Origin of the sequence: Paenibacillus kobensis NBRC 15729 (assembly GCF_004000825.1) — a bacterium.
GTDB lineage: Bacteria > Bacillota > Bacilli > Paenibacillales > Paenibacillaceae > Paenibacillus_T > Paenibacillus_T kobensis.
This window is the reverse complement of the sequence record NZ_BILZ01000031.1, coordinates 1-53809: the sequence shown is the minus strand read 5'-3', so window position 1 is coordinate 53809 and position 53809 is coordinate 1. Positions and strand designations below refer to the sequence as shown.

Below are 53809 nucleotides of genomic sequence, written 5' to 3'. Positions count from 1 at the left end.
TGTTCGTCATTACATTCCTGCTTAATATCCTAGCCCAATATGTTGCAAGACGGTTCCGGGAGGAGTATTAAGATGAGCAACGTTAACGCGAACTTGAATATGAAGACGAATGTAAACAAGAGCAAAGAGGAACCGACAGTGGGCGCCAAGAGCATTTTCGTCGATGCGAACCGCAAGCAGATCGCAACCCGTCGCCGGATCGACTGGCTGCTGCGGCTGCTGTTCCTTGTCGCAACGTCGATCGGCGTACTGGCGCTGATGGCGCTGTTGATCGATATCGTATCGAACGGCATCGCCCGTGTTCAGCCTGAGCTGTTCAACAACTTCCCGTCCCGCCGGGCGAGCGAAGCCGGCATGAAGTCGGCGATCGTCGGCTCGCTCTATATGCTGGCGATTATGGCTCCGCTGTCGTTCCTGCTCGGCGTAGGAGCAGCGATTTATTTGGAAGAATACGCGAAGAAAAACAGGTTGACCCGCATCATTCAGCTGAATATTAGTACGCTCGCAGGCGTACCGTCGATCGTATACGGCATTCTCGGCTTGACGTTGTTCGTCCGCGAGCTGCATCTCGGCCGCAGCCTGTTGTCCGGCGCCTTCACCATGACGCTGCTCGTGCTGCCGATCATTATCGTCTCGGCTCAGGAAGCGATCCGCGCCGTGCCGAAGGCGCGCCGCGATGCTTCGTTCGCTCTTGGCGCAACCAAATGGCAGACGGTATCCCGCTCGGTGCTGCCGTCATCGATATCCGGCATTCTGACCGGCGTTATTCTCGCCATGTCCCGTGCAATCGGCGAGACGGCTCCGCTCGTCATGATCGGTGCTCTTACATTCGTCGCCTTCCTGCCGAATGGCCCGATGGATTCGTTCACCGTTATGCCGATCCAAATTTACAACTGGGTATCCCGTCCGCAAGCGTCGTTCCAAGAGCTTGCCGCAGCCGGCATCATCGTGCTGCTCGTGACGCTGCTGATCATGAACTTCTCGGCTATTCTGCTGCGCAACAAATATAACAAACACATTTAATGATATTGTCCTAGACCAAGACTAGCGCCAACCAGATCGATATCATTCCTATATGCGGAGGTCAAGCGATGCAAACGACGATGACGTCTTTAATCGAAATTAACAAGCTGAACCTATATTACGGCTCTTTCCATGCACTCAAGAACGTATCGATGCGCATTCCGGAGAAAGCGATCACGGCATTCATCGGTCCGTCGGGCTGCGGCAAGTCGACGCTGCTGCGCACGCTGAACCGGATGAATGATATGATTCCAGGCACTCGGATCGAAGGCGAGATCAGCATCTCGGGCACGGACATTTATTCCGGCAGCGTAGATGTCGAGACGCTGCGCAAGAAAGTCGGCATGGTGTTCCAGCAACCGAATCCTTTTCCTAAATCGATCTATGACAATATCGCATACGGCCCGCGACTGCATGGCATCCGCGACCGGAAGACGCTCGACGAAATCGTCGAGACGAGCCTTCGTTCCGCTGTGCTGTGGGAAGAAGTGAAGGACTACTTGAAGCGCTCCGCGTTCAGCTTGTCGGGCGGTCAGCAGCAGCGTCTGTGCATCGCCAGAGCGCTCGCGGTGAACCCGGACATTCTGCTTATGGATGAAGCGACTTCGGCGCTTGACCCGATCTCGACGCTGAAGATTGAGGAGCTCGTTCAAGAGCTCAAAAACCGTTATACGATCGTCATGGTTACGCACAACATGCATCAAGCGGCTCGCGTGTCGAATCAAACGGTATTTTTCTTGAACGGGGAAGTTGTGGAATACGACGAGACAGAGAAACTGTTCTCTAACCCTTCCGATCAACGTACGGAAGATTATATTAGCGGCCGGTTCGGCTAAGGGAGAGTGAAGTGGCTTGATGACGCCGCGCAAAGAATTCGATCACTATTTGGACCAATTGCATGAAATGCTTGTCGATATGGGAGGCCGCGTAGAGCGGGCTCTTGCGGATGCGATGCAGTCGCTCAAAGATATGGATATTTCACTGGCGAAGAAAGTCATTGCCACCGATCCAGACATTAACCGTCTGGAGGAGCAGATCGAGGAGCTCGGCGCGAAGCTGATCGTTACGCAGCAGCCCGTTGCCAAGGATTTGCGCCGCATCCTCGCGGCATTCAAAATCGCCAGCGACCTGGAGCGGATGGGCGATCTGTCGCTCGACGTAGCGAAGGTGACGCTCCGGCTGGAAGGCCAGGCGCTTATTAAGCCGCTGATCGATCTGCCGCGGATGGCGGAGATCGTGCAGACGATGATTTTCGAATCGATTCAATCTTTCGTACAAGAAAACGTCGATCTCGCCTACAAGATGGCGAAGGACGATGACCAAGTCGATGCTCTTTACAAGCAAATTACGCGCGAGCTGTTCTCGCTCATGCTGGAGAACCCGCTGACGATCTCGCAATCGATGCAGCTTAGCTTCGTCGGACGGTTCATCGAGCGGATTGCCGATCATGCGACGAATATCGGCGAAAGCGTCGTCTACCTCGTGACGGGCAAACGGCCGGATTTGAACTAGTACGTGAACACGCCATGGGCATTTGCCTGCGGCGTGTTTTTGTTTGTCTCTAGATCTTGTTGCTTGCATGGTCGTATGCCTTGACGCAGCGGGCAAAGGGGGTCCTTTTTATGGTATGATAGTAAGCAGTCAAGGCACGTACCAACACTTTGAGAATGCAGGAGAGATGCCGCCAATGGACAAATGGATCTTGATCGACGGCAATAGTATTGCTAACCGGGCTTTCTACGCCATGCCGCTGCTGACGAATGCTAGTGGATTACATACAAATGCCGTATTCGGCTTTACGACCATGCTGCTGAAGCTGCTCGAGGAGGAGAAACCGACCCATATGCTCGTCGCGTTTGACGCGGGCAAGGTGACGTTCCGCCATGAGGGCTACGGTGATTATAAAGGCGGGCGCCAGAAGACGCCTTCTGAGCTGTCCGAACAATTCCCGCTTATTAAGGAACTGCTGCAAGCGTTCGGCATCAGCCAGTTCGAGCTGTCCGGCTACGAAGCCGACGATATTATCGGGACGCTGACGCGTATGGCGGACGAGCAGGGCGCCGAGACGCTCGTCGTCTCCGGCGACAAGGATATGCTTCAGCTCGCTTCGGATCAAGTGACGATTGCGATTACGCGCAAGGGCGTCAGCGAGATCGAGCGTTATTCGCCTGCGGAAATTCAAGAGAAATACGGCCTCGTGCCGCAGCAGATTATCGACCTGAAAGGTCTGATGGGCGATACGTCCGACAACATCCCGGGCATTCCGGGCGTCGGGGAGAAGACAGCGCTGAAGCTGCTGCACGAGTATGGCTCGGTTGAGCAGGTGCTGGAGCACTCTGGCGATCTGAAAGGCAAAATGAAGGAAAAAGTCGAAACGCACAAAGATGATGCCATCATGAGCAAGAAGCTGGCGACGATCTTCCGGGAAGTGCCGCTCGATAAAGGCGTAGCCGAGATGGCGTATGCCGGCTACGAGAAGCCGGTGCTGGCGGATGCGTTCCGCAAGCTTGAATTCAAGTCGCTGATGGAGCGGCTGGAGCTGACCGGCGAAGTGTCCGAAGGCGCTGCGGAAGCGGCTGAGCTGCGTGTCGTATCGGTGGCTGCGGGCAAAGCGGAAGCTTGCAAGCAGCTGGCGGACGGACTTGCCGCTGCGGAGAGCGTTTATTTCGAGGTCATCGGTGATAACCCGCATCAGAGTGAGACGGTCGCGATTGCTGTAACGTCTGCGGATGCCGTCTTCGTCGTGCCTTTTGAGGATGTGAAGGCGGAGCAGCTCGCATTCCTGAGGGACTGGCTGGTGTCTGCGGATGCAGGCAAAGTCGGCTTCGATATGCACCGCTCGGAGCTGTCGCTCGCTTGGCAGGATATTAAGCTTGGCGGCATTGAGTTCGACGTGCAGCTAGCTGCTTATTTGCTCGATCCGACCGATTCGTCGCTGACGATCAGCTCTCTGTGCAGCAAGTACGGCTTGCCAGGCGTCGCATCCGACGAAGCGGTCTACGGCAAGGGAGCGAAGTTCAAGCTGCCGGAGGCAGAGGCGCTGCATGCATTCGTCGCTTCGAAGGCGGATGCGGTCCGCCGTATTGCGGAGGTTCAGCGTGCGGAGCTGGAGAAGACCGGCATGCACAAGCTGTACTACGAGCTCGAGCAGCCGCTGTCCCGCGTGCTGGCCGGCATGGAGCTGCAAGGCATCAAGGCCGATGCAGCCGTTATCGAGCAGCTTGGCGCTGAGCTTGAAGGACGCATCGTCGAGTTGAAGAGCACGATCTACGAGCTGGCGGGCATGGAGTTCAATATCGGCTCGCCGAAGCAGCTGGGCGAGGTGCTGTTCGAGAAGCTCGGACTGCCTGCGAAGAAGAAGACGAAGACGGGCTACTCGACCGATGCGGACGTTCTCGAGGAGCTTGCGAAGTATCACGACATTATTCCTTCGATTCTGCTGTACCGTCAGCTGTCCAAGCTGCAGTCCACTTATGTCGAAGGGCTGCTTAAGGAGATTCGTCCGAATACGGGACATATCCATACGTTCTACCGCCAGACGATCGCAGCGACGGGCCGTCTGAGCAGCCAATATCCGAACTTGCAGAACATCCCGATCCGGCTGGAGGAAGGCCGCAAAATTCGCAAAGCGTTCGTTCCGTCGCAGCCGGGCTGGTACATGCTTGCGGCCGACTATTCGCAGATTGAGCTTCGCGTGCTGGCGCATATTTCCGGCGATGAGGGCTTGAAGGAAGCGTTCCTGAACGATATGGACATTCATACGAAGACCGCGTCGGACGTATTCGGCGTTCCGCCGGAAGCGGTCGATTCGAATATGCGCCGTCAGGCGAAGGCGGTTAACTTCGGCATCGTATACGGCATCAGCGACTTCGGCCTCTCGACGAACCTTGGGATTACGCGGAAGGAAGCGGCGCAGTTCATTGAGCAGTATTACGCGACGTTCAGCGGTGTCCGCAAGTATATGGACGATATCGTGATGCAGGCGCGCCGCGACGGGTACGTGACGACGCTATTGGAGCGCCGCCGCTATTTGCCGGAGATCAAGGCATCGAACTTTAATCTCCGCTCGTTCGCGGAGCGGACCGCGATGAATACGCCGATCCAAGGGACGGCCGCCGACATCATTAAGCTGGCGATGGTCAAGATGGATTCGGAGCTCAGCGCCCGCAGCCTGAAGAGCCGCATGCTGCTTCAAGTGCATGACGAACTTGTCTTCGAGGTGCCGGAGGATGAATTGGAAACGATGAAGCAGCTCGTCCCTTCCGTGATGGAGAACGCGATCGAGCTCGTCGTGCCGCTGAAGGCGGATGTCAGTTACGGTGTCAATTGGTATGAGGCAAAATAGCGTCTAAAGACCCATCCGGGGCCTTGATGCGTTATAATAGGCGATGAGGTGAAAACATCATGCCTGAATTGCCAGAGGTAGAGACAGTCTGCCGTACGCTTAACCAATTAGTTGCGGGCAAGACGATCACGGATGTCACGGTGAGCTTGCCGCGTATTATAAGAAAACCCGCCGAACCCGAGATGTTCGCCGCCGCTTTGGCAGGCCGAACGATTCATTCCGTGGAACGGCGGGGTAAGTTTATACGAATCGTATTAGATGATCTCATTTTGGTGTCCCATCTTCGGATGGAAGGACGCTACGGCGTTTATAAGCAGGACGAGCCGGTCGAGACGCATACGCATGTCGTGTTTCATTTTACGGACGGGACAGAGCTTCGGTACAAGGATGTTCGCCAGTTCGGCACGATGGATTTGTTCAAGCCGGGCGAGGAATGGACATTGCCGCCGCTGAATAAGCTTGGATTAGAACCGCTCGACGAAACGTTCACGCTGGAGTCGCTTCGCCAGACCCTATCCAAGCGGTCGACGAAGCTGAAGCCGCTGCTGCTTGATCAAGCCTATGTGGTCGGCTTGGGCAACATCTATGTCGATGAGGCGCTGTTTCAAGCGCAGCTTCATCCGGAGCGCACAGCCGATTCGCTGAAAGCCGCGGAATGGAGCCGATTGTATGACGCGATCCGCGATACGCTCGGAAGAGCGGTAGAAGCGGGCGGCTCATCGATCAAATCGTACGTGAACGGGCAAGGCGAGATGGGCATGTTCCAACATTCGCTGCTCGCATACGGCCGAGGCGGCGAGCCATGCAGAGTCTGCGGTGCGATGATTGAGAAATTCGTGCTTGGCGGACGGGGTACGCATATCTGTCCGAAGTGCCAGCCGAAGCCCAAAGGTTCTGCTGCGAAGAAAGCGGTGAAGCAAGCGAGGCCGAAAGGCGTATCACCGAAAATTCATTAAAGTAACACGAGATCCATTTCCCCGCATAAGATGGTCTATCGAACATAGGCGATTGTCACTGCGCACGGCTGTTCGTTGCCGCATTCGCGGACTCGCGCTTCACATGGCGAGTTTCCCGGATGCGGCTCGGCAGCCGTTCATCCGCTCATAAGGCGAATGTCCGTGCGGTTAACCGATCGTCTGCGGGGAGGGACAACGGTTGTTCGCGCATTTGGCCTCATTGCTGCTGCTGTCGTTCGCTGTCAGCTTGGACGGCTTCGGCGTCGGCGTCACTTACGGACTGCGTCGCATCCGAATACCTGTGCTGTCGATTGCGATTATTGCCTGCTGCTCAGGCATCGTCATTTGGCTGTCTATGGCGGTTGGCGGTTGGCTAACGAATTATCTGTCGCCTGTTGTGGCGCGTATGATCGGCGCCTTCATTCTGATGGGCATCGGCGGCTGGGCGCTTCTTCAATTGAGGCGAAGCCGCGAAGGCAGACCCGATGACGAAGATTCGAGCGTTGATGAAGGGAAGTCGGCTGCGTCCTCTGGCTCCGATTCGAATGAAGCGTTAACGGAGAGGACGCTTGTCAGTCTGGAAGTGAAGCAGTTTGGCATCGTCATCCAGATTCTTCGGAAGCCGCAAGTGGCAGACGTCGACCGATCCGGCAGCATCTCTTCATCCGAGGCGATCCTGCTTGGGGTAGCGTTGTCGTTCGACGCATTCGGAGCGGGTCTTGGTGCGGCCATGATCGGTCTTCATCCGGCAACAACGGCGGTAGCGATTGCACTGTCCAGTGCGGTGTTCCTGCTCGCGGGACTTCGCGTCGGGTTCAAGTATGCCGGATGGCGGGGCATGCAGGCTTTGTCTGTGCTGCCGGGCATTTTACTGATTGTAATGGGAATTATAAAATTGTTCTAAATGCAGCGTCGGAGGGGTACAGTTATGAGAATCGGGTTAACTGGCGGCATCGCCTGCGGCAAGAGCACGGTTGCGGCTATGCTAGTCGAGCGCGGTGCGCGCCTCGTCGATGCCGATCAGGTGGCCAGAGAAGTCGTCCTTCCGGGCGAGCCGGCGCTTCGCGCCGTCGCGGAGCGATTCGGACAAGCCGTCCTCCATGACGACGGCACTCTCAATCGGCAGGCGCTCGGGGCGATTGTATTCGGCCAAGAGGATAAGCGCCGCGAGCTCGAAGCGATTCTTCATCCGGCTATCCGTCAGCGGATGCGGGAACAGATGGAGCGCTGGGAGCAAGAAGATCCTGACGCCATCATTATTGCGGACATCCCGCTGCTGTATGAGACAGGCCAACAGTCGTCTTATGAAGGCGTGATTGTGGTCTATGTGCCGGTAACGGTCCAACGGGAGCGGCTCATGAGCCGCAACGGACTGACGGCTAAGGAAGCGGACAACCGGATCCATCTTCAGATGGATATCGAACGCAAGCGCGAGCTGGCGGATTGGGTTATTAATAATAGCGGATCGGTGGAGCATACGCGGGAACTGGTTGCGAAGCTCTGGGATGAACTGAGGCAATCGAGAAAGGGGTGACATATGAGACGCTTGGCACGCCGAAGAGTGCTGCTGCTGCTCATCGTCTTATTCATTGCCTTTCTATTCGTAAAGTCGGACTGGATGGCCCGCTGGATGTATCCGATCCATTATAAGGAGGATATCCGTACCAGCGCGATGAATTATGGTCTTGATCCATTGCTTATCGCGGCAGTTATTCGGGTAGAGACGAACTTCTCGACGGGCAAGGAATCGAAGAAGGGCGCTCTCGGACTTATGCAGATTATGCCGGACACGGCGGATTGGGTCATTCAACAGGCAGGCTTCGCGAATGTAACGGAGGATACGCTTCGGCATCGTGCGGACGTCAGCATACGGATTGGCTCTTGGTACTTAAGCAATCTACATAAGCAGTTCGACGGCAACCGGGTGGCTGCAGTCGCAGCTTATAATGCCGGCCCTGGCAATGTGAAGAAGTGGATGAACGGCAACGTGTGGGACGGGAAGATCGAGACGGTGAAGGATGTGCCGTTCGGTGAGACGCGGCACTATGTACAACGTGTTTTTTATTATTATAATAAGTATAGGGACTTGTATCCGGAGTTCGGCCGTAACAGCGAATAAGCTTGAGACAAGCCTGCCGGCTCATCGGTAGATGATTCGGCAGGCTGTCCCAAGCTGCTTTACGCGTTAGGCGCGGCCAGCAAGCGATTGCTCAGCGATTTGGACGAGCTTACGCGTGATGCTGCCCCCGATGGAGCCAGCTTCTTTCGTCGTAAGGTTGCCATAATAACCGTCTTGCGAAAGTGCGATACCAAGCTCCGAAGCAACTTCGTATTTCAGTTGGTCAAGAGCGGCAGATGCTTGTGGTACAACCAGTTGGTTACTGTTACCTTGTGCCATTGTCGTTCACCTCCTTGCGGTTGGTAACTGTATTATGTGTATTATTTTGAACTTCATTACAGGTAACAGCTGGAATATTAAGAAATGATGAAATAAATTGTGCGAAAGCGTCTTGGAGGAATAGTCAAATGAGATGTCCATATTGTGATTACGCCGGCTCCAAGGTGCTCGACTCGAGACCGGCCAACGAGAATAAGTCGATCCGCCGCAGACGCGAATGTGAAAAATGCAGCCGCAGATTCACGACGTTCGAGATGATCGAGGAAACGCCGCTTATCGTGATTAAGAAAGATGGCAGCCGCGAAGAGTTCAGCCGCGAGAAGCTGCTGCGCGGTCTGATCCGCGCTTGTGAGAAGCGCCCTGTACCGGCTGAACGGCTTGAGGTTGTCGTATCCGAGGTCGAGAAGGAGCTGCGCACGACGGCTCACGCCGAGATCGAGAGCCGCATTATTGGCGAGCTCGTGATGGAGCAGCTGTATCCGGTCGACGAAGTCGCTTACGTCCGTTTCGCTTCCGTGTACCGCCAATTCAAGGACATCGACATGTTCATGAAGGAATTGAACTCGCTGCTGTCCAAGCATCCTCTGACCGGCGGCGCAGGCGCCGCGAACGGGTTGAAAAAGGATTGACACTCCGCTTCGCAGCGTGGTAAGATCGATCCTGTCGCCGCCTATAATTGGCAGTGAAACAACCGTTTCGGGGCCTTAGCTCAGCTGGGAGAGCGCATCGCTGGCAGCGATGAGGTCAGGGGTTCGATCCCCCTAGGCTCCACCATAAGAAAAACCGTTGAAACCCTTTATACATAAGGGTTTTTTGTTTTTTATGAAGTCTGTTTTTGACAACTGATTTGACCACAAAAAGCTAGTTGACCACATTTTGACCACCTTGCTTATCTGCGGCCACTTCTTTTTGATAAAACACGCGTCCAAATTCGGCGGCAGTGTTTTTCTGCATGTTAGGTAATACATGGGAATAGGTGTCGAGTGTAATCTTAACGTTGGAGTGACCAAGGCGCTCAGAAACAATCTTTGGGTTCACTCCTTGTGCTAATAACAATGTTGCATGGGTATGTCGTAAATCATGAAATGCTATTTTCTTCACTTTAGCAGCATCCATCAATCGATACATGGTTCGAAGAAGGTTTCTTGGGCGGATCGGCGTTCCGAATTTGGTTGCGACGACGAGGTTATTGTCTTCATAAGAAGCACCTAAACGGAACTTATCTGCTTTGATTCGTTTATGTTGTCTTTTAAGTTCGTTAACGGTCTCTTCATCAAGTGTTATTAATCGTTCGCCAGCATCGGATTTAGTGCCGTCCTGAAGTTCGGTTCCCTCATGGTCGAGCGTTTGTCTAACTGAAATCTCCATGCTTTCTAAGTTCACATCTTGCCAGGATAATCCCAACACTTCACTTTGTCGCATTCCTGTTGTTAGCCCTAAAATAAACGCGATATGAAGCGGATCGCTTATTGATACTTCGCGGAACTTTGCACATTCTTCAAATGTCCACACCTGAATTTTTTTCTTCGCCACTTTTGGGGTATCGACGATTTTCATGACATTCCTAGAGACCAATTGCCACTCAACTGCATTAGCAATCGCTCTTTTAAGTACGCCATGTATGTCGAATATTGTTCGGTCTCCAAGTTTCTTTTCTTGCACCAGATGCTTATAGAAAGCAAGGATATGATCACGGCTTAGCTTTTTCAACTCGATATGACCTAGTCCGGGAATAATGTGCAGTGTTATGTGGCGAGAATACGTATTATACGTAACTTTTTTTACGGACAATTCTTTTCCTGCCAACCAACTTTTGAAGAACTCCGCCACCGTCTGCTTTGTCGGCTCGACGTATTCTTCTTGCTCGATCTGCGTTATGAGAGCTGCGCAAGCTTTCTCCGCTTCTTTCTTCGTCTTAAACCCGCTGACCGTCTTTTGTTTCCGCTGATTGGTAACTGGATCGCGTGGCAGGTCAATAGAGAATGACCATTTTTCACCCCGTTTGCGGAAGTAGCCCTTCATAGAAAAAACCTCCAAAGATGTTAGTAGACTCGTTCAATATTATAGTGGTCATGTGGTCAAAGTGGTAGAGGTAGGTTTCTGGGCAAAAGAAAAAGCCCCGGGGAGGGGCTTAAGGTGTGCATCCAGCTGCTGCTAGTTTTTGATTTCTTTCTTGGTTCAAATAGTCTACTTCGCTATTTGCAATACCTGAGAGGGCAAGGCCACGTTTATTCATTTCAGCAACATAGTCTCCGATCTGTTTATCGTATAAATCGTTAATGGTTTTACAATAGGATGCATTTACAGAAGGTGCGACTTGTTGTTGAGTGACAACAGGGAGCTGTTGTGTGTTTGCGGGATTATAATCATCAAAGTTAATGGTCCATTTGTTTGTGAATTGCTGTTGCGTGATTTTTTTATTATAAACATCAAGTGAGTCGCTTTGTTTAATGTATACATCTCCAACATAATTTTCGTTATCATCGTATACATAAATGCGAATGCCGCCTACAGGAATACCCTCTAAATCATACATTAAATTATAGATGGCTGCGGTATATAAATCGCTGGTCATGCTGTTTGATAAGCCTTTATACGTAGCTTCTGATTGAATTTCCTGATCGTCCATCACTGTGTAAAAGGATTGCCATTTCGGATTTTTCCCAAGGTCCTCCTTTATAGCAGATGTGACACGTTGAAGCGATTGTATCTCATTCACTTGTTCAGTAGCCGCGGGCTTTTGTATATCGACGGTTTGGTTTTTTCCATCCCAAGTATAATTAACCCCGGCCTGCTGTAACAGGTAAATTGGAATCATCGTCCGGCCGTTGTAACTGATTGCCGGTACGTCGGACACTTTAACAGGTGTCCCGTCCACCGTCAAACGGATGATGTTGTTCCCTTTGTATGTACCCCAAATGCTTGCTGCACTGACCACTCCGGCCGTGAGCAGCGATATTGCGAGAAAAACGGCCACAATTTTCCTCTTCATGTATACACTCCTTTATTCAAATTATCCTAAATGTAACATAGCACCTTAAATGATACAATATGTATCATAAAATACTTATAGTAAGAATGTCCTATTAGGTTGTATAATTATGTATAAGGAGTGACGAGAGGGTTGATTTAGTGGATTATGTAATCTATTTTATCCTCGATTGTTTGGATACTTTAGCGATATATTTATTAATGATGACTATTTTTCAGTATCCTATCCGTGAATATCTAAGAGAAATAATGATTATTTGTGCAACTTTAGGTGTTTCTTCATTGCTCATTCGAGAGGTTATTGGATTCATTTCTATTGACCCGATGGTTCACATTTTATTGCTCGTACTTTGCTTGAGATACATAATTAAAGTAAGACTGTACAGGGCGATTGTTATTACAGCAACTGGTACACTTGCATACTTTGCGATTCAAGCAGTAATCAGTTTGTCGGGAACGATTGGAGACTTTCTCCTATCAAGCGATTTGTATAGCTCACACAGTAGAAGCGTCCAAGTCATACAGCTAATTTCACAAGCTATTACTTTCTTGTTGGCCTTTCTAGTAAGTAAACACGATCTGGGCGTGACTAAGTTTGTTAGGCCGCCGCATGATTTTTATATCATTAATCCAATAACTAAAAATCAAATGCGTCTATTGTTAACATCGATTACTTCCTTGATTATTATTAGTATCGCTTTTTATTACTCTGTATTTCATCATAAAGTTGTATTGTTCACTATGCTTGCATTAATATTGTGTTTACTTGTATTTATTCTTACATACAGGAGAGATCGGATTGTCAGTGGTCATCGAAGTATCGAGAAGGATAACGCGGTGGGTAAAGAATGAGAATCCTGCGGTACGATCGAGCGAAGAGAGATTTACTGCATTACTGGCCCTTCAAATAAGCAACTACTTTCCGATTATCATTGCATTAGTGCTCGGATTTGTCTCCGGTAAAGCCATTGAAACCATAATAGGCGCCGTATCAGTAGTGTCAATTAGGATCATGACAGGCGGGGGACATTTTAAAAATCTAGATCATTGTTTCATCTTCTCAACAATCATTTTAGCAACAATACCTCACATCTCACTTAACAACGAACTGATTTTTGCGCTAACCAGCGCATCAATAGTGTTGGTTTTGACAAGATCAGAACAAAGAAAACTGTTTCCCATAATAATTATCGTATTGAACTTTTTCTTTGTTTCCTCTGCTGCTGCACTTGCTTTCATTGTTCAAGGGATTTCTCTTACTATTAAAGGGAGGTGAGAGCAAATGAAAAAGCTTCTGGCAAAGACGATCGCAGCTGCTGTCGAACCTAAGGCTGATGCAGTTGAAACAGAGATATCCCCGTTGAAATGGCTGTTCGGTAGTGTCGTTATTCCTAAAGACAAAGCAAAAGAAACTAAGTAAGGGTATGTTATGGATTCTTTAATTGTTTATTGTGTCAACGTTGTAGCGGTGGGTGGGGTCCCCGAGTATCGTAACATCAACCTCCTGGAAGATGTGTTCTTTATGGATGTGACCCCTAAGCCGTCAAACAGTAAAAAACACACGGAGCCGCCGGCTGGAATTACTAGATTTCATACCAAGTATGGAGTTTACCTACAGTTAAACAGCCTCGAGAAGTACGAAGAGGCGCTTTCTCCTCATGGGTACGATTATTTTATGCCATCGCTGCTTGTGAACACTAACATTGTCGATCGCATTGTAGTAACGGATTATGGTAGGAGTGCATTTTTTAAAGGTGGCGAAGATTTAAATATTCCTGTATCAAAGTACAAGACAAAAGAATATGATTATTTAATTGTGAGGGGCTAAAATACACGTATGTTAACGTGTAAAGGTCTCTTTTTTGTTTTAAATCGTTAATTATACTATAGTTTTTGCAATATTGTAAAGAACAACGTAGACGGTTACGTTGTTGTCCGTTTGGAGGGTTCGACGGCGAGATTCGACAAGTAAGTCGAATGCAGTTGTGGTAAATTTGGAAGTACAAGGGACAAGGGAGGGAATTGACAAAAAACAGAGGACGTGTATTGCGTCGAGATCGTCGAGGGCGGAAGAGAAAAAATCTCTCTTCGCTGCTAACTCCGTTACCGTTTGATCTTCCATTCATAAAGGCTCTGAAAGCTGCAGTCCAGTACGCTACAGAATGCCATTGCTTCCGACGCTTTCATTTCGTAAAGGCCTCGTTCGATCGCTGATACATGCGAACGTGAATACCCGGTAAGATCGGCTAATCGCTGTTGTGACATGTTGTTACAATCTCTTCGACGGTCAGGGAGTAAGCATCGCCCGGTCTCATAACGAGCCATAACGATACTCCTCGACAAAATAATACGAACCTATGTTCCTATTTTATGATCAGCATGCTAAAATTGTTTCATAAAAACTCTTCAGGAGCTGGGACTATTGGATATCGATGAGAAATTAGATGATTTGCTGCGACAGATTGAAGAGTTTAACGGGATCGAAAAAACAGAGATAGTTAACACAGTGCTAAATCTTATTGATTCTTCTTTTGGAAGACCAATTGAATGATTTGTTCTAGCTTTTCGGCCTTCTCAGGTTCAGATAAGTCGATGTCGTACTTTTTAACAAGTTCTCTAAGAACAAAGTTCGTTTGGTCAGGAGGCAAGACATCTGAACTTGGGTAAACCATTTCTTGGTTGTCGGCCTCCGGTACATACCCCGCAATACGCATAAGATCGTTATAATCGACCTTTAAGCCTTTTGCTATCTTCTCGATTGTATCTGGTTTTGGCGTTCCTCTTTTCCCATTCTCAAGTTTCGAAATCAGGCCAGAACTAACCCCTGAATAAATCGCAAGTTGATTAACGGTCATACCTCTTTTTTCCCGTGTTTCTCGTATATACTCCCCAAAGTTCATTCCCAACACCTCCTCCCTATTAAGCACACACACTATAGTTTACAAATGTCATGTACATAAATAAACACCGCCCAAAAATAACTGTTGACAAATGTACACGAGGTGGTTATATTTGGAGTACAGAAGTCATTGACAAAAGTACACACTAAGAAACGAGGTGATAAGATGTTGACGGCAACGATCGTTATGAACAAAGAATATGTCGAAGGTGAAATGCGTAGACGCGGTATTAATTCAACAAACGAATTGGCCCGCGAAATTGGCATTTCTGACTCAATGATGAGCCTCCTTATGCGCGGTAAAAGAAATCCCGGTCCTAAGGCCGTCGGTTTGATGCTTGAATACTTCGGCGTAACGTATGAAAAAATTTTTACTCAAACGTTGACAAAAGTACACAAGTCAGCATAAGTGTTTCAAACTTATTTTACAACAACTAGAGATAAATTACCTTAAATTTCTTGTTTATACACTACATGTAGAGGGGCGAAGGAAATGAACATTGTTAATGTAAACGGCAAGTTCTTGGTGGATAGTCGGGAAGTGGCTGAAATGATTGGGAAACGACACGATCACCTGGTCCGGGACATTGATACGTACAAATCTGTAATTGATCAAACCCCAAATTTGGGGGCTGACAAATTCTTTATCGAGAACAGTTACTCATCCGGAACCGGCCGCAAATACAAATGCTATCTTCTAACCAAACAAGGTTGCGACATGGTAGCAAACAAAATGACCGGTGAGAAAGGTATTCTCTTCACGGCTACTTACGTCGCTAAGTTCGCAGAAATGGAGCAGCGGCAGGTCAACAACGTCGAAATACTCGACGAGCGTAAGCAGCGCGTCGTGATGATGAAGACGATGATCGACCACGAAGATCGAATCGATGATGTAGAAGTAAAGATTCAATCGCTTGAAGCTAAGATCGACGAACAAATCACACTCGACAGCGGCGAGCAGCGGACCGTCCAAAAATCAATCGCACGACGGATATACGAATTGGAATCAGACAGCAAGGCGCGGCCGAATCTGTTCCGCCAACTGCACCGCGAGGTAAAAGACCGCTGGGCCGTCGCGAGTTACCGGGACGTAAGACGCAACGAACTGGATGGCTTATTGAGTTACATTAACGCATGGCGCCCTGTGGCGGCGTAGGGGAGGAAGTAAAATGCGAACCCAAGTAACCGACTATCCTCTTCTGCTCAAGGCCGCTCATGTCGCTGAAATCTTGGGCGTAGCGAAAAGCACCGCATACGAGATGATGCGGAAGACGGATTTCCCGGTAATCGTGATCGACAGCATCAGTCGTGTACCGCGGGATAAGTTCTTCGAATGGCTTGATTCCAAAACGAAAGGAGCATCCGCATGACGCAAGACGCGATCAGCAAGCCGGAATTGCTTACTCAATGCGATCAACAGGCGTTGGAGTTGCAGAAGCTTCGAAATGAAGTGCGCGAGCTGCGCGCCGATAACCGCCGTCTCCGATCGTACGAATATGATTCCGATATGGCAGCCGCCTTTATCGCCAGCCGGAACCTTAAACCCGATTTCAACGCTTTCGTACTTAAGCAGCAAGCAGCCAGCCGGCCTAAATTGAAACTGGTAGGTGACGAGTAATGGAAGCACTTAAACTTCCCCAAGTGGAGGAGAAAACGTCCCTTCGTCTGATCAACTCTTGCGGTTGCGGTAAGCCAGCACAATACCTCGTCTACGAACAGCAGAAAGAACACTGTCACTCCTGCATGATGGAAGCAATCAACTGTGACGTCCCGGTGCTTGTGAGGATGCTCTAATGTACCGACGAGTATCCCCATAGCACTTGGCGGCGCGTCGTCACGGTCAAAAATCCAATTATAAGGAGCGGAAAACTATGACATTTGCGAAGTACGAAGGTGACTGGATCAACACGATCTATCTGCGAATCCTGTGCTTGGACCATCGCATTGAACGTTCGATTAACCGGGAAGACGGATCGATATTCCGGGAAACTCGCCACTCTTACCCAGAAGGTACGACGGCACTGACGTACGCCAACTACTACAGGGCGGATGGATACAAGGAAGTCGTTGATCTGGCGGAATTTGAAGCTGAAATAGCCGCACAAGAGGGGCAAGAGCAGCTTGTCGCGGAGCATATCGAAGAAATCGAAAGGGGTACAGCCGCTTGAACTTGGTTAGTAACTGCTGTCAACGTCCTCTCTCATTGGGGGAGGACAACGAAACCATATGCGATAGATGCGGGGAGGCATGTACGTACCATGAGGCGTGTCGAGAGTGTGGGGAAATCGGTTGCTTCGAATGTGGAACCGGAGGATTTCCGTTGGTTAGCAAAGAAAATGCAGGGCCGGCCGAACGGTCAGCAGATCGCTAAGTTTCTCCTTCTCAGTCAAAAACAATTCGAAAGGGTGAGCTAAGTATGAGCAACAACCTGTTCACGATTGAAAGCATTTGGGAGTCCGACGCGAAGGGTTATGCGATTCTGGCGGGTAAAGCAGCTGGTTTGCAAGGGGAACAACTTAAAGCATTTGTTGACTTCATGGATGACGGATACCGGAACATTCCGCGAGAGACCGCTCGCGACGAATACTACGACTACGTGGAAAACAACAAATAAAGCCCCTCTGCAAAGGGGCCCTAAAGAAAACTCTCATGGTTATCGTACCACAAAAACGATAGGAGGCAAATAGATGAACATCTATCAGAAGTTAATAGAAGTCCGGAAAGTGGTCCCATACCTCAAGAAAGAGTCACAAGGGCATCAGTACAACTATACCGGTTCCAGCCAAGTGCTGGCGGCTGTACGCAATAAGATCGATGAATTGGGCTTGTTGCTCATTCCGCGCGTCACAGACGCCAAAGTAACCGCTGAAACGCCTGCAGAGGGCAAAAAGGCGACAACATACTTTACCGAGCTCACCATGACAATGACATGGGTTAACGCCGAAAAGCCAGAGGAAACCATCGAAGTTCCGTGGTATGCGCAAGGCATTGATACAGCAGGCGAAAAGGGAGTAGGCAAGGCGCTCACCTACGCCGAGAAATACTTTCTGCTTAAGCAATTCAACATTGCCACGGATAAGGATGATCCGGACGCATTCCAGCAAAAGCAGGATCGGCAGCAGGAGACGGCAGATAAAAAGCGGCTGCTGAAACTGACGTCGGAGATTCAAACGACTTGGGTTACGAGAGGTTTCAAACAACAAGCGCTCAACCTGCAGATTCAGAAGTTGTATGAAGGAGCAAATCTAAATCAGTTGACCGAAGAGCAGGCGAACGATTTTCTTGCCCGGCTCAAAGGAGATAAGGAGCCAGCATGAATCTAACCGCTGAAAATTACTACTCCAACGAGGCAGATCGCCATTACATGAGCGTGTCGCAGTATAAGGGATTTCTGAAATGCGAAGCAGCAGCGCTCGCCAAACTCAACGGATGGAAGGAACCGACACCGGAAGCTTTCCTAGTCGGGTCCTACGTACACTCTGCATTCGACGGAACGATCGAACAATTTAGATCCGAGCACCCGGAGATATACACCCAGAAGAAGGAATTGAAAGCCCCATTTAAGCAAGCCGACGAGATGATCCAGACCATCGCTAAAGACTCGCTATGCATGACCATGCTGACCGGCGAGCATGAAACGATCATCACTGCTACGCTGTACGGCGTGGAATGGAAAGCCCGCATCGACGTCCTGGCGCCCGATAACGGGCGGATCGTAGACCTAAAGACTGTAAAGTCCATCCGTGAAAAGTATTGGCACGACGGCCGCTACGTCTCCTTTGTGGAGGCGTACGGCTACACAACCCAAATGGCGGTATACTCCGAGCTCGAACGGATCGCCAATAGGCGTTTTGAGCGCCTAGAGCCCTTCATAGTGGCCGTGAGCAAGGAAGACGTACCAGACAAAGCGGCCATTTGCTTTGACGACGAGACGGTCAATGCGGCGCTTGAAGATGTACGAGAGAAGTTGCCTAGAGTCATCGACGTAAAAACAGGATTCGCGGAGCCGATCCGCTGCGAGAACTGCCGCTACTGCCGGCAGACGAAGAAAGCCGAGATCGTCCATTATCTGAACCTGTTGGAGGTTGTGTAGATGACTTTGAACCGTTCAATACTGATTGGCAGGTTGACCCGTGACCCGGATTTGAAGTACACGCCCGCAGGCGTGGCGGTCTGCACGTACACTCTAGCCGTAGATCGACCGTTTACAAACGGCGGCGAGAAGGAAGCCGACTTTATTCCGGTGGTGGTGTGGCGGCAGCTTGCCGAGACGTGTGCAAACCACCTTAAGAAAGGCCGTTTAACCGCCGTAGAGGGCCGCATACAGGTCCGCAATTACACCAACAACGAGGGCAAAAAGGTGTTCATAACAGAAGTCATCGCAGACAACGTACGGTTCCTCGACAAGCAAGAGCAACAACAGGAGCAGTCTTCCACTTCCACAAACCACAGCAATAACCGCGATCCGTTCGCAGGCGACGGACAGCCGATCAATATATCCGAAGACGATCTTCCTTTCTCATGGTGATCATCACCGACCTATCTAACCAACCCCTGAGGTCCGTACAGAAGCCACAGTATAAACGTAATAAGCCTACAGCGAGACAGCGCGGCGCGATATCGTCCGCTGTCCGCAAGGCTCTACACGAACGCTCACAAGGGTTATGCGAATGCTGTAAGGCTGCTAGAGCCGTACATGCAGCCCATAAAGTAAGACGATGGAAACTCGATAAGACGACGGTAGAGGATCTATTGCACTTATGCAAAGAGTGTCACGATTGGGCGGACCAAACGAAAGAAGGTAGAGCCTTCCTTGCGGCCGCCGCGTTCCGCTAAGCCTATTCGGTCGATACGATGGCGGCATTCGCCGCAAAACCAAAATCAAAGGAGCCAAAACCATATGAGTTATTACAATGAGGAATTCTATTACGCACCAAATGAGTTCGAGCAACAGGTGGATGAGTTCAAAACTGCTCTGCTCAACTCCGTTCGGGACGAATTCAAAGCTGAAATGGAGCAATTACGGACTGAAAACGCTGAATTGCAAGAAGTTCGGAAGAATATAGACAAGATGCGGCATGAACATCAAACCAAACTTAACGAACTTAATAATATTAAGAACGATGCAATGCGAATTGTTAGAAAAGAGCGGCTGTCGGAGTTAATGAAAGACCTGCAAGTGGTGATGTACCGAGCAACAACCGATTATCCATTACCACCTAAATGTGATAAGTGCAACGAAAAAAGGAAGATAGTATTTTTCTCTCCGTCAGGACAGGAGTTGTTCGAACATTGCAAGTGCGCTTCTGGAAAATCGGTATATATGCCAGAGGAATATGTCGCCTGTGAATTCTCGATGGATAGCTATAACGCAAATAAGGTCAAAGTTTGGTACAAATTGAAGCCTAGTTCTAGTTCTAATCGGAACGACGATTATGGCAGTTACGATTCATCGACTTACAGAGAGTCAATATACAACGACAAAATGTCATATGCGGATTTAGATAAATATAAAACGTTCTTCAAGACTATCGAAGAATGCCAGAAGTACTGTGACTGGCTGAATGAAAATAAAGCAGGCTAACTGGCCGAACGGCCTCCGAATCGACCGCAATACTTAGCCGTCAGGCGGAGGCCGTATAGGGTTGTAGTTAGTCATCTAAACCAATTAGGAGGGTAACACAGTGAACGCAGATCATTTTCACTGCAATTATCTTTTTACATCAAAGTGCATTGATCCCGCAAAAAAAGACTGTGATCGTTGTCCACTTAAAGCGTGTACCTCTTGCAAGAATAGTTGGAGCAGAAATACATGCGCTTCATGTAAGTATCAGTAAGGATCCAATTAGGAGGGTAACAGGACAATGAACACGGAGCAAGCGCGTGAAAACATCGCAAAGTACATCGAGAAATGCAGGTATACGTACAAAGTGGACGACATTATACACTCGTACTTGAACTATTACAAGCAAGGCTATTACGTCAGCTACACGATGAAAGATTGCATTAGCAACCTAAAAGATGAGTTGGAATTGCTGACTGCTTAATTCATTTCCGGGGAAGTAACCCTTCCCCTAGGAGGGATAAAGAGGATGACAAGAGTTTATCATCTAACCCGCTGTCCAAAATGCAGGCTAGAAGCGATTGAGGAGATTTACACCCCGTCCTATTGCGGACACTGTTCGGACCCGCCAGACCCAGAAAGTGACGTTGCAATTGAATATATAGGACTCTACTTACCCTATGAGGAGGATAACGATGGACGCTAAGAGATTGGATCAAACGAAATGTCCGCACTGCGGATTAACAATTCCGAATAGTTTGTGGGATGAAGAAACGAGTAAACACTTCGACGCTCCTTTACTTCCAATATCATATGCGACACGTCAGGGAGAAGCTGCATTTATCTGCCCTAACTGCCATGCAGAAAGCGATGGTCTGCCGAGTGACGAGGAATTGCCGCAACTGCTGGAAAAAGATGAATTGATACGCCAGCAGCAAGCCGAAATAGAACGTCACAACAGGGCGTATGAGGTGCAACGGACAAAGTTAAAGGAAATGGGGTCCGATTACCCGTCATGCTTGTCAGTAGCAGCTTGGGCACAGCGCATAAAAGACGGTAAGGACGGTGAGTAACAATGAAATGTAACTCATGCCGCCACTTATGGACATATCCGAGAGACTACACTTCACCATACGGAGAGTTCTGGTGCATGAAGGATGATACAGATTTATGGGGCGTCAAACCGGAAGAGGTACAAAATTGCGAGCATTACGAGGGTAAGGACGGTGAGCAGGGATGATCGAGTGGAAAGAATACGGCAACACTCGAGAAACGCAGCCAGAAAGCCACGTTCCAAAACTTGTTTACGACGGAAAATCAGTTAAATTCGCAATTCATCAGATAAGCAAGGATCGAGTATACAGATGGTTCGACAACAAAGGTTTGTATGTTGACGGCGTTACTCACTACGCAGAAATCAATCTACCGATGGACGGTGAGCAGGGATGAGAGAGTACAAGTTCAGAGCGTTCCATAAGCCAAGCAATACAATGATTGAGCCGGACAAGTTGGAGAGCATCAATTTCGACACGAAAGTGCTAGGCGTATACATCGAAATGGACGGAAAAGGGTTTCATAAGCTGCGTACTTCTGACTTCGAGATCATGCAATACACAGGCCTAAAGGATAAGAACGGTAAGGAGATATACGAAGGGGACATTGTAAAGCGAGAATACATTGATATGCCCGGCGGTTATCTGGATTTCATAGGCGTTGTGATTTACTTCGACGCTGCGTTCTGTTTGGAGGAAGTGTTTGAAAAAGAGTCAGGGTCATTCCTCTTTGAAGAACATACCACGAATGAAGTCATCGGCACCATCTACGAGAACCCTGAACTGGTAGGTGAGCAGCATGCGTGAACACGATTGGAAGATACATGAGTATATGGGTAACGATCTGACGGGGTGGGAGTGGCATAGCGAAAACAAATTTGTAGCCGTCAGATACGACAAGATGACTTATATGGACATACCGCAATACAGCACAACATGGGAAGGTGCTGGACTGGTGATGGAAGCAGCATCTAAACAAGACCTAGTGCTAGTGTACGAGATTACAGCAATTAGCCATGAAACCGGATCGATAACGTACGAAGGTAGATTTGACGGAATGACACATAATGTGAGGGCATCAAGTCTCCCTGAACTTATTTACAAAGCCTATATCAGTGCAATGGAGGAGAGAGACAATGGATAAAGAACAGGCATTACGACACATGTATCACTGGATACCGATGGACATCCAACCGCAATGGAAACAGTTGATTGATCGATCGTTTGAACTCGAATCCGTACAGCGGGAACGGGACGAATGGAAATCAAAAGCAGATGGAATAACCGATTCTTGGAGACAAAACGTACGCGCACTTCGAAATGATAGAGACAACTATCAATGTGAAGCGTTATCCCTTCGTAACACCAATCGTGAACTTGAGTCAGAAATTGAATCCCTCCAACGTACCCAAGCCGAATTGATTGAGGTGTTGGAGTGGTACGGGGACGACTGGAATTATGAGAGTGGACACAACCACGGGGCAAGCATTTTAAACGATAAAGGCAATAAAGCCCGTACTATCCTCTCTAAGATAAAATAACCACCCTATACGGCTACCGTTTCACTAAGCCTATTCGGTCGCGACGATGGCGCTGACGCGCAAAATCAAAACAAAAGGAGCTAATACGATGGTTAAATTATCGGAACTTTCGGATGACGTGTTGATTGGACAAGAAGACTCCGGTACTCAGTGCACGGTAGCAGAGATGAAAAGGGAGATTTTGGAATTCGGTGAACCGCATCATGAATACCGGACTTACTACATCCTGAAAGAACATCGCTGGAAACCAAGTGCAGAGTACATGATAGAGCGCTATATCGAGTCTGAATATGACCACATGTACGAAGACTGGAGTGATCGCGCGTTTGATTGTATTAAGGAGAACGACTGCGTCCGGCGCATTCAAGAAATCTTGGATGAAGCACTTACAGGTGATTATGTATCGAAATATTGGACGTGTGAGCAAGCGGTAGAAATAGATATTAGGCCGAAGGCCATCGAGTCGACCGAAACCGCTTAACGAAGTGGAGGCCGAACAAGATCGATCATTAAAGGAGGAAGATAGACCATGAGTGAGCAAATGCAGCCGGGACCGGTATTGAACAGACTGATTGCAACGAAACTATTCGGATACGAAGTTCATGAAAATTTATCGATCATGTGGAAGACACCGGGAGATCCATTCGTTCCGATTCTCGGTTACTCCACCGACTGGAACGCTATGCGTCTAGTAGTAGAGGAGATGATACGCCGCGGTGCAGAGGTCAACATTGGCTTCTACGAGGATTGGGACTGTCAATTTGACTATAAAGGCACTAATTTCCGTGATGTGTCTTCTACAGCCCCGCACGCCGTGTGTCTGGCCGCTCTCCAAGCATTGGAGGCAGACCAATGAGGGACGCAGATAAGGACAGGGAGATTATAGCGGCGGCAAGGTGGCTTTCGCCAGAATTCTTATCCGCCTCTCGTGAAGGGTTTCCATACTGGTTAGATAGGGCAGTAGCAGCAGAACAGAGGGTAGCGGAGTTAGAAAAGGTAGTGCAGACAATAAAGGACGAACTAACGTTATGGCAAAATGCCGAAAGTGCACGAATGGTCGTGTTGGACTATATACGCAGGTTCAGTAAGCCCTTATCGGGCAAAACGGAAGAGGAGAGAGGATAAATGATAAAGCTAACCAAACGTAACGGCGGAGACCCCATATACCTGTCGCCAGACCATATCATATCGATTCTAGGTACGGATCAAGCGATTGCATTTACTGTAGAGGACTCTTATCAAGTCACCGAATCCCCCTCTACCGTAGCCCGTCTCATCACCGAGTATAAGCAGCGTCAGATGCGGTTACAGGCGGCGTATATAGGTTATTACAGCAACTTCGACGCACGCGAATTCATTAAAGATTTAGAGTCCGAGGATAGACCATAGGAGGGGTGCAAATGAAATCAGTTACGTTGGTAATCAAAGAGACGCTTGTATATGAACGTGATGTGCAAGTTGAAATACCGGATGATATGGACGAAAAAGCACTAAATAAGGCGTTAGATAGTGCGCAACGTGGATCAGACACGATTGATGACATGGTTCGGAAGCTCGACAAACAAAGCGGCATCAAGCTGACGAAACCATATGATACCGATTTAAGTAGCCTGGACAGTATGGAAGTTGAATGCGATGAATACGACTTTGTTCAATAGGAGTGGTATCAGCATGAAATATGCGATTCAAAGACAAGAAACAAAAGAATTTCTGCGTGAAGGAAAAGATTCAGCAGATGCTTATACAGATGACTTAGGACAAGCGATTATATACGACAGTTTTACAAAAGCTCAATTTGAATGTATTGATGATGAAGTTGTGGTTGAGGTAATCATCGATGAAGATGGCGGAATGAGTGTATATGAACCGGACGAATTAGAGCGAGCAGTTGAGAACGAGTATGAAGGGCTGCGCGAATATGAAGGTGGTCAGTCATGAAAAAGGCTCCGTTTCATGGCAATGTCGGACCTAGCCATAAAGGGTTGAAGAAAATGGTCCATGCCTATGCTAAGAAACTTCGGCTATCAAAGCGGAATAACCGAAAGCGTGGTTAGGAGGAAAGCAGATGGACTTGTTCGGAAGTGCAGGACTTATAGCGTTTACACGATTCTTATGCATATTGGGATTCACATTTACTTCTGTCGGCATATTTATCGGCTGGCTGATATGGGGTTAGGAGGTATCCCCATGATCCGCCGTATCATAACCTACTTAGATGTCTCTTGGTGGTATGTAAGATACTACAAATCAAAACAGCCTTAATCGGCCCCCACTCCGTTGGGTAATTCGGTCGAATCGGAGGAAAACACAAGGAGGAACAGCGATGTTATATGCGGACTTTTGTTGGGATTGCCCATCATGCAAGCAGCTGAACTGGGCAGGCGTAGCGGACGAAGATCGACTATATACATGCAAGAAATGCAACAAGAAATATTACCTGTCATTTAGAATTGAAGTCGAAGAGATTGAACTATACGACGAACAAAAGGAGACGGTTTCATCTGTCGTGTTGGTGACGGTAGACATCAGCAAGGATAACGGTCAAACGTGGGAAGAGATGTCTATCAATACGAAGGACCTGAACCCGGAAACAGCAGACGTAAAAGACGGTTGGTTTATTAGACATAATGGTCACATCTACAGAGTGTTCTTACACGAATTTAGCAATCGGCTGCGTACGGAGAAAATGCCGGCATAACGGGCCGACAGGCCTTCGATCCGACCGAAATACTTAGCAACGCGGAGGCCGTATAGGACTTTAGCCCCTTATAGAGTAGGGGTAGAGGAGAGAATAAAGGTGAAACGTTTAAGAGATCATCCCATATTCGTGCTATGGGTAATCACAATAGGAATTTTAATTGGCTACTATCTCAGTAAGTAAAGTAGGTATTTTAGGGTGAGGGGAGGGATAAAGGGTGGCACGTAAACGAATGATCGATCCAAGCTTTTGGGTAGACGAGAAACTTGGAACGCTATGTGCAAGAGCAAGGCTCTTCTTCATGGGGCTTATATCGCAGGCGGATGATGAAGGGCGCTTAAATGGTCATCCAGCGCTTCTACGCTCATTGATTTTCCCGTACGACCACGACATAATCGTCAATGACGTAGACGAGTGGCTTCAGCAATTATCCGATCGTGATTTAATCACTCGATACGAGGTTGACCGACAAAAATACATCTTCATTGACAAGTTCAAGAAGCATCAGACCATCAACAGACCGCAGCCATCTAAGCTTCCAGCGCCATTCACTGAACATTCACTGAACACTCACGGACAAGCACTGGAACCATCATACACAGATCACGCCCAATATAAGGGAAGAGAAGAGAAGGGAAAAGGAAGAGAAGAAGAAGAGAAGGGAACAGAAGGGAGTGGCTCCCCCCCTCCTATTCCATCGCCTGATTCTAATCCTCACAAAGATCATATTCACAAACTTGTCCGAGAATGCCAACTTCAAGACTGCACATTATTCCACCTCGACGAACTGTTCTCATACATCGGCATGGTTGACCTCGAAGTAATCGAGGCCGCTATCAAGAAAGGCCAAGGAAAGAGAATCAACTACGCGATCAATACGCTCAAAGGCATGATCAAAGACGGGAAGACGAAGAAAGAACACATCCATCCGGTAGTAACGCCCGGACAGCCGCCGAATAACGTCAAACCGTTCCGTTCAAAACCTCATGTTGGGATTGTGGAGAAAAATGAGGTTGGCGAACCGGTTACCCCCGAAAGGTTCGAAGAGTTGATGCAGCTTGCAAGATCATTAGACGGGAAAGGGTGAAGGACATGGGTAAACGCATCGTAAAAGAAGGAGCCCCGTTAACCGAGACGGGGATTATACAAACGGGTAGACCGATCATGGACCGAGCAGAACGAGAGCGGTCGGACGCATCGCTCAAGGTCTACTACCTGTCGCCAGAAGAGTTAACAGCTTACAAGGAGAAGCATGGAGCCCCAACACAGCCGCTACGCAATCGACCGGGCACCGGTATACCGAGGAAACGGACGAAGGCGGGTGGGTGGGCATGAGTATACAGAGCCTACAGATCGTCGGAATACCGCCAACACTGAACGAGGTACGTCGCATGCATCACTTTGAACAGGCGAAGTCAAAAGCATGGTGGGAGCAGATGGTACAGATCGAGTCAAAGGTTCAGAAACTGCAACCGATTAACCCGCCGGTCATCATGACATACCGGTTCCACTTCACGGACCGCCGCCGTCGGGACCCGGACGGATACGCATACAGCGCCAAGTCAATACAAGACGGACTGGTTAAGAGCGGCATACTGCCGGACGATAACTTCCAAGTGGTGCGCGAGCTGCGGATCGCAGAGGGCGAGAAGAAGAAAAAAGCCGGAATCACAATCGAAATACGAGAGGTAGGTGAAAGCCATGACGAAGAGTAAGGCAGCAGCGGTTGCGCTTATGATGCTGATCGTGGCGAGACGATGGAAAAAGTAAGCTACATGGACCGAATAGCCGACGTGCTGCCAATGGGCAGATCAATGATAGCTGTAGACCGCACAGGAGACGCCGTAGTGCTCATTACGATGCTGGACCATACCAATACAGCGCCTAGCGTGTACGACGTCGTAAAACGGATTGTAGAGCCTCAAAGGGGAGGTGTGCAGGGTGGACGAGGGAGGGAGCATGTTTGACGGATTAGTCAATGTGATAATGCTCTATGTTGTACTCGGGATCATCATAATTGTGTTATTACAACGGTAATTTAACGTCGAAAAGATAGGAAAAATGATGAAAAAATGCTATAATTGTTATATACAGAATGTTTCGAATATTCCGAATATGAGGAGTGTTGAACGGTGAATGAATTGCAAGCACAGATCGACCAATTAGAGGCTGAAGCAGCCCAATACCGGCGTCAAGGTAACGATACAAAGTACAACGAGAAGATCACGGAGGCGAATCAGTTGCGGCAGCAACTCGAGACAATTCAATCAGAACAGACAAAGACCGAAATCAGCGACGTACTCATGCAACAAATCCAACAAGATGATATCTTCGGCGTACTGTTCCCGGAAGATGTATATCAAGCAGAGTTGAGTCTAACTGTATACAACGACAAGCGGCAAATGTTGAATCAAATCCTGCATGCATTCGCCGTGGACATTCAAACCCAGTTAGTGGACAAGCACACGGTTGAAAAGCAGGAACTCGCAACGCAAATCCGGGCGCTGAAAGATGCAAATTACAAACTCGAAGACGACAATATTGAGTTTGAAGCACAGCTAGAATCGTTGAAGGTCGAACACGAAGCACTTCAAGAAGAAATGAACGGGAAGATAGCTGCTAAAGACGCGGAGATCGCCAACCTGAACGAGCAGCTTAACTCTAAACAGCAGCATATTGACCAGTTGCGGATTGACCTCGCCAACGCGCCGGCACCGAAAGTAGCTATCGATGTTACACCGGCTAGCAAATCGTTCGAGGACGTACTTGCAGCAGCGAGAGAAAAATCGGTTAAGTCGGCGGCGGATCTTGCATTGAGTGGCAATAACTTCCGAGGCAAAGTTATCTTAGGAGCAGATGGACAAACACCACTTAGCAGCGGCATTACCCCTCCACCAGTGGGAGGAAGCGAAAGCGGCGAATCGTTTCGTATCGAAGCTGATACTCCGGCCGACGCTCAAAACGATCAACTTCCTGCTGCCGAAGCGCCTCCAACTGTAGAGGCAACGCCCACGCTCGAACAACTCGCGGAAAGAATTGCCATTCTCGAAACAGCCGTCTTCGGACAAGTCGACACAGCGGCGTAAATACGAATCAAACTATTACATTGAGCGGTGGTACCGTGAGGAGTTCAAGCGACAAAGCAAGAAACTCGAACAAATCAACGAATACCACCGCCACCAACAAGAGGTTAAGGGGGATAACCATGGATTGGAGAACAAGTTACCACGACACATGCGTTGAACTGACGATCCTGCAAACGAGGGAGCGTAGCCTTCTCGCACAAGCGGAGTTGGCTCGCAGGACGGTATACTCGGGGGAGATGCCGTCTGATATGCACCATTGTCATATATCGCTGGACAAAGCGCTAATCAACTATGACGACGTACTAGTAAAGCTTAACGACGTGCGCGACGCTATCGGTCAGCTGACTGAGTGCAAACAGCAGATGGAGCAAACGATAGAGCGGTTCGAGGGATTAGAGCAGAAGGTGGTCGTCATGCGGGACTTGCGAGGAATGAAACTATACGAAATTGCTGACGTGCTTGGGTACTCGTACAGCCGTATTCGCCAAATTGCTCAAAAGACAAAGGGGATGGCCTACCGAGTGGATCGGAAGAAAGGAACAATGCGGCAGCGCATATCGTAAAACAAAAGGGACGCTCAATTACGAGCGCCCTTCTTTCATTGCTTTTCTTTTAGCTTTAGTGACCGACAAATAATATTGTCTCTGGTATTCCTTTTTGTTCATAAATTTGGCTTGGTCCGTCAACTTAGCTTTTTTCCTAGTGGGCTTTTTCCTTGTGCAGGAATTTTTCAATCCAAGCCTCAAAACCTGACCAAGGATATCAAAAGTTCGTTCGCATCCACAATTGCATTTACATGCCCAGAGGATGAGAGCGTCATGCTTCTTTTCCGAACGGCCAATGACCTCCAGAGTACCGAACACCTTGCCTGTCAGGTCAATTGTTTTAGTTTCGGATGATCGATCGGATTTAAAACATCCACAGGATTGCGTATTGCCGCTGCGTAAGCTCCCCATGAGCGCTGGTATTTCGTTTCCACAATCACAACAGCACAAGAACCGACGTTCTTTACCTGTCTTCTCAATTTCAGCAATAACGGTTAGTCTGCCGTATTTATGTCCGATGATATCAAGTCGAGGCATGTCAGTTGTCACCTCTTGACTTGCGATAATCTTCAATCTGTTTCTTTGTCCAGATCGGCCCACTCGCTAGTCGTTGCGATGGTTCAGGGAAAGCGCCACGTGACATATAGGTGCTCACTTTGCGCTTATCCCATCCGAGAATTTCGGCCGCCTCGGCAAGCCCGGCAAGTGGGGGAATTAGTTTCCCGAGTAATCGAGGTTAAAGTCGTTGTAATCGATAGCGTCGAAACCTTGTTCACTCAAGAATGTTTCTTCGTCAAAACCGATCAGTTTAAGCGCTGCGTCAACCGTCATCGATTGATTCGTAACAACTTCGCCAACCAAGATATCCTCGTAGTATACTTTCATGTTCAATCATCCTTTCGTCCTCATCCGCTGTCTGCGGCTTATCGGAGTGCGCCGTTCCTTGTTGTTGACTTTATCATACATCAACTGTATGACAAAGTCAACACTCAAATTGAACAATGATTGCACAATTTTGAAATTATTCCGTGTTACGATGATAGTGTGAGATACGCGGGCGGCTCGGTAAAGTGGCCACACCGCCCCCAACCGCCCGGTATCGCACCAACATACTCAGCCGGTTGTCGAGTGCCGCTGATACAAAGTAAGTTCTGCAGGAAGTCCGAGAGGGCTTTTTTGCGTTATTTCATCCTAGTAATATTGATGTGATACAAAATGTATCCTATAATTACCTCTATACCATTATTATCCATGTGGTAGGGAGGGAGGTACAAAGTATGAGCATCAATCTTATTGGGTGTACGTTTAAATGTGAATGTGGGCATGAAACAAAAGTTACACAACGCATAACAGAAGATTCAAAGGATATAAAGTGTGAGAAGTGCGGCAAAGTGCTTGTTGCCGTGGGCGAGTAATATCAAGGAGTATCAAGGGGTCGTACCTACGGGTACGGCTCTTTTGCGTAGAGAGGAGATGAGACAATGGCAGATACGAAGACTGGCAGGCCGTTAAAATTCAAGTCTGCCAAAGAACTGCAGAAGAAAATAGACGAGTATTTCGAGTCATGTTCTGAGGAAATATGGTACGAGGCGGTAGACCCGGACACTAAGCTTCCGACCGGCGTATGGGTGCCGTGTTTGGATAGGCATGGTCAAGTTCGAATGCAGCAGTCGCGTCCGTATACGATCTCAGGGCTTGCGGATTACTTAGGCACGACAAGGCGGACATTATTGGATTATGAACAAAGAGATGACGAATTTTCTCACACGATAACACGCGCGAAAGCTAAAATCGAGAATTACACCGAGGAACAACTATACGATAAGGTTGCGCGAAACATGACAGGCATCATCTTCAACTTGAAAAATAACTACGGATGGCAAGATAAACAAGAAATTGAGCAAACGACTACGACGACCATCAGCGTACGACGCAAGAAGGTGAGCGACGATGCCGGAAGTGACGATTGACATCGACGTAGACGACATCATGAATACCTGGGCGCATCCGATCCTTGATGACCAGAACCGCTACTTGATCCTTTACGGCGGCGCTGGCTCGGGTAAGAGTGTAGCCGCAGCGCAAAAGCTCGTTATCCGCATGCTCGAAGAGAAGGGGCACAAGTTCCTCGTCGTGCGCAAGGTCGCCAACACGATACGTAACTCCGTATGGTCGCTCATACGCGGCACAATGGCCGATTGGGGCGTGTCGCACCTCTTCAAGATCAACAAGAGCGACATGGACATTACGTGCGTCAATGGCAATCAGATCGTATTTGCCGGGCTGGATGACGTCGAGAAGCTTAAGTCGATCCACGGCATCACAGGCATGTGGGTGGAGGAAGCGAGCGAGGTCCTGCAGGAGGACTTCCAGCAGCTCGACTTACGTCTCCGGGGCTTCACAGCGAACTACAAGCAGATCATGGTATCGTTCAACCCGATCAGCATTACACATTGGCTCAAGGACGTATTCTTCGATAAACGTAAACCGAATGCAACCGTCGTACACACCACGTACCTAGACAACATGTTCATCGACGATGAATATAAACGCACGTTGGAATCACTGAAAGAGCAGGACCCCTATTACTACATGGTGTACGCCTTGGGCGAGTGGGGGATTGTCGGCAACACAGTGTTCAACGGCCAGAAAGTCACGGACCGCCTTAGCTACCTTCGGAAGAATCCGAACGTGGTCAAGCGCGGTTCTTTTGTTTATGACTACGTCAACGAGCGTATCGTCGACAAGTCTATTAAATTCGTGGAGGATGATGCGGGCTATGTATCGATCTACGAGACACCGCAGCCGAAGACGCCGTATGTTATCGGTGGTGATACGGCGGAAGGTGGCATTGACAATTCGGTTGGTCAAGTCCTTAACAATGTTACAGGAGCTATAGCGGCAACGTGGAAAGGCCACACGGACACGGACCTATTCGCCAAGCAGATGTACTGCCTAGGCAAGTATTACAACCGCGCGTTGATCGCGATTGAGACGAACTTCGACCTGCATCCGGTCAAAGAGTTGCAGCGGCTCCGGTATCCGCGCCAATTCAAGCGTGAGGTGTTCGATGAAATATCGAAGACCACGCAAACCAAGTACGGCTTCCAGACAACGCGCGTCACACGACCAGTCATCATTGCCGAGCTTGTGGCAATCGTGCGCGAGAATGTCGAGTTGATCAACGATATCGACACGCTCAACGAAATGCTGACGTTCGTACGCAACGAGGACGGCCGGCCAGAAGCGCAAGAGGGCAAGCACGATGACACGATCATGGCGCTTGCTATCGCGCACAAGGCGCGGTCACAGCAGCGCATGACTTTGATTGAGGATGACGAGGGTGAGTACGAATATAGCGGTGCATTCGGCCGCACAGGCTATTGAAAGGGGTGATAATCATAGAGACGACAGAGACAGAGAAGGACGAGAAGACACGCCTACGAAAGCTACTGAACCGGATTGAAGCCGCAGAGAAGTGGCGCGACAGCGGATATAAGAAAAAGTGGGAGCGATACTATAAGCGCTACCGCAACTTGGTCGACGCGATTGTTGATGAAGATGGCAAGGTCGTAACGGATCGGTCGAACATCAGCATCCCGTACCCATTTGTACAGGTCGAAACGGTTCTGCCGCGCTTGGTTGAGTCGGTCTTCGCCTCCCGGCCATACGTGACGCTGACAGGTACGCCAAAGGATGCAGCGGAGTACCGGCAGTTTCAACATCTCGAGGAAAAGCCGTGGGACGTATCCGCCGACAAGCACCAAAAGCTGCTCGATCATCAGCACAATGTACCGATGAGTTTGCAAGACCTGTTCCACGGCGGTCTCAAAACCATGTGTATCTACGGTACGACCGTAGCTTATGTCGGGTGGAGGTACGACGAGCGCAAGGTGATCCGCAAGGAGATGGGCCAAGCGTACGGAGTGGACGAAGAAACAGGCGATAAAGTGCCGATGATTGACGAAATGGGCCAGCCAATCACAGAATTGCAGCCGGTAGAGGGCACCGAAACAGTACATGATGATCCCGAAGTCAAATTCCTTGACCTCGGGCTTTTTTACGTGGACCGGAATGCAGAGGACATCGATACAGCCCGGTATTGCGGCCATCTCTGCTACATGACCAAGGAAGAGATACAAAGCCTTGCTGACCAAGAGGTGCTAAAGGTCGAGTGGGATAAGGTCAAGAAAAGCGATAAGAAGAACACGGCCCGTGATGACAAAATGGCTCTCGTAGGCGTTCCCGCAAGTGAAAGCACCACGAACGAAGAGGATGAGTTGTTCGAGGTCCACTATTACTACGAGGACGATGAGCAAGCGATCATCATCAACCGGTCGTACTTGGCTCGAGACGGCGAGAATCCGTTCTATCACCGCAAGAAACCGTACGTATCCGACACGTATACGAAACTTCCGGGCGAGTTTTACGGCATCGGCATCATTGAGATGATCGAGGACCAGCACGACGAGTTGAACAGCGAGCGTAACCAACGCATGGACTATCGTTCGATGAGTCTTCGGCGGCAATTCACACAGCGCCGCGGGGCCGAGATCACGCCGAAGAACTGGACGTACAAGAACCATGGCCGAATCCTGGTCGATGAACATGACGACATTAAGCAGCTTGAAGTACCGTCCATCGACGGCAGCACCTTTAACCAAGAGGCGACGATCAAGCAGGATATGCAGGACACCACGGGCGCACATGACGTGGTGATGGGCACATCAAGCGCCGGAGAGACGGCCACGACAACCATGAGCAAGGACAACAACTCTTCGATGCGGTTCAGACTCACGGTTACAGGCGTCGAAAAGAACCTGCTCGTACCGATCGCACGGCTGATGATCCAGCTTAACCAGCAATTCATTGACGACGCGCGGTTGCTTGATGTGAGCGACGACAAGGGCATGCAGTTTGTCGAGGTTACGCCAGAGGATATCCAAGGCGAGTACCGGATAACGGCAGCTGGTTCGTCGGTCGAGCCAATGGCGAACAAAGAGGCGTTTAAGCAGCGGATGACGGAGTTGTTTGCGATAGCTTCGAAAGACCCGTTCTACGTGCAGTTCCCACAATACCGCAAGAACCTGCTCAAAAAGGTGTTCGAGGCGTACGACATCAAGGATACGGACACTCTTTTGCCGTCTGATGAAGAGGTTATGGGAGCGATGGAGCAACAGGTCATTGGCCAATACGTCGCATCGTTGCCGCCGGAGCTACAAGAACTCATCGGTATGGCATCCGGCGCGCCGCCGCAGCCGCAAGAGGGCGGAACAGCGCCGCCGCAGTCCGGTGGAGGGGCGAACACAGCTATGCAGGCTGAACGCGGCCTACAGGTCATTGGGGGAGGTGGTGGCCTATGAGTTACGATGTAAGCCACGTCGAGCATATGCACACCCTCCAAACCTTCGAGGGTTGGCAAATCATAGCCGCGTGGCTGTCTGAACGCATCCAGTACCACAAGAACCAACTCGTCACCTGCAAGCTAGAAGAAGTCGAGCAGCATCGGGCACATATCAAGTCGCTCGAGTCGGTTTTGAAGAAGCCGCAGCACATTATTGACGAAGTCACCGAACATACGGTGGTCGAGCACTCCGAATAGGGGTGCTTTTTTATATTCCACATTGAAGGGAAGTTTTGAACATGGGAATTTTCGATCAGTCGACACCCGTTAACCTCGTCCCCGAACAGGACACGACGAGCGAAACGGCCGAACTGGAATATTCCGAGCAAGAAGAGCAGCAAGAGCAGACGACCGAAGAACAGTTGGAGCAAGAAGAACATCTCGAGGAAGAGGAAACGGACCCGGAAGGACACTCCGAAGAACTCATAGCCGGGAAGTTCAAGTCGCAGGCGGATTTGATTAATGCGTACAAGAACCTCAAGCGCAAGCTTCATCAGCCGCCGCAACAGCAGCAACTGCAACAAACACAGCAACAGCAGCCACAATCACAAGAGTGGACCGAGGATCAGCGAGACGCGGTAATTCGAGCGTTCAATGATGATCCGATCGGCACAATCAATTATTTTGCTCAACAAGCTGCCAACCAGGTAATCAATCCACTACAGCAAGAGCGCGCTTTTGAGCGAACCATCTCCAATATCGAGAAGGTCGCATCGACGTACCCGCAGGTCAACACCGAAGACGGTATCGGCCAGCTTATGAGCAGGGTTAACGAGATTGCACAAGACTTCGGCAATCCAAACCTTGCAAAGAGCCCGACTCCGCGAGTGCTAGAGATGGCGGCAAGGGAATTATGGGGCAATCAATCAACCGCTCAACTGTATCAGCAAGCCAAGGCAGCAGGTCGCCAAGAAGCAGAGGCGTCGCGCCGGGCTAAAACGGGTCTTCAAGCTCCATCAAATACAAAACCAAAGCAAACGGAGAAGAGTCCAGCCGACGCAGTCGCTGATGCCATCGTGGCAGCAGGCAGGCGCGGTGGGGGGCTCTTTTCGCGTTAAGGAGGACTAATTCATGCCACAAGTTCAAGGTGTACGCGGTACCGGTAATATTCTTTCTGCAAAAATGAAGATCGATATGAGCGAGAAGATCGCGCTGCTGCAGCCCGATAAAACACCGCTCACGACGATCTTAAAGCGCCTGCAAGGCAAGTCGGAGACTGCAAGCAATCCAGAATACAACTGGATGGAAGATGATCTCGGCGCGCGTTGGGACGTTGTTTCTAACGCCGGCGGTTATCTGTCGACGGACACAACGATCGTTGTTGCGAATGGCGACTATTTCACTGCAAATGACCTTGTCAAAGTCCCGCGCACTGGTGAAGTCTTGTTGATTACAGCGATTGCAGCAAACTCGCTGACGGTTAAACGTGCACATGGTACGACGGCAGCAGCTGCGTTGGTCAACAATGACCCTATCGTGATCATTGGTAACGCCAACGAGGAGGGTTCGGGGGCTCGGTCGATCAAATCCACGCTGGAAGTCGTTAAAACGAACTACTGCCAAATCTTCAAGACACCATTCGGCGTTACGAACACGCAGAATGCTTCGGCTATGTACGGCGGCCCTGATCTTTCCTATCAGCAAATGAAAAAGGGTATCGAGCACTCGATGGACATGGCTCGCGCATTCTGGTTTGGTGAGCTCAAAAAGGACACGACCGGCACGCATCCGAAGCGCTCCACGAAGGGTATTCAGTCGTTCCTTACGTCCAATAACTACGACGCTGGCGGCACGCTGACACAAGCCAACTTCGACCGCAACGTATCGGAGATCATCTTCCGTTACGGCTCGAGCGAAAAAATCATGTTCTGCTCGGCGCGCGTCCTCTCGGTCATCAACAACTGGGCGACGGGTAAACTGCAAATCCAACAGGGCGAGGATACGTTCGGTCTTGCGGTGACGAAGTACATCACGCCGTTCGGTGTGCTGAACCTCGTTTACGAGCCATTGTTCGAAGGTGCCGTCTACGGCGCGCAAGCGGCTGTAATTGACGTCGAGAACATCAAGTACCGCCCTCTCAAAGGTCGCGATACGTCGCTCGAGACAAACATTCAGAATAACGACGAGGACCAACGGAAAGATCAATACATCACGGAGGCTGGTATCGAAGTCCGGCTGCCGAAAACACATGCCCTTATCACGAACGTGACGGGCTAAGGAGGAATTGAAACGTGGCTAAATTCATTTCGTATTGCGATAACCATGTACTTTGCATCAAACCGGACCGTCAAGTCGTCGTTGACGGCATTCCAGTGCTGCAACCTGGGGAGCATATCCGCTTCAATAACGGCGTGTATGAGACGAACGATAAGACGGAGACCGAATTCATTCGCAAACACTGGCTGTTCGGATCCAAGATCACGGAAGTGACCGAGGAGAAAGCGAAGTCGGCAGCGGCAACGGAGTAACAGGGATCGGGCGGGGGCAACCCTGCCCTTTTTCTGTATATAGGGGGTGTCACGGGTGGCGCTGACCATCGCGCAAATCATCAACGAAGCAAACGAACGGTATCCCAACGGGCTGACGGTTGAAAGCCAACTTGTCAAGATTAACGAACGTGAGAAGTACCTTATGCGGACGAAATTCCGCACGAAGACTTCGACGATCATTGATATCACCGCGGGACAGTTCCTTTATCCGCTTGAATTTTCGAAGAATAAAATCATTTGGGCCATCGTCAACGGTCGAAAATACGACTACGAGGAAATCGACGACGACACTGCTCCGCCGCCGTTCCTCTACACCTATCAGAATGCACTAGGCTTGTATCCTACTCCACCTGAAACCGTTGAAGGCGGTATCTTGTTATATCATTACGCGGAACCGAAGACGTACACCCTTGCAGACATGAGCGAATATCCGAGTTTTGATCCGGATTTTCACATGATCCATGTGTTCGGATTGTGCGCTGATATGGCTGAAATTGACCAAGCCTTTGATGTGGCAAACGGCTATCTCGCACGGAGTGAGGGTCTACTAGATGACTACAAAAAGGCGAATGCGGAGCCGGAACTGCCTCCGATTAGGGTGGTGTGATATATGAACAAGGCGGAGCTTATCGCACAACAATTAGCATCGGGCGAGAGTTGGGCGAATGTGATTGGGCTGGAGGTTAACCCGTATGGCGTATCCTCTTACCGACCGCTCAATAAAGCGGAGTTGATCGCGAGCCAACTAGTGTCAGGAAATCAAAACCGAGAAACTTGGAGCAAAGTAATTTTTAATGTATTGGATTACATCTCGAGCCATGAATCAAATCACACCGATGGGTTGCAACGAGCAATTAACGAAGCAAACTCTTGGATCGACTCCGGTGCAAAGGGGCTGCGGAACTTCCCGTTGTCGAAGTTGTACCGTGGCGGCGTGGTGCTTCTCCCTCCTGGCGTCCTTAACATCGACGTTGGAAAGATCGTGATGAAAACAGGCGTTGTGATTCGAGGTTCGGGAGTATACTCCACACGTATCAACCCTATTGGCTCAGGTGGATTCGTCTTCGGGCGGGACAACGTAGAAGAATGGTTAGCATGCATAGGGTACGAGGACTTCACTATTTCGCCAACGGACGAGCATTTCGCGTTCACCACAAAATATGATAATCCACCAGCAGCCGGCGGAATTGATTTTACTTTGACATCCCAAGCCTATATCAATCGTGTCAACATTCTGAATATCGCTGGCACTGGGATTCGGATGCAAGAATGCTATGACACGTTCCTGAATCAAGTTGAGATCATTTTCGTCGGAACAGATGAAAATACACCTGGATTCGGCATGTACCCCGGCGTAGCTAAACCGGGCGGACGAGATGCCTCCATTATCGACGTAACAAACGCAATTCACATCGATCAAATTCGGATCGAAAATTGTCCGGGCGGACTTCAAATTGACGGCACCAAGAACGTTAATAAGCTGCTACGGGAAATTCAGATTCAAGAACTGAAGATCGAAAACTCCCCGTCGGTTATCCGTCATTGCACTGGGGTTACGCTTTCGGCAGGCAACATTAATGCTGTCCTCGATGAGACAAAGCCGAGTTTCACAATTGGCGGACCAACAGCGGATACCCGCGGCGTTACATTCAATCACTTCACCTATTTTTCTGGCGGGCAGAATAAGAGGTGGATATTCGATGTGGTCGGTGTCTCAACCTACGACTTTAAGGTCAATGGCGGCAGCGTAATAAACATCAAGAACTTTTTAACAGCCAATGCAACTAATGTTCCGGGCGGCGACTCAGTACTTCCGATCGAAATCAGCCACCTCAGCGCAGTAAACTGTGGAACTCCGTTTATTCAAGCTAAAACACGCTTACGCGTTAATCATTGCTCGTTCTACAAAATGAACCTTGGCGACTACGTTATCAAAGCAGGTGACTACGCAAAGGTAACTCACTGTGACTTTACGATCGCTGATAAATGTATCTCTATGGGCTCAAGCGGCTTCTTCGAGCACAACACGTTCAACACCATCACAGGAGTCGCGCACTATATCAACGGTGCAGGAAACGTAATCGAAAAACCAACCTACATCGGGACAGTTACAAAAAAATATGAGTACTCACTGCCCCAACTGCAGTTTGTTAACTACCCGTCCGAGCAATTCACATCAGCCGCGCCCGGTTGTTACAACCAGCTCATCAACATTCCGTGCGGTGTCAATAACACCTACGGAGCCGTTACGGCCATTCCGAACAAGTGGCAGTACGCCATGATCCCTCATATCCAACTATGGGGCACGTTCGCTTCTGAAACGGTCACATACAAGGTGGAGGCGATTTACGATGATGGCACTTCGGCGTACATCGAAAAGGCGCTATCCGGTGCGTTGGTAGCCAACTGGCTTACGATCGAAGAGATTGCTCCGCTTATACCGACACGATTGCGGATCGTTGGGATGAATCTATCGGCTAAGTCTAACACAACGAACGCGGTATCGCTTGCGACATGTCGGGTATGGATCATAATGAACATGCATTAAGGGGGTGGTAGAGTGCGCGATTCGAATAAGACGGTTCAAGTCAAAGAGATGACGGAAGTGACCAAGGATATCGAGACAGAAGAGATTCAGACCATCGCAGAAAACAAGGTGCTGCAGCGCGTCGAACTTACCATTGCTTATCGTACGTCGAACGGCGAAGTGGCAAAGGTGGACTATGTACTGATAGATGGTGATTATTACACGCTGCTTATGTCCGAGTCACCAGCATTCGCGCCGGGTAAGCCGGCAAATGAGTATCGAGAGATTGACTTGTGGTACATCGTGGATCAGATAACCATTTATGGAGAAGGAGGAGGACAATCATGAAACGAATCGTGGATTGTGTATTCGTAAACTGCACTAATCGAAACAATACTGTTGCTGAAAGACTTATCGGTTGCACATTCACACCAGAGGGCTCTCGATAAGCCCTCTGGTATGGGTAATGTTTTAGCGACCGTGCAAACCGACGAACAAACTTACAACAGCTTCAGCGTTACTTCCTGAAACCGGCTGAAGCGAACCACCATTAAAACTGCATTTGTCAAATGAATAATTTCCGGTTGCCGTGACGAAAGTGCAGTTCGTAAAGGTGCAGTTAACATAAGAGTTTCCGTCAACTTCTACCACACTATCAACAAATTTCGAATCAGTGATTTGAATAATCATATGTACCCTCCTTTCTTCCGAATTGAGGAAAATAATAGCAGATGATGATTGAGAAGTATGTCGATTTATAGTAGACAAGAGGTGATCTTGTGCAATATTGGCCTAAAGTACGATCACAACGCGCCCCGGACCGTGTAATTCGCGTGTTCAACGGCACAAACAAGAACGACCCGTACTTCATCCCGGAGACACAGTTCGCTCACTCGAAAAACCTACACTCCTCTAAAGCCCCGGCTGCTACCACTAGGCCGGGGTTTACTGTGCTTGGGGGATCGGTACCAGGTAGAGTGCTTGGGCTAGCATCGTGGAAGGGGCAGACCCTGCATGCTGTATTTGCGGACGGTACATGGCGGCGATGGGACGGTACGGACTGGATTACGATGAAATCCGGGCTGAACACGTCTGCAGATTGGAGCTTCGTTAACTTCAAAGGCGGCTTCGGGGAGACGAACCTTATCGGCACGAACGGAGTCGATCCGGTACAACGGTTCGACGGCAGCATTGTTCAATTGCTGGCAAACGCTCCGGCAGGTGCAAACTATATCAACGAGCACGACAATCGTTTGTATTGCGCGGTGGGTAATCGAATCCACTATACCGGTATCAATTTAGCAGAAGAGTGGACGTTGACAGGAAGGCCGAATGACAGCTCTCCGGGGACGATCGGAAAAGAGACATACAGGGGCGAAGACATCATTGGATTACGAGCAGGAACCGGTCATCTTAGCGTATTTTTCCCTTCATCATCCTATGAATTATACGGCACAGACAGAAACTCGTTTGATCTATCGAACGCCATCGCCGAAGATTTTGGAGCTCTTAACAACAAGGCAATGACCAATCTTGAATCTGTCCTCTATTTCGTAGATGAGACAGGCATATACGAATACAGCGGAGGCGTACGCCCTCGTAAGAAATTCTCGCAGCCGGTCCAATGGTACATCGACAACATGAACAAAGCGCTCAAACAACAGTGCTGTGCTGGCTCTGATGGACGCTACCTTTACGTTGCACTGCCTATGGGATCGACTGTTGACACCGTGCTTGTATGGGATAGTCAAATTGACCAGTGGGACGTTTGGAACGATCTCCAACCCACGCACATTGTCAAGATGGGCGAGACGCTGTACATGGCCGATGCGCAAGGTCGTGTGCTGCAGATGGGTGGGACGACAGATAACGGGGTGGCAATCTCCTGCGAGGTAATTTCCAAAACATTCACAGTTGAGTCGATGAGCCAACGCATACGCTGGCCGCGCCTATGGGTGACGGTCGAGAAGCCTGTAGGATCGACGCTACAAGTCTACCTTAGCAAAGAGCCGTCCGGAGAATCATGGACTCTAGTAAGCGATTTGAGCGCGTCACAGGCAATAAACAATCGGATATGCGTGAACCCGTTCCAAGTGGCACAAAGCAATACGCTGCGGTTCAAACTTACGTGGACCGGTCAAGTGACAGTCCGTGAAATCTCGATGGATGAACGGAACTTTCCGGTCGTATAGGAGGGCATATGGGAGCAATATCATTCAGTCGGCCGACAGGCAAGGAGTCGCCGGAAGAACTCGCGGATATGGTTGTGTCGCTTCAAAAGACCGTCGAACACCTTAGCCGGAACATCAACAGCAAGAACATCACAGAGATAGGCAGGTGGATAGTCGATAATGATCGTCTAACCTCTATGGACGGCGATGTAGGCATGTCAGGGGCTTACAGCGGATTGGATGATGTACGCTTCTGGGCTGGCGACACAACACCGGAGATAGCCCCGTGGCGCGTCCACAACAGCGGTAAAGGGGTAGCGACAGGGTGGACGATTCAGAGTCGGGAGGGTTCATACCCGCGAGTAATGATCGACCCCGAAAACGACTTATTTGGCGCTTACCAATCACCTTCGCAATATATCACAATGGGGGCTATGTCCTACGATCTAAGCGAAACGTTGACGCCGTATCTCGCCTTTGTCGACGGTAGTTCGTGGGCACAGTTCTATTTTGACTGGACTGGATTTGCGCTGTACTCCGGCGGCCCGTTCAACATTTCCGTTCCGGGCGTAAATTTCTATTCATCCTACATCAACATAAACGAGTTTAGCCGGGTAATTGACTTCACGGGTACGAGCTTGGCACACCTATTTGGTGAGCTCCAAGTCGTGAGCGATGACCACGGATCGAGGATAGCCGCATTAGAATCGGGACTATCCGATTACGCAACAACGAGCTTTGTATGGGGCATCAATAACGCTCTGCAAACGCAAATCAATAGTTTATCGGCGCGTGTGACCGCCTTGGAAGGAGCATAAACATGATCAATGATTTGGACGTAGCAACAAAACAACAGGTTAAAGCACAGCGGCTTAAGAGCCTACAGGCGCAGTATTATGACATGCAGTTGACCAAGGCGGCGGCAGCGGCAGCAGGTAAGACGCGTGAAGCCGAACTTGCTCAACAACGCATGGATGAATTGGAGTTAGCCTATAACGCTGTTGCAGCCGTGGAGGTGGGCACATGATAGCTAATACGTTGAAAAAGAACCCCCTCTTACCGACGACCGCGGGCCTTGGGGTAGGTGCGGGCATTGCGGCGGCGGCAGGCTTACCAAAGGCGACGCCAACCTCATTGGTGACTCCGAAGCCAACAGCAACCCCAACACCTAAGCCGGCACCAGATGGGCAGTCAGCAATCCGGCAATATCTGCTGAACAATGGCATCGGCAACGATCAGATCGGCTATGACAAAGCCAATAATTCTGTGACAGTCGGCGGGCAATCATTTATCACTCCGGCGACGGTACAAGGCGGTACGTCCTACGCCACTAAGGCAGCACTCGACAGCGCCCTACAGGGCTATCAGACGCGCCAGCAGACAAGCCAGACCAACAGCAAGATAGACTCACTCCTAAAGGCCATAGAGAGCGATATAGGCACGTATAAGCCGAGTACATTCTCATATGACCCGAACTCCGATCCGGTCTATCAGGCGGCTCTACAGCGTGCACAAGCGAATGCAGGACAGGCCAGCGGAAACGCCATGGCTGACCTCGCGCGACGCGGTATATTGGACAGCACTATCACTTCGGACCGGTTGGGACAGATTCAGCAGGACGCTTACGGCGATGTTACGGCTAATCTGCTGCCGCAGTTGTTCCAGCAGGCATATACGCGGTTCCAAGACTCCGAATCCAACCGATACAACGCATACCGAGATAAACAATCAGACACGGCGTCACTGCTCTCGAATATCCTCGGTGTCAGCAACGATCGGCAGGCGGACCAGCAGCAACAATGGTCGAACGATTTTGCTACCAAGGATCAAACGTTTAATCAAGGCATGCAGACGAAACAGTTTGATCGTGGTGTATTGGAATCAGATCGGAATTATAATCGCGGTGTTCTTGAATCTGATCGTAATTATGACCGAGGGGTCCTTGAATCAGATCGGAACTATGACCGTGGTGTGTTAGAGAGTGATCGGAATTACAATCGAGGCGTTCTCGAGTCTGACCGGAACTATGGATTAGCGAAGGACGATAATTCACGCCAATGGGCAAGTTACAACCTTAGCAAGAAGAATTCACAAACGGACAACAAACGCGCTGATTCAAACGCTTCGTACGGCAGACTCATGGATATATGGCAGGCTACCGGAGTAGCGCCGACAGGACTTGAATCGTATGGAGTGCAACAGGGAACGCCGTACGGACAACAACAGAAAGAAAAGGCTGCGACTTATGAGGATGCTTACAAAGACATCGACAACTCGCTATTTGTCCAGAAAGAAGTGAACGCAATGGGACAATCTACGGGTAGATACTCGGTTACTAATCCTGAAGGTTTGGCAGACTACATCTTCTCGCTTGATCTACCAGAAGCAGAAACGAAAAGGTTGTATCAACGCTACGGACTTAAATGGGGAGGTTGACGCCCGTGGGAGACTCATATTATGAGCGCAGAAGAAAAGAATTAGGCGTAGGTACAACTACGGCAAAACGGGAGGAGGCCGATAAGGCTTCCTCTTCTTCTTTTTATGAAAGTCGTCGCATGGACCTTGGTCTTATTCCTGACACAAGGCCAAAACCGCCGGCAATTACTGTAACGTCTCCGTTATCGGCAACCCAAACCATATATGGCATCAGAGATAAATTGAGTAAGCCAGCGCCGGTATCAGTCATTCAAGCAAGGCCGACAGCGGCTGATATAGGCCACAGACTACAACAAGCCGCTGCAGCGCCAAGACTAGAACGTCAACGAATGGCAGAACAATCGCCTATATCAAAAGCAATGTCAGGCGTAGCTGATAGCGTAGGTGGCTTTTTCAAGGAGAATCTTAGCTGGTTGCCTGGCATCGATAAAGAGTCGAAACCCATAGAACCCGTAGGCAAGCAGCTATATGAACGTATTCCAATTAACATACCGGGAACGAAGATTGATGATCGGATCGATAACGCTGTACGTGGTTTTGGAGATGCCGCAACACTTGGACTATCTTCATACATGGACCGCATTGCCGGGAACGAAGAGTGGGCGGATGGGGCTACGCAGACTACAGCGGGCAAGGTGGGGCAATTTGCCGGTTACGTTGCTCCGGGTTCGGGCGCTTGGCGACTTGCTGGTATGGTGGTCAAACCAGCGGCTAAGCAACTTGGAAAAATCGCGTTACGCGGAGCGCTTGGCGGGGCTATCTTCGGCACCGGTCGTGAAACTAGTGAAGTCCTTACCGGAAGAAACAATCAATCGCTTGCTGAACGATCAGTAGATGTGGGTTTAGATACTGCCCTTGGTGGTGCTGGCGATGTTGGTTTAAATCTACTTGGCAGAGGACTTAAATCAGCGTTCAACCGCTTGTTCAAACGCAATGGTGTATCGGAAGAAGTTCTTGCGCTTCCTATGGGCCGTGAGGATGCAGCCAGATTGCGTGGCGCCAACAAAGCACAAACGCCCGACGTTATCACTCCAGAAGCACCACCGCTAGGGTTGCCATCACCTGATGTTGCACCACCTACGACTGCTCGCATTCAACGACAATCTAATCCGTTCCGAGACCAGTTTGAGGATTTAATGAGCAAGGCGCAACAACGAGAACGCGATGGAGGCTTTACACCGGGACGAGAGGATATTGAAGTCGAACAAATGTGGGCTTCAATGGCCGGCCGTGACGGAGTTAGTCTTGACGAGTTAATCCAACGCGCATATCCGACTCGTCCAGACCGCGTACAACCGGGATTGGTGCAGAAAGCAAAACAAAACCAGGCGTGGCGCGAAGTGGCGGGAGCGCCAATGCCAGTTAAATCGACGCTCGATCGATACCCGAGTTTTGGCCAAACGGGTATCCCGGAAAGTCCGGTTACAGTTCCTGCAAGGGCGAAAGGGATCGGAGCGCAAGCCGAATCATCATTAAGGGTTGGTGCAGCATCGCGTCTTTCTCAGGCGACTTCAAGTGCGGAAAGTGAAGTTGCCGCAGGAGCTCAGAACTATGCCGGAAACAGCATAGCATTCAGAAATGCAAGGACGCAGAATGAAAGAACCATCAACCGTAATAAAGTGGTTTCAAATCTTCGGAAAAATCTGGGGGTAGTTATTGATACGGGCAGATTATCTGGCGGACGCGCAGTGCTTGGTCAATTTAAAGTTCAGCCGGAAGTCGTTCGCACACGAATGGCGGAAGACCTTCAAGTCATTGCTCATGAAGTCGGGCACAACTTGGATAAACGATTCAAATTAAAGGACGATCCTCAATTCCATCAAGAGTTGGCTGCTGTTGCGAGAAACAACAGAACGCTTAATCTTGCTGCATATCAACCTAATCAAATCCCGGAGGAAGGCGTTGCGGAATATGTTCGCCTCCGTCTCACGGATCCGAATACAGCCAAGAGACTTGCGCCGAAGTTTACCGAGTTTTTCGATGGTCGACTCGACGCCAAGACCATGAAAGGATTAGAAGCATCCGCCGGTGACGTCGATACTTGGATCACACAAGGCTATTACAATCAAGCAAAGGGGCTTCTCGACTTCGATAGTTCCAAAGGCAAACAGCCTTTCAGTTGGGAGCGTACCTACACAAAGTTCTTAGACGATCTCAATCCATTGAAATTGGTTGAAGTGGCGCTCAAAAAGAAAGTTGGCGTCGGGAATGACTCGATATATAAAATGGCGCGGTTAAGTCGTGGTATTGGAGAACGTGCGAAACTTGCGATTACCCGGGGGATTTATGACGCGAAAGGCAATAAGGTCAGCGAGGGGCTTCGTCAGATCGTAGCGCCAATAGAAAAGTTAGGTGTTAGCGAAACTGACCTATCGACGTATTTAGCAGTTAAGCATGCTGTCGATCTGAAAGCGATGGGCAAACAAGTTCCGTTTGACGATGACCAGATCCAAGCAGTGCTGCGCAAACTTGACACCCCTGAAATGCAGGCGGTCCAACAAGGAATCATCAAGTTCAACCATCATCTGCAGGATATTCTTGTGGATGCGCAGATTCTTTCAAGACAGTCTGTTCAAGCGATGCGAAGCAAGTATCCGAACTATGTTCCGTTCATGCGGTATTTCGATGATGACGCAATCGCCGGATTCAAAAATGGTGGATTTGGCGCTTCGAAGGGCTTCGCGAATATCTCGAACCCGATTAAGTCTATGTCGGAAGAAGGTTCGACGCGGACCATTATCAACCCAATTGAATCGATCGTCAAAAACACAATGCTAGTTATGAATGCCGCGGCGAAGAATAAAGTGGGTCTGCAACTGGCGGAGCTATCGAAGGTTGAAGGTGCCGGCCGCTGGGTGGAGTCACTTGGAAAAGGCGGATCATCCGTAGCGGAGCATGTGGTGAGCGTTTACGAGAATGGCGTACGGCAATCCTATAAGGTGAGGGATGCCGACCTATACAACGCAATGCTGTCATTAGATGCGGAATCCACAAACTCACTCATCAAGTTCCTAGGCGGAGCTGCTTCAATGCTGCGCGCGGGTGCTGTGCTGACGCCAGAATTCACGATACGAAACGCATTCCGCGATATCTTGGGAGCGACGATCAACAGCACGAAGTACGGATTTAATCCGGTGGACTTCGCAAAAGGAATGTTCCATGTATTAGGGAAAACGAAGACGTTCGACCAATTCCTTTCGAGTGGCGGTGCAATGAGCACTGTAATGTCGTTGGACCGGGATGCGAGCCGCGAGGCGATGGAAGCCGTGTTCAAGAGGTCGTTGAAAGATAAGGCTCTAAACATCGTCACAAGTCCTAAAGAGCTGGCTAAGATGCTTTCAGGTTATACGCCCGCTAAGACGGTCATAGGAGGCTTGCGGAAAGCTGCGGAGGTATCAGAGTTATCAACCAAAGTTGGTGCCTTCAATAAGACACTACGGAAGACTGGTAGCCTTGAAGAAGCTGCATATACCGCGCGCGATTTGATGGACTTTAATCGAGCCGGCACGGCGATCCGGCAGGCAAACCGAGCAGTAGCGTTCTTGAATGCAGCGCTGCAAGGAACGGACAAAATGGCGCGTTCATTCATGGAAAACAAAACATCTTTCTTGACGAGAGCAACGGCGACGCTGGTAGTTCCGGCAATCGGTCTATACTACTGGAATAAGAATCTTCCTGACGACATGAAAGCAGAGTACGATAACATACCGCAATGGCAGAAGGATAATTTTTTCATTGTCGGTATTCCTGGTGCAGGCGTGTTTGCCCGGATCCCGAAACCGTTCGAGGCGGGCATGCTCTTTTCTACAGGAGCAGAGCGCGTAATGGAATGGTTGGATAAGAACGATCCAGAGGCTTTCAACAATTACGGCCGGACCTTGCTATCGACTTTTACTCCGCCTGTAATGATGACAGCATTAACACCGCTGCTAGAGGCAATTACTAATCACTCATTCTTCCGGAATGCGCCGATCGTTAACCAAGGCGAGCAACGATTCGAGAAGAAAGACCAGTTCGGCATCTATACCAGCGAGACAGCAAAAGGAATCGGGAATATTCTTAGTCATTCTCCATTGAAAGAGTCGAATTTTGCCAGCCCGAAAATCATAGATAATACTATCAAAGGCTATACGGCGGGGCTTGGCCAATATGCCGTGTCGGGTATTGACGCTGCTATCAATGGTATAAGAGGGAAACAAGGCCCGACCCGACCAGCGAAAGAATGGCAAGAGCAAGCATTCGCCAAGTCCTTTTTCGTCAATACAGCAGGAGGTGGTCAAGTTCGAGACGAATTCTATAAATTATGGGGAAGACTTAGTGCCAAGAAAGCTTCTGCCGACTTGAATGAACGGCCGTTTAATGATCCTGACTATCTCCGAATGAAAGCGGCGGAAAAGATCGTATCTGCTCTAAATAAGCAATACAAAGCCATTCAGAAGGATGAGGCAATGAGTGGCGCTGAAAAACGTGCCAAACTCGACATTCTAGACGCGCAGATGAATGAGGTAGCCGCAAAAGGATTAGGAAAGTAGGCGGTGCGATGAGTCAAAAGACAGGCGAAAGATTGATTATCCTAGTAGTTATCTTGATAACCCTATACCTTCTTACAACTGGTGGATATGGGGGAGGCAGAAGCGTCGATTATACGGAAGAACAGCAATATAATTCGGATAATTAGTTTACAAATATGTACAATTGTTGTAATATTATATCGAAAAGAGTCGTTGGGAAAGCATCCCACGGCTCTTTTTGTTTTGGAGGTGCGCTATGGGATCAATTGAAATGAGCCCACAGTCCTGCGCTGTGAACTCTCAAATGTCGAGTCAAATCCGAGAGTTGAACGGGCCGGAGGTAGAGGAAAAGCTATGGTACACCGGACCGGCCGAATACAAATACGAAGAAATCATGCAGAACGGCTCTCCTGAACTTCAGGAGGCCGTTTTTATTGTTACCGGAGGCATGCCGCCGGGGAATAAGGAGAGTGGTCAAAGTGTCAAAGTTTCTTGATCCGAAGTTCATCACGGCGGTATTCACGATGTTCGCTATAGCCGTCAACAAACGGTTCGGCTGGAACTTGGATGAGGTAGAACTCGGCGCATCAATCGCCGTCTCGGTAAACTTCATTTTCGCGCAGTTGCTCGTTGACATCCAGAAGCACAAGAATGGCGAACTGGTCAAATGGAGCAAAACAAAGTTCGCTACGCTAATCATCTCCTGTGTACTGATCGGCTTTACCCAGTACATGGGGATTGACCTGGGAACAGAAGATATCCTATGGATCGCCGGTATAGCAATGACCTTTATAACCGGCAAAGGAATCAAAGACGTTTGGGAGTCTAAAGCGAAAGGAGTGACGACCAATGTCGCAATCAACATCAATCAGCCAACAGACACCGAAGACTTTACGGGGCTTGACGATGAAATTCGGGCTTCCGTATGACGTGCCGCCTATCGAGGATATTACGGATCAACTGCCGAAGCACCCCACTAAAACATGGGGCCGGCGCAAATTTGACGAAGTAGAGAACCTAATCGTCCATCATATGGCGTCAGAAGCTCCACTTGCCAATCAAGCTAAGTATCACATAACCGCCCACGACTGGCCGGGGATCGCCTACAGCTTGTGCGTCGACGGCAACCGGTTAGTGCAGACAAACGACCTTTTAGCGTACACAACACACGCGCGTGGGGCCAATCATAACAGCATAGGCATTTCCATCCGTGGTGACCTGTCAAAGCGCTCTATGACCACCGTAGAGCGTCAAATGCTGTACGCAGGCATTCTGCTCGTAAAAAGCATCTGGCCGAACATCAAAATCAAGGCTCATAACGAGGTGTCAGCTACATCATGCCCTTGTACTGATATCAACCTCATACGGGCAGAAGTAGCCGAATTGGCACTGCACATCGAGGAGCAGCAACAGTATGAGCAAACACTTTCCGCCACGCGTATACAGGCATACGCTGCTGCTGAAAGGGTGCAAGCACTTTATGACCATTACAACGATCCAAGATGGAGTGTAGCTGCTGAAATTAAACTGATGTGGCTTGCGGAGATCACAGGATACAATACACCGAAGGATATCGCAGAGCGCGTGTTGTGGCTTTACCAAGAGGCGCAGGGCGGCAAGTTCCAGAACGAGGCCGTCCGCAAGCTGTTGTTGATCGCGGACGTCATGAAGCAACGGGGGCTCTTGTAGCCCCTCTTTTTTTGTGCTTTAATAAGAACATACGTTCTAAACGAGGTGACCGCATGAGTAAAAAGTTAACCGGTAACGGGTTTTGGGAATCGTCCCGCATGATGCTCCCTGAACATAAGAAAGCGTTAGTCGAAATGCGAAAAGAGGAACGCCGGCGCATCCGTCCGAACATCGACTTTGACGAGGCCGAGGCCATCGCTGCAGCCGTCAGCAAGTCGTTCATGGACCAGACAGAAGTTACAATTCAAATATATGACCCGTTTAACGAACGCTCTGAAACGGGCGTTGTGGAGCGCGTAGATCAATCGCGTATCCGTATTGCTGGCGAGTGGATCAAATTCACGGATATCATTGCAGCAGAATGACTACCAAAAATCAGAAGCACTTACGTCGGGATCGATCTGACTAAGTGCTTTTATTATTTTAGCCCGCGTTGCACTCCTCGGGTTTGAAGTCACTCCGCTACATAGGTCAGAGATTGAATTGTTACTAATCCCCGTTACCTCTGCAAGCCACTCCTGCGACCGCCCATGAAGGTCCAACCACTTTCCAAGCCTCGAACGTTCTTTCTGCCATGATGGGTACATAGGAATCCCTCCTAGCCCTATCATGGACAACTCTCTCAAAATTTATCCCCATAGTTTGTAAACGAAAGTTGGAATAACGGACAAACGCCACTCGATACATTGGTATCAACAACCCGACAGGAGGCGACGAAATATGCATCACGTTAAAATCGGCAAGTTGTTGATTGTCAACGATTGCGGCGTCATTTGCATTTACAGCCGGCATGGCAGCGACATTAGCAGCTACTATTTCTACGGCAACGGCATCACGCATCACGAAGTCTATCGGCACGACGACGAGTTAGAGTGCTTCGGAAACTGGCTGGGCCTGCTTGAGTCATTTGAGTTACAGGAGGGGATCGCATGAGCGCCTTATTCACGGTGGCCGGGATCGCTTTAACGAGCAAGCTTATCGAGCATGTAATGGAACAGTTCGGACATGGCGATAAAGTCGTATTCATCAAAATCATAGGGTACATCGCAGCCGGGTATGTGGCATGGAACTTCTGGTGGGGCGGAGTACATTACGTAGCCGCACGGTTCGGGGTGTTCGGCGTATGAAGGTCTACATCATCGACTTGGCCGGAGTCAGCTTGGTGGGCGTCGCCCTAGCCATCGGTATATATGCAGCTTATTTATTTGATGCAAAGGTATGCGGAGGCTTGGCATCGACCATTGTGTCAGTCTTTAGATAATGCAGTGACAAATGTAATGACCATTGTTTTAATGCATTTGTAGTACAACGATTATCCGAAGTTATTCGCCGCTTCTTAAAATCAAAACATTATATGTGTCTAAAGGGGCCTGCATCATGATTAGTGTTGTGGCAGTGAGCGGAGGGGTGGCGGCAGCTGCGTTCGCGGGTGCGTTTGTGTGTTATCAGGGGTTGCCGGAAACTGTCACGCGTAGGAAACTTATGCATCTGTTTAAGGCTGGGCAAATATTTGTCCGTGTAAAACGCGGTAAGGGAAAAGACGACCGGCTTATTTACCCGCGCATCTCTAGGATTGCTTGTACTACGGAATATATGCAGGTAAACTTCAATCTCCCGAAGGGGATGGACCCGAAAGTTATCTTTAACAGTCTGTGGTTATTCAAACAAGGCTTCGGACCGCATCTCGATCTTAGTGAGGATTGTTCCCGGTTCACGTTAATCATCTACCCGTCGGATATGAAACAGTTTGACTATAACCCAAAGGACGTTGTCCCATCAATTCAAGGCATGAGGCTTCCTGTGGTCGCTGGCAAGTCCCGTAAGGGGTGGGAGTCGTATGACATGGTTAACCAACCTCATCTTCTTATAAGTGGCGAGACCGGATCTGGTAAGTCGGTGGCGATCCGCGCCATACTGACCACATTGATTGAGACACACGGCGACAATATCGAGCTATATTGTGCGGACCTTAAACGGTCGGAGTTTCACCTATTTCGTGGTGTAGCAAAAGAAGTCGTCGTAAAGCCGAATGATCTGGCCGTCGTGCTACAGAAGATCGATAAGGAGATGAAGCGCCGCGGTGATCTGCTGGACAAAGCAGAGGAATCGCATATCGACGACCTACCGAACCCGCCAAAATACATCGTGCTTGCAATCGATGAGGTGTCTTTGTTGCGCAAAGAGAAAGAAATCATGGCGATGATCGAGGACATCAGCTCCATCGGTCGTGCGCTTGGCGTCTTCCTCATCCTCTCCATGCAGCGCCCGGACTCGAAGATTTTAGACGGAGCATTGAAGAACAACCTAACTGTACGGATGGCGTTCCGACAGTCCGACGAGATCAACTCTCGAATTGCTTTAGGATCCGGGGAAGCTGCAGATATTCGTTTAAGCCAGCGCGGACGCATGTATATGAAGGGCGAGGAATTGAGGATGATTCAGATGCCGTACCTGGAATTGAAAGAGGCAAAGAGGCTGCTGGCGCCACATAAAGAAGTGACCACAAAGCGTACGTGGTCAAAGGGCGATGTGATTGACGTGGAGTATGAAGTCATTGAGGAAGAAGAGGCCTTTTGGGGAGTGCTTTAGATGAACGAGAGAGACAAAGCCATTGTAAAGGACCTGACGCGGTTTAGAGCCATGACACGGGATGACGTCGCGGAGCTCCACTTCGGCGGCGTCAAGCACCCGACCACACAGGCTAATATGGTGCTTAAGCGGCTGCGGCGGGACGGTCATATTGAGGTGTCGAAGGAGCGCCGACAGTACATTTACTTCCCGTCGCCAAGCTCGATTAAGAAGGACAGTGCAAAACTGGGCCATTTTCTCGAGATCGTGGACTTCTATAAGCAGGTAGCGAAAGTCGAAGAACCGCGAATCTTTGTGGTCGAGCCGAAGTATGGTAAAGGAAACCCCGAACCAGACGTGTTCATGATATGGCAACGCACCCCGTTTTATGTCGAGATACAACGATCTGTGTACAGTGATAAGATGATGCGAGATAAACTGCAACGGTATGAGCAGTATTTTCATTCGGAAGAGTGGAAGTTCGAAGCGTGGCAGCCGGACGAAAAAAAAGTGTTCCCGCGATTGTGGATAATCACGGAAACACGATACAACATTGAAGCACCGTTTAAGGTTGTACAAACGCAAGCTGTGGACGAAATAAGACGCTGACCACGCTTGACCACATGTTTGACCACGAACTTATCCAAAAATGTGGTCAAACCACATACGTATCGTACTCAAATACCGAAAAACCCAGTCATATCAACCACTCACATACACATAAAACTAGCCGCCCATAGCTGGCAGCGATGAGGTCAGGGGTTCGATCCCCCTAGGCTCCACCATAATAAACAATCAAACCACGTCCATCGGACGTGGTTTTCTGTTTATTGGTGGATTTGGCCTAGGGGGTGAGAACCCCGGGGGTTCGCCCGCGCGGACGGAGTGGATGGAATTACAACATTGAGGGACTTCAC

73 protein-coding genes and 1 tRNA gene (1 of these 74 cut by a window edge) are annotated in these 53809 nt (G+C 49.4%); 65 read left to right on the top strand and 9 right to left on the bottom strand.

Going from position 1 to position 53809, the window contains the following annotated elements:
• The 9 genes from pstC to PKO01S_RS17770 form a co-directional block, all read left to right on the top strand.
• A protein-coding gene (pstC, locus tag PKO01S_RS17810; RefSeq protein WP_127532792.1) for a phosphate ABC transporter permease subunit PstC crosses the window boundary here: on the top strand, positions 1–71 show its 3' end. The gene continues 853 nt to the left of window position 1, outside the view; 71 of the gene's 924 nt are visible here — the last part of the coding sequence; the start codon falls outside the window, past its left edge; its stop codon occupies positions 69–71.
• A gap of 28 nt (positions 72–99) precedes the next feature.
• The gene (gene pstA, locus PKO01S_RS17805; protein WP_246070618.1) at positions 100–1023 is read left to right on the top strand and encodes a phosphate ABC transporter permease PstA; all 924 of its coding nucleotides are present in this window, start codon (positions 100–102) and stop codon (positions 1021–1023) included.
• Between the two features lie 80 nt (positions 1024–1103).
• A complete protein-coding gene (gene pstB / locus PKO01S_RS17800; RefSeq protein WP_127532808.1) occupies positions 1104–1859 on the top strand; it encodes a phosphate ABC transporter ATP-binding protein PstB in 756 nt (251 codons plus the stop codon).
• Between the two features lie 19 nt (positions 1860–1878).
• Positions 1879–2535 carry a phosphate signaling complex protein PhoU gene (phoU, locus tag PKO01S_RS17795; RefSeq protein WP_127532790.1) on the top strand — a complete coding sequence of 219 codons (657 nt, stop codon included), beginning with the start codon at positions 1879–1881 and terminating at the stop codon, positions 2533–2535.
• 175 nt (positions 2536–2710) lie between these two features.
• Positions 2711–5368: a DNA polymerase I gene (gene polA / locus PKO01S_RS17790; RefSeq protein ID WP_127532789.1), complete on the top strand. Its 2658-nt coding sequence runs from the start codon at positions 2711–2713 to the stop codon at positions 5366–5368.
• A 59-nt stretch (positions 5369–5427) separates the two neighbouring features.
• On the top strand, positions 5428–6324 hold the full coding sequence (mutM, locus tag PKO01S_RS17785) for a DNA-formamidopyrimidine glycosylase (protein ID WP_127532788.1): 897 nt from the start codon (positions 5428–5430) through the stop codon (positions 6322–6324).
• 199 nt (positions 6325–6523) lie between these two features.
• Complete coding sequence (gene ytaF, locus PKO01S_RS17780) at positions 6524–7228, top strand: sporulation membrane protein YtaF (protein ID WP_127532787.1); 705 nt, start codon at positions 6524–6526, stop codon at positions 7226–7228.
• A 24-nt stretch (positions 7229–7252) separates the two neighbouring features.
• Positions 7253–7858: a dephospho-CoA kinase gene (coaE, locus tag PKO01S_RS17775; protein ID WP_218031486.1), complete on the top strand. Its 606-nt coding sequence runs from the start codon at positions 7253–7255 to the stop codon at positions 7856–7858.
• A gap of 3 nt (positions 7859–7861) precedes the next feature.
• Complete coding sequence (locus PKO01S_RS17770) at positions 7862–8443, top strand: lytic transglycosylase domain-containing protein (protein WP_127532785.1); 582 nt, start codon at positions 7862–7864, stop codon at positions 8441–8443.
• Between the two features lie 66 nt (positions 8444–8509).
• Here the strand turns inward: PKO01S_RS17770 and PKO01S_RS17765 are convergent, their stop codons facing one another.
• Entirely contained in the window at positions 8510–8722 is a 213-nt protein-coding gene (locus tag PKO01S_RS17765) for an alpha/beta-type small acid-soluble spore protein (RefSeq protein WP_127532784.1), read from the bottom strand.
• A 128-nt stretch (positions 8723–8850) separates the two neighbouring features.
• Here PKO01S_RS17765 and nrdR point away from each other — a divergent pair, with 128 nt between their 5' ends.
• Positions 8851–9351, top strand: a complete 501-nt coding sequence (gene nrdR, locus PKO01S_RS17760) for a transcriptional regulator NrdR (RefSeq protein WP_127532783.1) — start codon at positions 8851–8853, stop codon at positions 9349–9351.
• 69 nt (positions 9352–9420) lie between these two features.
• Positions 9421–9496 (top strand) — tRNA-Ala (locus PKO01S_RS17755).
• Positions 9497–9583: 87 nt separating this feature from the next.
• Here PKO01S_RS17755 and PKO01S_RS17750 read toward each other — a convergent pair.
• Entirely contained in the window at positions 9584–10744 is a 1161-nt protein-coding gene (locus PKO01S_RS17750) for a site-specific integrase (protein WP_127532782.1), read from the bottom strand.
• 109 nt (positions 10745–10853) lie between these two features.
• Complete coding sequence (locus tag PKO01S_RS17745) at positions 10854–11714, bottom strand: stalk domain-containing protein (RefSeq protein ID WP_127532781.1); 861 nt, start codon at positions 11712–11714, stop codon at positions 10854–10856.
• Between the two features lie 804 nt (positions 11715–12518).
• Between PKO01S_RS17745 and PKO01S_RS17740 the strand changes: the two genes are divergently transcribed.
• The 3 genes from PKO01S_RS17740 to PKO01S_RS17735 are packed head-to-tail and all read left to right on the top strand — an operon-like array spanning position 12519 to position 13541.
• Positions 12519–12989, top strand: coding sequence for an accessory gene regulator B family protein (locus PKO01S_RS17740; RefSeq protein WP_246070617.1), 471 nt, complete (start codon positions 12519–12521; stop codon positions 12987–12989).
• A gap of 6 nt (positions 12990–12995) precedes the next feature.
• On the top strand, positions 12996–13133 hold the full coding sequence (locus tag PKO01S_RS28860) for a hypothetical protein (RefSeq protein ID WP_164779655.1): 138 nt from the start codon (positions 12996–12998) through the stop codon (positions 13131–13133).
• A gap of 9 nt (positions 13134–13142) precedes the next feature.
• Complete coding sequence (locus tag PKO01S_RS17735) at positions 13143–13541, top strand: hypothetical protein (RefSeq protein WP_127532779.1); 399 nt, start codon at positions 13143–13145, stop codon at positions 13539–13541.
• Between the two features lie 275 nt (positions 13542–13816).
• On the opposite strand, the gene PKO01S_RS29800 is transcribed toward PKO01S_RS17735, so the two are convergent.
• The gene (locus PKO01S_RS29800) at positions 13817–14038 is read right to left on the bottom strand and encodes a helix-turn-helix transcriptional regulator (RefSeq protein ID WP_127532778.1); all 222 of its coding nucleotides are present in this window, start codon (positions 14036–14038) and stop codon (positions 13817–13819) included.
• 191 nt (positions 14039–14229) lie between these two features.
• The gene (locus PKO01S_RS29620; protein WP_127532777.1) at positions 14230–14613 is read right to left on the bottom strand and encodes a helix-turn-helix domain-containing protein; all 384 of its coding nucleotides are present in this window, start codon (positions 14611–14613) and stop codon (positions 14230–14232) included.
• Positions 14614–14778: 165 nt separating this feature from the next.
• On the opposite strand from PKO01S_RS29620, the gene PKO01S_RS17720 reads away from it, so the two are divergent.
• From PKO01S_RS17720 to PKO01S_RS17575, 28 genes are all read left to right on the top strand, one after another.
• A complete protein-coding gene (locus tag PKO01S_RS17720; protein ID WP_127532776.1) occupies positions 14779–15021 on the top strand; it encodes a helix-turn-helix domain-containing protein in 243 nt (80 codons plus the stop codon).
• A gap of 84 nt (positions 15022–15105) precedes the next feature.
• Positions 15106–15768, top strand: a complete 663-nt coding sequence (locus PKO01S_RS17715) for a Rha family transcriptional regulator (RefSeq protein ID WP_127532775.1) — start codon at positions 15106–15108, stop codon at positions 15766–15768.
• Positions 15769–15781: 13 nt separating this feature from the next.
• Positions 15782–15982, top strand: coding sequence for a helix-turn-helix domain-containing protein (locus PKO01S_RS17710; RefSeq protein WP_127532774.1), 201 nt, complete (start codon positions 15782–15784; stop codon positions 15980–15982).
• Positions 15979–16230 carry a hypothetical protein gene (locus PKO01S_RS17705; protein WP_127532773.1) on the top strand — a complete coding sequence of 84 codons (252 nt, stop codon included), beginning with the start codon at positions 15979–15981 and terminating at the stop codon, positions 16228–16230. The genes PKO01S_RS17710 and PKO01S_RS17705 overlap by 4 nt, the downstream gene beginning before the upstream one ends.
• Before the next feature lie 253 nt (positions 16231–16483).
• On the top strand, positions 16484–16780 hold the full coding sequence (locus PKO01S_RS17700) for a hypothetical protein (RefSeq protein ID WP_127532772.1): 297 nt from the start codon (positions 16484–16486) through the stop codon (positions 16778–16780).
• A gap of 248 nt (positions 16781–17028) precedes the next feature.
• Positions 17029–17226: a hypothetical protein gene (locus PKO01S_RS17695; protein WP_127532771.1), complete on the top strand. Its 198-nt coding sequence runs from the start codon at positions 17029–17031 to the stop codon at positions 17224–17226.
• Positions 17227–17299: 73 nt separating this feature from the next.
• Entirely contained in the window at positions 17300–17929 is a 630-nt protein-coding gene (locus tag PKO01S_RS17690; RefSeq protein WP_127532770.1) for an ERF family protein, read from the top strand.
• Positions 17926–18705, top strand: coding sequence for a PD-(D/E)XK nuclease-like domain-containing protein (locus tag PKO01S_RS17685; RefSeq protein ID WP_127532769.1), 780 nt, complete (start codon positions 17926–17928; stop codon positions 18703–18705). The genes PKO01S_RS17690 and PKO01S_RS17685 overlap by 4 nt, the downstream gene beginning before the upstream one ends.
• Positions 18706–19140: a single-stranded DNA-binding protein gene (gene ssb, locus PKO01S_RS17680; protein ID WP_127532768.1), complete on the top strand. Its 435-nt coding sequence runs from the start codon at positions 18706–18708 to the stop codon at positions 19138–19140.
• 372 nt (positions 19141–19512) lie between these two features.
• A complete protein-coding gene (locus PKO01S_RS17670) occupies positions 19513–20196 on the top strand; it encodes a hypothetical protein (RefSeq protein ID WP_127532766.1) in 684 nt (227 codons plus the stop codon).
• A gap of 280 nt (positions 20197–20476) precedes the next feature.
• Positions 20477–20659, top strand: a complete 183-nt coding sequence (locus PKO01S_RS17665) for a hypothetical protein (protein WP_127532765.1) — start codon at positions 20477–20479, stop codon at positions 20657–20659.
• Between the two features lie 211 nt (positions 20660–20870).
• On the top strand, positions 20871–21248 hold the full coding sequence (locus PKO01S_RS17660; RefSeq protein ID WP_127532764.1) for a hypothetical protein: 378 nt from the start codon (positions 20871–20873) through the stop codon (positions 21246–21248).
• A gap of 163 nt (positions 21249–21411) precedes the next feature.
• Positions 21412–21624 (top strand): hypothetical protein, encoded by a 213-nt coding sequence (locus PKO01S_RS17655; RefSeq protein WP_127532763.1) that lies wholly within the window; start codon positions 21412–21414, stop codon positions 21622–21624.
• Complete coding sequence (locus PKO01S_RS17650) at positions 21621–22034, top strand: YopX family protein (RefSeq protein WP_127532762.1); 414 nt, start codon at positions 21621–21623, stop codon at positions 22032–22034. Before PKO01S_RS17655 ends, PKO01S_RS17650 begins: the two co-directional genes overlap by 4 nt.
• Complete coding sequence (locus tag PKO01S_RS17645; protein ID WP_127532761.1) at positions 22027–22371, top strand: hypothetical protein; 345 nt, start codon at positions 22027–22029, stop codon at positions 22369–22371. The genes PKO01S_RS17650 and PKO01S_RS17645 overlap by 8 nt, the downstream gene beginning before the upstream one ends.
• On the top strand, positions 22364–22768 hold the full coding sequence (locus PKO01S_RS17640; RefSeq protein ID WP_127532760.1) for a hypothetical protein: 405 nt from the start codon (positions 22364–22366) through the stop codon (positions 22766–22768). Before PKO01S_RS17645 ends, PKO01S_RS17640 begins: the two co-directional genes overlap by 8 nt.
• A gap of 88 nt (positions 22769–22856) precedes the next feature.
• Positions 22857–23249: a hypothetical protein gene (locus PKO01S_RS17635; protein WP_127532759.1), complete on the top strand. Its 393-nt coding sequence runs from the start codon at positions 22857–22859 to the stop codon at positions 23247–23249.
• 48 nt (positions 23250–23297) lie between these two features.
• Positions 23298–23624, top strand: coding sequence for a BC1872 family protein (locus PKO01S_RS17630; RefSeq protein WP_127532758.1), 327 nt, complete (start codon positions 23298–23300; stop codon positions 23622–23624).
• Positions 23621–23893: a hypothetical protein gene (locus PKO01S_RS17625; protein WP_127532757.1), complete on the top strand. Its 273-nt coding sequence runs from the start codon at positions 23621–23623 to the stop codon at positions 23891–23893. Before PKO01S_RS17630 ends, PKO01S_RS17625 begins: the two co-directional genes overlap by 4 nt.
• Complete coding sequence (locus tag PKO01S_RS17620; protein ID WP_127532756.1) at positions 23894–24157, top strand: flagellar FlbD family protein; 264 nt, start codon at positions 23894–23896, stop codon at positions 24155–24157.
• 11 nt (positions 24158–24168) lie between these two features.
• Complete coding sequence (locus PKO01S_RS17615; RefSeq protein ID WP_127532755.1) at positions 24169–24426, top strand: hypothetical protein; 258 nt, start codon at positions 24169–24171, stop codon at positions 24424–24426.
• Between the two features lie 13 nt (positions 24427–24439).
• Positions 24440–24706 (top strand): hypothetical protein, encoded by a 267-nt coding sequence (locus PKO01S_RS17610; RefSeq protein ID WP_127532754.1) that lies wholly within the window; start codon positions 24440–24442, stop codon positions 24704–24706.
• Between the two features lie 385 nt (positions 24707–25091).
• Positions 25092–25466 (top strand): hypothetical protein, encoded by a 375-nt coding sequence (locus PKO01S_RS17605; RefSeq protein ID WP_127532753.1) that lies wholly within the window; start codon positions 25092–25094, stop codon positions 25464–25466.
• 217 nt (positions 25467–25683) lie between these two features.
• Positions 25684–26553: a hypothetical protein gene (locus PKO01S_RS17600; RefSeq protein ID WP_127532752.1), complete on the top strand. Its 870-nt coding sequence runs from the start codon at positions 25684–25686 to the stop codon at positions 26551–26553.
• Between the two features lie 244 nt (positions 26554–26797).
• Complete coding sequence (locus PKO01S_RS17590; protein WP_127532750.1) at positions 26798–27181, top strand: RusA family crossover junction endodeoxyribonuclease; 384 nt, start codon at positions 26798–26800, stop codon at positions 27179–27181.
• Between the two features lie 42 nt (positions 27182–27223).
• Positions 27224–27433, top strand: a complete 210-nt coding sequence (locus tag PKO01S_RS17585) for a hypothetical protein (RefSeq protein WP_127532749.1) — start codon at positions 27224–27226, stop codon at positions 27431–27433.
• A 165-nt stretch (positions 27434–27598) separates the two neighbouring features.
• Positions 27599–28552, top strand: a complete 954-nt coding sequence (locus PKO01S_RS17580; RefSeq protein WP_127532748.1) for a coiled-coil domain-containing protein — start codon at positions 27599–27601, stop codon at positions 28550–28552.
• A gap of 119 nt (positions 28553–28671) precedes the next feature.
• The gene (locus PKO01S_RS17575; RefSeq protein ID WP_127532747.1) at positions 28672–29115 is read left to right on the top strand and encodes a sigma factor-like helix-turn-helix DNA-binding protein; all 444 of its coding nucleotides are present in this window, start codon (positions 28672–28674) and stop codon (positions 29113–29115) included.
• Positions 29116–29133: 18 nt separating this feature from the next.
• On the opposite strand, the gene PKO01S_RS17570 is transcribed toward PKO01S_RS17575, so the two are convergent.
• Both PKO01S_RS17570 and PKO01S_RS28855 read right to left on the bottom strand, forming a co-directional pair.
• Positions 29134–29634 (bottom strand): hypothetical protein, encoded by a 501-nt coding sequence (locus tag PKO01S_RS17570; protein WP_127532746.1) that lies wholly within the window; start codon positions 29632–29634, stop codon positions 29134–29136.
• 177 nt (positions 29635–29811) lie between these two features.
• Positions 29812–29982 (bottom strand): hypothetical protein, encoded by a 171-nt coding sequence (locus PKO01S_RS28855; RefSeq protein WP_164779653.1) that lies wholly within the window; start codon positions 29980–29982, stop codon positions 29812–29814.
• A gap of 596 nt (positions 29983–30578) precedes the next feature.
• Here PKO01S_RS28855 and PKO01S_RS17565 point away from each other — a divergent pair.
• The 10 genes from PKO01S_RS17565 to PKO01S_RS17520 are packed head-to-tail and all read left to right on the top strand — an operon-like array spanning position 30579 to position 39865.
• A complete protein-coding gene (locus tag PKO01S_RS17565; protein WP_127532745.1) occupies positions 30579–31067 on the top strand; it encodes a terminase small subunit in 489 nt (162 codons plus the stop codon).
• Positions 31048–32484, top strand: a complete 1437-nt coding sequence (locus tag PKO01S_RS17560) for a PBSX family phage terminase large subunit (protein WP_127532744.1) — start codon at positions 31048–31050, stop codon at positions 32482–32484. The genes PKO01S_RS17565 and PKO01S_RS17560 overlap by 20 nt, the downstream gene beginning before the upstream one ends.
• A 5-nt stretch (positions 32485–32489) precedes the next feature.
• Positions 32490–34460: a portal protein gene (locus tag PKO01S_RS17555; RefSeq protein WP_127532743.1), complete on the top strand. Its 1971-nt coding sequence runs from the start codon at positions 32490–32492 to the stop codon at positions 34458–34460.
• Entirely contained in the window at positions 34457–34699 is a 243-nt protein-coding gene (locus tag PKO01S_RS17550; RefSeq protein ID WP_127532742.1) for a hypothetical protein, read from the top strand. The genes PKO01S_RS17555 and PKO01S_RS17550 overlap by 4 nt, the downstream gene beginning before the upstream one ends.
• A gap of 41 nt (positions 34700–34740) precedes the next feature.
• The gene (locus tag PKO01S_RS17545) at positions 34741–35559 is read left to right on the top strand and encodes a hypothetical protein (RefSeq protein WP_127532741.1); all 819 of its coding nucleotides are present in this window, start codon (positions 34741–34743) and stop codon (positions 35557–35559) included.
• Between the two features lie 13 nt (positions 35560–35572).
• Positions 35573–36718 (top strand): SU10 major capsid protein, encoded by a 1146-nt coding sequence (locus PKO01S_RS17540; RefSeq protein WP_127532740.1) that lies wholly within the window; start codon positions 35573–35575, stop codon positions 36716–36718.
• Between the two features lie 14 nt (positions 36719–36732).
• Positions 36733–36969, top strand: coding sequence for a hypothetical protein (locus PKO01S_RS17535; RefSeq protein WP_127532739.1), 237 nt, complete (start codon positions 36733–36735; stop codon positions 36967–36969).
• Positions 36970–37024: 55 nt separating this feature from the next.
• Positions 37025–37597, top strand: coding sequence for a phage adaptor protein (locus PKO01S_RS17530; RefSeq protein ID WP_127532738.1), 573 nt, complete (start codon positions 37025–37027; stop codon positions 37595–37597).
• A 3-nt stretch (positions 37598–37600) separates the two neighbouring features.
• On the top strand, positions 37601–39538 hold the full coding sequence (locus PKO01S_RS17525; protein ID WP_127532737.1) for a hypothetical protein: 1938 nt from the start codon (positions 37601–37603) through the stop codon (positions 39536–39538).
• Between the two features lie 12 nt (positions 39539–39550).
• Positions 39551–39865: a hypothetical protein gene (locus PKO01S_RS17520; RefSeq protein WP_127532736.1), complete on the top strand. Its 315-nt coding sequence runs from the start codon at positions 39551–39553 to the stop codon at positions 39863–39865.
• A 123-nt stretch (positions 39866–39988) separates the two neighbouring features.
• Here PKO01S_RS17520 and PKO01S_RS17515 read toward each other — a convergent pair whose 3' ends face one another.
• The gene (locus tag PKO01S_RS17515) at positions 39989–40207 is read right to left on the bottom strand and encodes a hypothetical protein (protein WP_127532735.1); all 219 of its coding nucleotides are present in this window, start codon (positions 40205–40207) and stop codon (positions 39989–39991) included.
• 287 nt (positions 40208–40494) lie between these two features.
• Here PKO01S_RS17515 and PKO01S_RS17510 point away from each other — a divergent pair, with 287 nt between their 5' ends.
• The 9 genes from PKO01S_RS17510 to PKO01S_RS17470 all read left to right on the top strand — a co-directional run bounded on the left by PKO01S_RS17510 (position 40495) and on the right by PKO01S_RS17470 (position 50689).
• The gene (locus PKO01S_RS17510; RefSeq protein ID WP_127532734.1) at positions 40495–41709 is read left to right on the top strand and encodes a hypothetical protein; all 1215 of its coding nucleotides are present in this window, start codon (positions 40495–40497) and stop codon (positions 41707–41709) included.
• A gap of 8 nt (positions 41710–41717) precedes the next feature.
• Complete coding sequence (locus PKO01S_RS17505) at positions 41718–42506, top strand: hypothetical protein (protein ID WP_127532733.1); 789 nt, start codon at positions 41718–41720, stop codon at positions 42504–42506.
• Positions 42507–42508: 2 nt separating this feature from the next.
• Positions 42509–42715, top strand: a complete 207-nt coding sequence (locus PKO01S_RS17500) for a hypothetical protein (RefSeq protein WP_127532732.1) — start codon at positions 42509–42511, stop codon at positions 42713–42715.
• Positions 42712–44124: a hypothetical protein gene (locus tag PKO01S_RS17495; protein WP_127532731.1), complete on the top strand. Its 1413-nt coding sequence runs from the start codon at positions 42712–42714 to the stop codon at positions 44122–44124. The genes PKO01S_RS17500 and PKO01S_RS17495 overlap by 4 nt, the downstream gene beginning before the upstream one ends.
• A gap of 5 nt (positions 44125–44129) precedes the next feature.
• Entirely contained in the window at positions 44130–48656 is a 4527-nt protein-coding gene (locus PKO01S_RS17490) for an LPD38 domain-containing protein (protein WP_127532730.1), read from the top strand.
• A gap of 235 nt (positions 48657–48891) precedes the next feature.
• Positions 48892–49131 (top strand): hypothetical protein, encoded by a 240-nt coding sequence (locus PKO01S_RS17485; protein ID WP_127532729.1) that lies wholly within the window; start codon positions 48892–48894, stop codon positions 49129–49131.
• The gene (locus PKO01S_RS17480) at positions 49115–49564 is read left to right on the top strand and encodes a hypothetical protein (RefSeq protein WP_127532728.1); all 450 of its coding nucleotides are present in this window, start codon (positions 49115–49117) and stop codon (positions 49562–49564) included. Before PKO01S_RS17485 ends, PKO01S_RS17480 begins: the two co-directional genes overlap by 17 nt.
• The gene (locus PKO01S_RS17475) at positions 49542–50324 is read left to right on the top strand and encodes a peptidoglycan recognition protein family protein (protein WP_164779652.1); all 783 of its coding nucleotides are present in this window, start codon (positions 49542–49544) and stop codon (positions 50322–50324) included. The genes PKO01S_RS17480 and PKO01S_RS17475 overlap by 23 nt, the downstream gene beginning before the upstream one ends.
• Before the next feature lie 53 nt (positions 50325–50377).
• Positions 50378–50689: a YolD-like family protein gene (locus PKO01S_RS17470; RefSeq protein ID WP_127532726.1), complete on the top strand. Its 312-nt coding sequence runs from the start codon at positions 50378–50380 to the stop codon at positions 50687–50689.
• Here PKO01S_RS17470 and PKO01S_RS29795 read toward each other — a convergent pair whose 3' ends face one another.
• Complete coding sequence (locus tag PKO01S_RS29795; protein ID WP_164779651.1) at positions 50690–50911, bottom strand: helix-turn-helix domain-containing protein; 222 nt, start codon at positions 50909–50911, stop codon at positions 50690–50692. It abuts the gene before it with no gap.
• Positions 50912–51044: 133 nt separating this feature from the next.
• Here PKO01S_RS29795 and PKO01S_RS17460 point away from each other — a divergent pair, with 133 nt between their 5' ends.
• The 4 genes from PKO01S_RS17460 to PKO01S_RS17445 all read left to right on the top strand — a co-directional run bounded on the left by PKO01S_RS17460 (position 51045) and on the right by PKO01S_RS17445 (position 53501).
• Positions 51045–51257: a hypothetical protein gene (locus PKO01S_RS17460; protein WP_127532724.1), complete on the top strand. Its 213-nt coding sequence runs from the start codon at positions 51045–51047 to the stop codon at positions 51255–51257.
• On the top strand, positions 51254–51451 hold the full coding sequence (locus tag PKO01S_RS17455) for a hypothetical protein (protein ID WP_127532723.1): 198 nt from the start codon (positions 51254–51256) through the stop codon (positions 51449–51451). Before PKO01S_RS17460 ends, PKO01S_RS17455 begins: the two co-directional genes overlap by 4 nt.
• Positions 51452–51701: 250 nt before the next feature.
• Positions 51702–52913 (top strand): FtsK/SpoIIIE domain-containing protein, encoded by a 1212-nt coding sequence (locus PKO01S_RS17450; protein ID WP_127532722.1) that lies wholly within the window; start codon positions 51702–51704, stop codon positions 52911–52913.
• On the top strand, positions 52914–53501 hold the full coding sequence (locus tag PKO01S_RS17445) for a hypothetical protein (RefSeq protein ID WP_127532721.1): 588 nt from the start codon (positions 52914–52916) through the stop codon (positions 53499–53501).
• Positions 53502–53809: the final 308 nt, after the last annotated feature.

Excerpts from the sequence above, each read along its gene's own strand:
- PKO01S_RS17670 (WP_127532766.1), top strand. The coding sequence starts at position 19,513 with ATGAGTTATTACAATGAGGAATTCTATTACGCACCAAATGAGTTCGAG.
- PKO01S_RS17565 (WP_127532745.1), top strand. The coding sequence starts at position 30,579 with ATGGCAGATACGAAGACTGGCAGGCCGTTAAAATTCAAGTCTGCCAAA.
- polA (WP_127532789.1), top strand. The coding sequence starts at position 2,711 with ATGGACAAATGGATCTTGATCGACGGCAATAGTATTGCTAACCGGGCT.
- nrdR (WP_127532783.1), top strand. The coding sequence starts at position 8,851 with ATGAGATGTCCATATTGTGATTACGCCGGCTCCAAGGTGCTCGACTCG.
- PKO01S_RS17715 (WP_127532775.1), top strand. The coding sequence starts at position 15,106 with ATGAACATTGTTAATGTAAACGGCAAGTTCTTGGTGGATAGTCGGGAA.
- PKO01S_RS17570 (WP_127532746.1), bottom strand. The coding sequence starts at position 29,634 with ATGCCTCGACTTGATATCATCGGACATAAATACGGCAGACTAACCGTT.
- PKO01S_RS17485 (WP_127532729.1), top strand. The coding sequence starts at position 48,892 with ATGGGATCAATTGAAATGAGCCCACAGTCCTGCGCTGTGAACTCTCAA.
- PKO01S_RS17695 (WP_127532771.1), top strand. The coding sequence starts at position 17,029 with ATGAGCAACAACCTGTTCACGATTGAAAGCATTTGGGAGTCCGACGCG.
- PKO01S_RS17685 (WP_127532769.1), top strand. The coding sequence starts at position 17,926 with ATGAATCTAACCGCTGAAAATTACTACTCCAACGAGGCAGATCGCCAT.
- PKO01S_RS17625 (WP_127532757.1), top strand. The coding sequence starts at position 23,621 with ATGAGGGACGCAGATAAGGACAGGGAGATTATAGCGGCGGCAAGGTGG.
- PKO01S_RS17545 (WP_127532741.1), top strand. The coding sequence starts at position 34,741 with ATGGGAATTTTCGATCAGTCGACACCCGTTAACCTCGTCCCCGAACAG.
- PKO01S_RS17710 (WP_127532774.1), top strand. The coding sequence starts at position 15,782 with ATGCGAACCCAAGTAACCGACTATCCTCTTCTGCTCAAGGCCGCTCAT.
- coaE (WP_218031486.1), top strand. The coding sequence starts at position 7,253 with ATGAGAATCGGGTTAACTGGCGGCATCGCCTGCGGCAAGAGCACGGTT.
- phoU (WP_127532790.1), top strand. The coding sequence starts at position 1,879 with ATGACGCCGCGCAAAGAATTCGATCACTATTTGGACCAATTGCATGAA.
- pstB (WP_127532808.1), top strand. The coding sequence starts at position 1,104 with ATGACGTCTTTAATCGAAATTAACAAGCTGAACCTATATTACGGCTCT.
- PKO01S_RS17745 (WP_127532781.1), bottom strand. The coding sequence starts at position 11,714 with ATGAAGAGGAAAATTGTGGCCGTTTTTCTCGCAATATCGCTGCTCACG.
- PKO01S_RS29620 (WP_127532777.1), bottom strand. The coding sequence starts at position 14,613 with ATGAACTTTGGGGAGTATATACGAGAAACACGGGAAAAAAGAGGTATG.
- PKO01S_RS17765 (WP_127532784.1), bottom strand. The coding sequence starts at position 8,722 with ATGGCACAAGGTAACAGTAACCAACTGGTTGTACCACAAGCATCTGCC.
- PKO01S_RS17720 (WP_127532776.1), top strand. The coding sequence starts at position 14,779 with ATGTTGACGGCAACGATCGTTATGAACAAAGAATATGTCGAAGGTGAA.
- PKO01S_RS17700 (WP_127532772.1), top strand. The coding sequence starts at position 16,484 with ATGACATTTGCGAAGTACGAAGGTGACTGGATCAACACGATCTATCTG.
- PKO01S_RS17575 (WP_127532747.1), top strand. The coding sequence starts at position 28,672 with ATGGATTGGAGAACAAGTTACCACGACACATGCGTTGAACTGACGATC.
- PKO01S_RS17635 (WP_127532759.1), top strand. The coding sequence starts at position 22,857 with ATGGTTAAATTATCGGAACTTTCGGATGACGTGTTGATTGGACAAGAA.
- PKO01S_RS17660 (WP_127532764.1), top strand. The coding sequence starts at position 20,871 with ATGGACGCTAAGAGATTGGATCAAACGAAATGTCCGCACTGCGGATTA.
- PKO01S_RS17500 (WP_127532732.1), top strand. The coding sequence starts at position 42,509 with ATGATCAATGATTTGGACGTAGCAACAAAACAACAGGTTAAAGCACAG.
- ssb (WP_127532768.1), top strand. The coding sequence starts at position 18,706 with ATGACTTTGAACCGTTCAATACTGATTGGCAGGTTGACCCGTGACCCG.
- PKO01S_RS17460 (WP_127532724.1), top strand. The coding sequence starts at position 51,045 with ATGCATCACGTTAAAATCGGCAAGTTGTTGATTGTCAACGATTGCGGC.
- PKO01S_RS17735 (WP_127532779.1), top strand. The coding sequence starts at position 13,143 with ATGGATTCTTTAATTGTTTATTGTGTCAACGTTGTAGCGGTGGGTGGG.
- PKO01S_RS17590 (WP_127532750.1), top strand. The coding sequence starts at position 26,798 with ATGAGTATACAGAGCCTACAGATCGTCGGAATACCGCCAACACTGAAC.
- PKO01S_RS29795 (WP_164779651.1), bottom strand. The coding sequence starts at position 50,911 with ATGTACCCATCATGGCAGAAAGAACGTTCGAGGCTTGGAAAGTGGTTG.
- PKO01S_RS17505 (WP_127532733.1), top strand. The coding sequence starts at position 41,718 with ATGGGAGCAATATCATTCAGTCGGCCGACAGGCAAGGAGTCGCCGGAA.
- PKO01S_RS17630 (WP_127532758.1), top strand. The coding sequence starts at position 23,298 with ATGAGTGAGCAAATGCAGCCGGGACCGGTATTGAACAGACTGATTGCA.
- PKO01S_RS17475 (WP_164779652.1), top strand. The coding sequence starts at position 49,542 with ATGAAATTCGGGCTTCCGTATGACGTGCCGCCTATCGAGGATATTACG.
- PKO01S_RS17445 (WP_127532721.1), top strand. The coding sequence starts at position 52,914 with ATGAACGAGAGAGACAAAGCCATTGTAAAGGACCTGACGCGGTTTAGA.
- PKO01S_RS17540 (WP_127532740.1), top strand. The coding sequence starts at position 35,573 with ATGCCACAAGTTCAAGGTGTACGCGGTACCGGTAATATTCTTTCTGCA.
- PKO01S_RS17615 (WP_127532755.1), top strand. The coding sequence starts at position 24,169 with ATGAAATCAGTTACGTTGGTAATCAAAGAGACGCTTGTATATGAACGT.
- PKO01S_RS17525 (WP_127532737.1), top strand. The coding sequence starts at position 37,601 with ATGAACAAGGCGGAGCTTATCGCACAACAATTAGCATCGGGCGAGAGT.
- PKO01S_RS17640 (WP_127532760.1), top strand. The coding sequence starts at position 22,364 with ATGGATAAAGAACAGGCATTACGACACATGTATCACTGGATACCGATG.
- PKO01S_RS17610 (WP_127532754.1), top strand. The coding sequence starts at position 24,440 with ATGAAATATGCGATTCAAAGACAAGAAACAAAAGAATTTCTGCGTGAA.
- PKO01S_RS28855 (WP_164779653.1), bottom strand. The coding sequence starts at position 29,982 with ATGAAAGTATACTACGAGGATATCTTGGTTGGCGAAGTTGTTACGAAT.
- PKO01S_RS17705 (WP_127532773.1), top strand. The coding sequence starts at position 15,979 with ATGACGCAAGACGCGATCAGCAAGCCGGAATTGCTTACTCAATGCGAT.
- PKO01S_RS17750 (WP_127532782.1), bottom strand. The coding sequence starts at position 10,744 with ATGAAGGGCTACTTCCGCAAACGGGGTGAAAAATGGTCATTCTCTATT.
- PKO01S_RS17560 (WP_127532744.1), top strand. The coding sequence starts at position 31,048 with ATGCCGGAAGTGACGATTGACATCGACGTAGACGACATCATGAATACC.
- PKO01S_RS17550 (WP_127532742.1), top strand. The coding sequence starts at position 34,457 with ATGAGTTACGATGTAAGCCACGTCGAGCATATGCACACCCTCCAAACC.
- PKO01S_RS17645 (WP_127532761.1), top strand. The coding sequence starts at position 22,027 with ATGCGTGAACACGATTGGAAGATACATGAGTATATGGGTAACGATCTG.
- PKO01S_RS17585 (WP_127532749.1), top strand. The coding sequence starts at position 27,224 with ATGGAAAAAGTAAGCTACATGGACCGAATAGCCGACGTGCTGCCAATG.
- PKO01S_RS17455 (WP_127532723.1), top strand. The coding sequence starts at position 51,254 with ATGAGCGCCTTATTCACGGTGGCCGGGATCGCTTTAACGAGCAAGCTT.
- PKO01S_RS28860 (WP_164779655.1), top strand. The coding sequence starts at position 12,996 with ATGAAAAAGCTTCTGGCAAAGACGATCGCAGCTGCTGTCGAACCTAAG.
- PKO01S_RS17470 (WP_127532726.1), top strand. The coding sequence starts at position 50,378 with ATGAGTAAAAAGTTAACCGGTAACGGGTTTTGGGAATCGTCCCGCATG.
- mutM (WP_127532788.1), top strand. The coding sequence starts at position 5,428 with ATGCCTGAATTGCCAGAGGTAGAGACAGTCTGCCGTACGCTTAACCAA.
- PKO01S_RS17690 (WP_127532770.1), top strand. The coding sequence starts at position 17,300 with ATGAACATCTATCAGAAGTTAATAGAAGTCCGGAAAGTGGTCCCATAC.
- pstA (WP_246070618.1), top strand. The coding sequence starts at position 100 with ATGAAGACGAATGTAAACAAGAGCAAAGAGGAACCGACAGTGGGCGCC.
- PKO01S_RS29800 (WP_127532778.1), bottom strand. The coding sequence starts at position 14,038 with ATGGCTCGTTATGAGACCGGGCGATGCTTACTCCCTGACCGTCGAAGA.
- PKO01S_RS17770 (WP_127532785.1), top strand. The coding sequence starts at position 7,862 with ATGAGACGCTTGGCACGCCGAAGAGTGCTGCTGCTGCTCATCGTCTTA.
- PKO01S_RS17495 (WP_127532731.1), top strand. The coding sequence starts at position 42,712 with ATGATAGCTAATACGTTGAAAAAGAACCCCCTCTTACCGACGACCGCG.
- PKO01S_RS17655 (WP_127532763.1), top strand. The coding sequence starts at position 21,412 with ATGATCGAGTGGAAAGAATACGGCAACACTCGAGAAACGCAGCCAGAA.
- PKO01S_RS17620 (WP_127532756.1), top strand. The coding sequence starts at position 23,894 with ATGATAAAGCTAACCAAACGTAACGGCGGAGACCCCATATACCTGTCG.
- PKO01S_RS17450 (WP_127532722.1), top strand. The coding sequence starts at position 51,702 with ATGATTAGTGTTGTGGCAGTGAGCGGAGGGGTGGCGGCAGCTGCGTTC.
- PKO01S_RS17665 (WP_127532765.1), top strand. The coding sequence starts at position 20,477 with ATGAACACGGAGCAAGCGCGTGAAAACATCGCAAAGTACATCGAGAAA.
- PKO01S_RS17515 (WP_127532735.1), bottom strand. The coding sequence starts at position 40,207 with ATGATTATTCAAATCACTGATTCGAAATTTGTTGATAGTGTGGTAGAA.
- PKO01S_RS17650 (WP_127532762.1), top strand. The coding sequence starts at position 21,621 with ATGAGAGAGTACAAGTTCAGAGCGTTCCATAAGCCAAGCAATACAATG.
- PKO01S_RS17605 (WP_127532753.1), top strand. The coding sequence starts at position 25,092 with ATGTTATATGCGGACTTTTGTTGGGATTGCCCATCATGCAAGCAGCTG.